Origin of the sequence: Microbispora sp. CA-135349 (genome assembly GCF_050947365.1) — a bacterium.
GTDB lineage: Bacteria > Actinomycetota > Actinomycetes > Streptosporangiales > Streptosporangiaceae > Microbispora.
This window is the reverse complement of sequence record NZ_CP192001.1, coordinates 7,169,633-7,225,384: the sequence shown is the minus strand read 5'-3', so window position 1 is coordinate 7,225,384 and position 55,752 is coordinate 7,169,633. Positions and strand designations below refer to the sequence as shown.

General features: G+C 71.3%; 53 protein-coding genes and 3 tRNA genes (2 of these 56 only partly in view). 35 read left to right on the top strand and 21 right to left on the bottom strand.

The window, feature by feature from the left end; translation table 11 throughout:
• From dacB to ACQPZZ_RS33325, 4 genes are all read right to left on the bottom strand, one after another.
• Positions 1-617, bottom strand: the 5' end (the start) of a protein-coding gene (gene dacB / locus ACQPZZ_RS33340; protein WP_432925644.1) for a D-alanyl-D-alanine carboxypeptidase/D-alanyl-D-alanine endopeptidase. 982 nt of this gene lie to the left of the window's left edge; only the first 617 of its 1,599 coding nucleotides appear in the window; the start codon lies at positions 615-617; its stop codon lies off the left edge, out of view.
• Positions 618-698: 81 nt separating this feature from the next.
• Positions 699-1,232: a DUF1707 and FHA domain-containing protein gene (locus ACQPZZ_RS33335; RefSeq protein WP_363643991.1), complete on the bottom strand. Its 534-nt coding sequence runs from the start codon at positions 1,230-1,232 to the stop codon at positions 699-701.
• Between the two features lie 126 nt (positions 1,233-1,358).
• The gene (locus ACQPZZ_RS33330; protein ID WP_432925642.1) at positions 1,359-2,252 is read right to left on the bottom strand and encodes a CAP domain-containing protein; all 894 of its coding nucleotides are present in this window, start codon (positions 2,250-2,252) and stop codon (positions 1,359-1,361) included.
• A 288-nt stretch (positions 2,253-2,540) separates the two neighbouring features.
• Positions 2,541-3,203 carry a DinB family protein gene (locus ACQPZZ_RS33325; RefSeq protein WP_432925640.1) on the bottom strand — a complete coding sequence of 221 codons (663 nt, stop codon included), beginning with the start codon at positions 3,201-3,203 and terminating at the stop codon, positions 2,541-2,543.
• Positions 3,204-3,291: 88 nt separating this feature from the next.
• Here ACQPZZ_RS33325 and ACQPZZ_RS33320 point away from each other — a divergent pair, with 88 nt between their 5' ends.
• Together ACQPZZ_RS33320 and ACQPZZ_RS33315 are read left to right on the top strand one after the other, a co-directional pair.
• Positions 3,292-3,594: a sigma factor gene (locus tag ACQPZZ_RS33320; protein ID WP_432925638.1), complete on the top strand. Its 303-nt coding sequence runs from the start codon at positions 3,292-3,294 to the stop codon at positions 3,592-3,594.
• Entirely contained in the window at positions 3,516-4,103 is a 588-nt protein-coding gene (locus ACQPZZ_RS33315) for a nuclear transport factor 2 family protein (protein ID WP_432925636.1), read from the top strand. The genes ACQPZZ_RS33320 and ACQPZZ_RS33315 overlap by 79 nt, the downstream gene beginning before the upstream one ends.
• Here the strand turns inward: ACQPZZ_RS33315 and ACQPZZ_RS33310 are convergent.
• Both ACQPZZ_RS33310 and ACQPZZ_RS33305 read right to left on the bottom strand, forming a co-directional pair.
• On the bottom strand, positions 4,023-5,462 hold the full coding sequence (locus ACQPZZ_RS33310) for an MFS transporter (RefSeq protein WP_432925634.1): 1,440 nt from the start codon (positions 5,460-5,462) through the stop codon (positions 4,023-4,025). The two genes, ACQPZZ_RS33315 and ACQPZZ_RS33310, sit on opposite strands and share 81 nt — an antisense overlap.
• Before the next feature lie 312 nt (positions 5,463-5,774).
• Positions 5,775-6,662 carry a hypothetical protein gene (locus ACQPZZ_RS33305; protein ID WP_363644001.1) on the bottom strand — a complete coding sequence of 296 codons (888 nt, stop codon included), beginning with the start codon at positions 6,660-6,662 and terminating at the stop codon, positions 5,775-5,777.
• A gap of 427 nt (positions 6,663-7,089) precedes the next feature.
• Between ACQPZZ_RS33305 and serA the strand changes: the two genes are divergently transcribed.
• The 3 genes from serA (at position 7,090) to ACQPZZ_RS33290 (ending at position 11,827) form a co-directional block, all read left to right on the top strand.
• Positions 7,090-8,679, top strand: a complete 1,590-nt coding sequence (gene serA, locus ACQPZZ_RS33300; protein WP_432925632.1) for a phosphoglycerate dehydrogenase — start codon at positions 7,090-7,092, stop codon at positions 8,677-8,679.
• Between the two features lie 865 nt (positions 8,680-9,544).
• Positions 9,545-10,591 carry a 3-isopropylmalate dehydrogenase gene (locus tag ACQPZZ_RS33295; protein ID WP_363644007.1) on the top strand — a complete coding sequence of 349 codons (1,047 nt, stop codon included), beginning with the start codon at positions 9,545-9,547 and terminating at the stop codon, positions 10,589-10,591.
• 144 nt (positions 10,592-10,735) lie between these two features.
• Positions 10,736-11,827, top strand: a complete 1,092-nt coding sequence (locus ACQPZZ_RS33290; protein WP_432925629.1) for a branched-chain amino acid aminotransferase — start codon at positions 10,736-10,738, stop codon at positions 11,825-11,827.
• 192 nt (positions 11,828-12,019) lie between these two features.
• On the opposite strand, the gene ACQPZZ_RS33285 is transcribed toward ACQPZZ_RS33290, so the two are convergent.
• A complete protein-coding gene (locus ACQPZZ_RS33285; protein WP_432925627.1) occupies positions 12,020-12,661 on the bottom strand; it encodes a hypothetical protein in 642 nt (213 codons plus the stop codon).
• A 626-nt stretch (positions 12,662-13,287) separates the two neighbouring features.
• Between ACQPZZ_RS33285 and cimA the strand changes: the two genes are divergently transcribed.
• The 4 genes from cimA (at position 13,288) to ACQPZZ_RS33265 (ending at position 17,404) form a co-directional block, all read left to right on the top strand.
• Entirely contained in the window at positions 13,288-14,859 is a 1,572-nt protein-coding gene (cimA, locus tag ACQPZZ_RS33280) for a citramalate synthase (RefSeq protein ID WP_432925625.1), read from the top strand.
• A 392-nt stretch (positions 14,860-15,251) separates the two neighbouring features.
• Entirely contained in the window at positions 15,252-15,632 is a 381-nt protein-coding gene (locus tag ACQPZZ_RS33275) for a group I truncated hemoglobin (RefSeq protein WP_432925623.1), read from the top strand.
• Positions 15,633-16,754, top strand: coding sequence for a globin domain-containing protein (locus ACQPZZ_RS33270; protein ID WP_363644017.1), 1,122 nt, complete (start codon positions 15,633-15,635; stop codon positions 16,752-16,754).
• Positions 16,751-17,404 (top strand): DivIVA domain-containing protein, encoded by a 654-nt coding sequence (locus tag ACQPZZ_RS33265; RefSeq protein WP_432925620.1) that lies wholly within the window; start codon positions 16,751-16,753, stop codon positions 17,402-17,404. Before ACQPZZ_RS33270 ends, ACQPZZ_RS33265 begins: the two co-directional genes overlap by 4 nt.
• A gap of 39 nt (positions 17,405-17,443) precedes the next feature.
• Here the strand turns inward: ACQPZZ_RS33265 and ACQPZZ_RS33260 are convergent, their stop codons facing one another.
• Positions 17,444-19,150, bottom strand: coding sequence for a heparinase II/III family protein (locus ACQPZZ_RS33260; RefSeq protein ID WP_432925618.1), 1,707 nt, complete (start codon positions 19,148-19,150; stop codon positions 17,444-17,446).
• A 226-nt stretch (positions 19,151-19,376) separates the two neighbouring features.
• Here ACQPZZ_RS33260 and ACQPZZ_RS33255 point away from each other — a divergent pair, with 226 nt between their 5' ends.
• Positions 19,377-19,976 (top strand): HD domain-containing protein, encoded by a 600-nt coding sequence (locus tag ACQPZZ_RS33255; protein WP_432925616.1) that lies wholly within the window; start codon positions 19,377-19,379, stop codon positions 19,974-19,976.
• Between the two features lie 113 nt (positions 19,977-20,089).
• Here ACQPZZ_RS33255 and ACQPZZ_RS33250 read toward each other — a convergent pair whose 3' ends face one another.
• A complete protein-coding gene (locus ACQPZZ_RS33250; RefSeq protein WP_432925614.1) occupies positions 20,090-20,500 on the bottom strand; it encodes an antibiotic biosynthesis monooxygenase family protein in 411 nt (136 codons plus the stop codon).
• Between the two features lie 84 nt (positions 20,501-20,584).
• Between ACQPZZ_RS33250 and ACQPZZ_RS33245 the strand changes: the two genes are divergently transcribed.
• Both ACQPZZ_RS33245 and gltX read left to right on the top strand, forming a co-directional pair.
• Positions 20,585-21,355 (top strand): fumarylacetoacetate hydrolase family protein, encoded by a 771-nt coding sequence (locus tag ACQPZZ_RS33245; RefSeq protein ID WP_432925611.1) that lies wholly within the window; start codon positions 20,585-20,587, stop codon positions 21,353-21,355.
• Positions 21,348-22,724 (top strand): glutamate--tRNA ligase, encoded by a 1,377-nt coding sequence (gltX, locus tag ACQPZZ_RS33240; RefSeq protein ID WP_432925609.1) that lies wholly within the window; start codon positions 21,348-21,350, stop codon positions 22,722-22,724. The genes ACQPZZ_RS33245 and gltX overlap by 8 nt, the downstream gene beginning before the upstream one ends.
• Positions 22,725-22,959: 235 nt before the next feature.
• Here the strand turns inward: gltX and ACQPZZ_RS33235 are convergent, their stop codons facing one another.
• Positions 22,960-24,942: a M3 family metallopeptidase gene (locus ACQPZZ_RS33235; protein ID WP_432925607.1), complete on the bottom strand. Its 1,983-nt coding sequence runs from the start codon at positions 24,940-24,942 to the stop codon at positions 22,960-22,962.
• 229 nt (positions 24,943-25,171) lie between these two features.
• Between ACQPZZ_RS33235 and ACQPZZ_RS33230 the strand changes: the two genes are divergently transcribed.
• From ACQPZZ_RS33230 to ACQPZZ_RS33210, 5 genes are all read left to right on the top strand, one after another.
• Positions 25,172-25,243: transfer RNA gene (locus tag ACQPZZ_RS33230), tRNA-Gln, on the top strand.
• A gap of 45 nt (positions 25,244-25,288) precedes the next feature.
• A tRNA-Glu gene (locus ACQPZZ_RS33225) sits at positions 25,289-25,361 on the top strand.
• Between the two features lie 13 nt (positions 25,362-25,374).
• Positions 25,375-25,447, top strand: a tRNA-Glu gene (locus ACQPZZ_RS33220).
• A 522-nt stretch (positions 25,448-25,969) separates the two neighbouring features.
• Entirely contained in the window at positions 25,970-26,821 is an 852-nt protein-coding gene (locus tag ACQPZZ_RS33215; protein ID WP_432925605.1) for a TetR/AcrR family transcriptional regulator C-terminal domain-containing protein, read from the top strand.
• A 163-nt stretch (positions 26,822-26,984) separates the two neighbouring features.
• The gene (locus tag ACQPZZ_RS33210; RefSeq protein WP_432925603.1) at positions 26,985-27,344 is read left to right on the top strand and encodes an ester cyclase; all 360 of its coding nucleotides are present in this window, start codon (positions 26,985-26,987) and stop codon (positions 27,342-27,344) included.
• Here the strand turns inward: ACQPZZ_RS33210 and ACQPZZ_RS33205 are convergent.
• From ACQPZZ_RS33205 to ACQPZZ_RS33195, 3 genes are all read right to left on the bottom strand, one after another.
• Positions 27,341-28,063 (bottom strand): MgtC/SapB family protein, encoded by a 723-nt coding sequence (locus ACQPZZ_RS33205; RefSeq protein ID WP_432925601.1) that lies wholly within the window; start codon positions 28,061-28,063, stop codon positions 27,341-27,343. The two genes, ACQPZZ_RS33210 and ACQPZZ_RS33205, sit on opposite strands and share 4 nt — an antisense overlap.
• 143 nt (positions 28,064-28,206) lie before the next feature.
• Complete coding sequence (locus ACQPZZ_RS33200; RefSeq protein WP_432925599.1) at positions 28,207-29,910, bottom strand: hypothetical protein; 1,704 nt, start codon at positions 29,908-29,910, stop codon at positions 28,207-28,209.
• A gap of 239 nt (positions 29,911-30,149) precedes the next feature.
• Entirely contained in the window at positions 30,150-30,866 is a 717-nt protein-coding gene (locus tag ACQPZZ_RS33195) for an IclR family transcriptional regulator (protein ID WP_079312748.1), read from the bottom strand.
• Positions 30,867-31,004: 138 nt separating this feature from the next.
• On the opposite strand from ACQPZZ_RS33195, the gene leuC reads away from it, so the two are divergent.
• The 7 genes from leuC (at position 31,005) to ACQPZZ_RS33160 (ending at position 37,603) form a co-directional block, all read left to right on the top strand.
• Positions 31,005-32,390, top strand: a complete 1,386-nt coding sequence (gene leuC / locus ACQPZZ_RS33190; RefSeq protein ID WP_363644040.1) for a 3-isopropylmalate dehydratase large subunit — start codon at positions 31,005-31,007, stop codon at positions 32,388-32,390.
• A gap of 29 nt (positions 32,391-32,419) precedes the next feature.
• The gene (leuD, locus tag ACQPZZ_RS33185) at positions 32,420-33,007 is read left to right on the top strand and encodes a 3-isopropylmalate dehydratase small subunit (RefSeq protein WP_363644042.1); all 588 of its coding nucleotides are present in this window, start codon (positions 32,420-32,422) and stop codon (positions 33,005-33,007) included.
• On the top strand, positions 32,986-33,246 hold the full coding sequence (locus ACQPZZ_RS33180; protein WP_363644044.1) for a hypothetical protein: 261 nt from the start codon (positions 32,986-32,988) through the stop codon (positions 33,244-33,246). Before leuD ends, ACQPZZ_RS33180 begins: the two co-directional genes overlap by 22 nt.
• A gap of 53 nt (positions 33,247-33,299) precedes the next feature.
• Positions 33,300-33,596 (top strand): HU family DNA-binding protein, encoded by a 297-nt coding sequence (locus ACQPZZ_RS33175; RefSeq protein WP_111698130.1) that lies wholly within the window; start codon positions 33,300-33,302, stop codon positions 33,594-33,596.
• Positions 33,597-33,802: 206 nt separating this feature from the next.
• Positions 33,803-35,881 (top strand): SpoIIE family protein phosphatase, encoded by a 2,079-nt coding sequence (locus ACQPZZ_RS33170; protein ID WP_432925595.1) that lies wholly within the window; start codon positions 33,803-33,805, stop codon positions 35,879-35,881.
• A 139-nt stretch (positions 35,882-36,020) separates the two neighbouring features.
• Positions 36,021-36,392, top strand: a complete 372-nt coding sequence (locus tag ACQPZZ_RS33165) for a YciI family protein (RefSeq protein WP_432925593.1) — start codon at positions 36,021-36,023, stop codon at positions 36,390-36,392.
• A complete protein-coding gene (locus ACQPZZ_RS33160) occupies positions 36,389-37,603 on the top strand; it encodes an RNA polymerase sigma factor (protein WP_432925591.1) in 1,215 nt (404 codons plus the stop codon). Before ACQPZZ_RS33165 ends, ACQPZZ_RS33160 begins: the two co-directional genes overlap by 4 nt.
• Before the next feature lie 76 nt (positions 37,604-37,679).
• Here ACQPZZ_RS33160 and ACQPZZ_RS33155 read toward each other — a convergent pair whose 3' ends face one another.
• Positions 37,680-37,862, bottom strand: coding sequence for a hypothetical protein (locus ACQPZZ_RS33155; RefSeq protein ID WP_432925589.1), 183 nt, complete (start codon positions 37,860-37,862; stop codon positions 37,680-37,682).
• A 421-nt stretch (positions 37,863-38,283) separates the two neighbouring features.
• A complete protein-coding gene (locus ACQPZZ_RS33150; protein ID WP_363644048.1) occupies positions 38,284-38,484 on the bottom strand; it encodes a hypothetical protein in 201 nt (66 codons plus the stop codon).
• A gap of 73 nt (positions 38,485-38,557) precedes the next feature.
• Here ACQPZZ_RS33150 and ACQPZZ_RS33145 point away from each other — a divergent pair, with 73 nt between their 5' ends.
• Complete coding sequence (locus ACQPZZ_RS33145) at positions 38,558-39,790, top strand: MFS transporter (RefSeq protein ID WP_432925587.1); 1,233 nt, start codon at positions 38,558-38,560, stop codon at positions 39,788-39,790.
• On the opposite strand, the gene ACQPZZ_RS33140 is transcribed toward ACQPZZ_RS33145, so the two are convergent.
• Positions 39,787-40,539: a TetR/AcrR family transcriptional regulator gene (locus ACQPZZ_RS33140; RefSeq protein ID WP_432925585.1), complete on the bottom strand. Its 753-nt coding sequence runs from the start codon at positions 40,537-40,539 to the stop codon at positions 39,787-39,789. The two genes, ACQPZZ_RS33145 and ACQPZZ_RS33140, sit on opposite strands and share 4 nt — an antisense overlap.
• A gap of 200 nt (positions 40,540-40,739) precedes the next feature.
• Between ACQPZZ_RS33140 and ACQPZZ_RS33135 the strand changes: the two genes are divergently transcribed.
• Entirely contained in the window at positions 40,740-42,203 is a 1,464-nt protein-coding gene (locus ACQPZZ_RS33135; protein ID WP_432925583.1) for an MFS transporter, read from the top strand.
• 195 nt (positions 42,204-42,398) lie between these two features.
• Here ACQPZZ_RS33135 and cofC read toward each other — a convergent pair whose 3' ends face one another.
• A complete protein-coding gene (gene cofC / locus ACQPZZ_RS33130) occupies positions 42,399-43,049 on the bottom strand; it encodes a 2-phospho-L-lactate guanylyltransferase (RefSeq protein WP_432925581.1) in 651 nt (216 codons plus the stop codon).
• 78 nt (positions 43,050-43,127) lie between these two features.
• Here cofC and ACQPZZ_RS33125 point away from each other — a divergent pair, with 78 nt between their 5' ends.
• From ACQPZZ_RS33125 to ACQPZZ_RS33115, 3 genes are all read left to right on the top strand, one after another.
• Positions 43,128-43,928 (top strand): lysophospholipid acyltransferase family protein, encoded by an 801-nt coding sequence (locus ACQPZZ_RS33125; RefSeq protein WP_432925579.1) that lies wholly within the window; start codon positions 43,128-43,130, stop codon positions 43,926-43,928.
• Positions 43,929-43,981: 53 nt separating this feature from the next.
• Complete coding sequence (locus ACQPZZ_RS33120) at positions 43,982-44,989, top strand: NAD(P)H-dependent glycerol-3-phosphate dehydrogenase (protein WP_363644060.1); 1,008 nt, start codon at positions 43,982-43,984, stop codon at positions 44,987-44,989.
• A gap of 86 nt (positions 44,990-45,075) precedes the next feature.
• Complete coding sequence (locus ACQPZZ_RS33115; RefSeq protein WP_432925576.1) at positions 45,076-46,191, top strand: D-alanine--D-alanine ligase family protein; 1,116 nt, start codon at positions 45,076-45,078, stop codon at positions 46,189-46,191.
• On the opposite strand, the gene ACQPZZ_RS33110 is transcribed toward ACQPZZ_RS33115, so the two are convergent.
• On the bottom strand, positions 46,192-46,647 hold the full coding sequence (locus ACQPZZ_RS33110) for a DUF3515 domain-containing protein (RefSeq protein ID WP_432925574.1): 456 nt from the start codon (positions 46,645-46,647) through the stop codon (positions 46,192-46,194).
• Positions 46,648-46,670: 23 nt separating this feature from the next.
• Entirely contained in the window at positions 46,671-46,904 is a 234-nt protein-coding gene (locus tag ACQPZZ_RS33105; RefSeq protein ID WP_363644066.1) for an Lrp/AsnC family transcriptional regulator, read from the bottom strand.
• 65 nt (positions 46,905-46,969) lie between these two features.
• On the opposite strand from ACQPZZ_RS33105, the gene ACQPZZ_RS33100 reads away from it, so the two are divergent.
• The 3 genes from ACQPZZ_RS33100 (at position 46,970) to thiD (ending at position 50,370) form a co-directional block, all read left to right on the top strand.
• Positions 46,970-47,920 carry a thiamine-phosphate kinase gene (locus ACQPZZ_RS33100; protein WP_363644193.1) on the top strand — a complete coding sequence of 317 codons (951 nt, stop codon included), beginning with the start codon at positions 46,970-46,972 and terminating at the stop codon, positions 47,918-47,920.
• A gap of 70 nt (positions 47,921-47,990) precedes the next feature.
• Entirely contained in the window at positions 47,991-49,418 is a 1,428-nt protein-coding gene (locus ACQPZZ_RS33095) for a hypothetical protein (RefSeq protein WP_432925572.1), read from the top strand.
• A gap of 154 nt (positions 49,419-49,572) precedes the next feature.
• Entirely contained in the window at positions 49,573-50,370 is a 798-nt protein-coding gene (gene thiD / locus ACQPZZ_RS33090; RefSeq protein ID WP_432925570.1) for a bifunctional hydroxymethylpyrimidine kinase/phosphomethylpyrimidine kinase, read from the top strand.
• A gap of 108 nt (positions 50,371-50,478) precedes the next feature.
• On the opposite strand, the gene ACQPZZ_RS33085 is transcribed toward thiD, so the two are convergent.
• Both ACQPZZ_RS33085 and rpmB read right to left on the bottom strand, forming a co-directional pair.
• Positions 50,479-50,676: a hypothetical protein gene (locus ACQPZZ_RS33085; protein ID WP_432925568.1), complete on the bottom strand. Its 198-nt coding sequence runs from the start codon at positions 50,674-50,676 to the stop codon at positions 50,479-50,481.
• A 105-nt stretch (positions 50,677-50,781) separates the two neighbouring features.
• On the bottom strand, positions 50,782-50,967 hold the full coding sequence (gene rpmB / locus ACQPZZ_RS33080) for a 50S ribosomal protein L28 (RefSeq protein WP_030506042.1): 186 nt from the start codon (positions 50,965-50,967) through the stop codon (positions 50,782-50,784).
• Positions 50,968-51,197: 230 nt separating this feature from the next.
• Here rpmB and ACQPZZ_RS33075 point away from each other — a divergent pair, with 230 nt between their 5' ends.
• The 3 genes from ACQPZZ_RS33075 to rsmD form a co-directional block, all read left to right on the top strand.
• Positions 51,198-52,772 carry a DAK2 domain-containing protein gene (locus tag ACQPZZ_RS33075; RefSeq protein WP_432925566.1) on the top strand — a complete coding sequence of 525 codons (1,575 nt, stop codon included), beginning with the start codon at positions 51,198-51,200 and terminating at the stop codon, positions 52,770-52,772.
• A gap of 36 nt (positions 52,773-52,808) precedes the next feature.
• Entirely contained in the window at positions 52,809-54,971 is a 2,163-nt protein-coding gene (recG, locus tag ACQPZZ_RS33070) for an ATP-dependent DNA helicase RecG (RefSeq protein WP_432925563.1), read from the top strand.
• Positions 54,972-55,380: 409 nt separating this feature from the next.
• Positions 55,381-55,752, top strand: partial view of a 16S rRNA (guanine(966)-N(2))-methyltransferase RsmD gene (gene rsmD, locus ACQPZZ_RS33065; protein WP_432925561.1) — the 5' portion only. 198 nt of this gene lie beyond the right edge of the window; 372 of the gene's 570 nt are visible here — the first part of the coding sequence; it begins with the start codon at positions 55,381-55,383; its stop codon lies beyond the right edge, outside the window.

Sequence of the window (55,752 nt, the reverse complement as noted above, 5' to 3'; positions counted from 1 at the left end):
GGCGCGACAGAGACGATCACCGAACCCGCGTCATAGTCGGTGTCGGGCGCCGCGGTCAGCGCGGAGATCTGCCCGGCGTAGTAGTACGGCTCGTCGTCCCAGGTCCAGTCGGTGCCGAGCCGTACGTCGTCGAACCAGGTGTCGTCGGCGACCAGCCGTCCCGTGACGACCTTCACCCCGGCGGCCGCGACCTTGGCGGCGAGCGCGTCGTAGTCGGCGGCGAGCATGGTGGGGTCGCCCGTGCCCCGCAGCGTGAGGTCCCCGGCGACCGTGCGGCCCACGTTGGCCGCGGCGAGCACGTCGGTCGTGAACCTGAAGTCCGTGCCGAGCGTGTCGAGGGCGGCGGCCGAGGTGAGCAGCTTGGTGTTGGAGGCGGGGGCGAACAGCTTGTCCGCGTCGAGGGAGTAGAGGTCCTCACCGGTCGCCGCGGCGCGCACGGCGACGCCCGCCCGCGCGGGGGCCAGCCGGGAGTCGGCGAGGATCTGGTCGAGGTCGCGGGTCAGATCCGCGACGCCGGGGGCAGGGTCCCGCGCCACGGCGGGGGCGCCGGAGCCGGCGATCCCGGTGGCCAGGACGGCACCGGCCAGCATGATCGTGATACGTCGTGACAACCGCACAGTCCGCTCCCGGGTGAGTGGCTTTCCGCGATCATCGGTGAGCGGTGCCGGGGCGGCAATACGGAAATGTACGTATAGCGGTCAGGCCTGGAGCGAGACCAGGAACACACAGTCGCCGAAGGCCACCTCGTCACCGGCACGCACCGGCGCCGGGCCGACCAGGCGCCAGCCGTTCAGCCGGGTGCCGTTCATCGAGCCGAGGTCGACGAGCAGCCAGGAGTCGAGCTCCCGCCGCAGCTCGGCGTGGACCCGCGAGACGGTCAGGTCGGCGAGGACGAGGTCGCAGGAGGAGCCGCGGCCGACCAGGTAGCGTGCCCGGCCGTCGGTGGGCAGGGCGAGCCGGGGCAGCCGGGGACGCCGCCAGGCGGACTCGATCCGGCTGCTCAGCTCCGACACCGAGGCGACGGCGTCGGTGATCCGTCTGCGCCAGCGCCCGCGGTGCGGAAGGTCGGCGACCAGCTCGTCCAGCTCGGTGCGGTTGCGAGCGCGAAGCGCCAGGTCCACCCGGCCGACGAAGGTCTCCATCGACAGGCGTCCTTCGGCGACCCGGTCGCGGAGCTCGCTGAGTGCGCGCTCGCGGTCCCCGTCCGAGGCGCGAACCGGGGGAGAGCTCATGATTGGAAGTATCCGCCGCAGTGGTCCGAGGTGTCCAGAAGACCGCCGTAATCCCCTTCGATCCCGGCACGGGAGCGGGGCCGCCGGGCGTGGCGTCCCCGCTCCCGCGCCGAACCGGTGGAGGCTCTACTGCCGGCCGAAGTCCTGGGTCCAGTACGCGCCCGCGGCGGCGTAGCCGACCCCGATGTCGGTGTAGGTGCAGTTGAGGATGTTCTGCCGGTGCCCGGGGCTGTTCATCCAGCCCTGCACCACGGACGCGGCCGTGGGATAGCCCTGCGCGATGTTCTCCCCGTACGCCCGCCAGGTGTAGCCGGCGGCCGTGATGCGCTGCCCAGGGTCACGGCCGTCCAATACGTGATCCATCTTGTTCTGCGCGGACATGTTGGCCGAGTGGTTGTACGCGGCGGTGCGCAGCCGCGCGTCGTGCTTCAGCGGGCCGCAGCCCGCCTTGGCCCGCTCGATGTTGGTGAGGCGCACGACCTCGTTCTCGACGGCGGTGCCCACGGCCGAGCCACTCGTGGGAGAGGCGCTGGGAGCCGTGGAGGCGGGGGCGCTCGCGGCGGGACTGGTGGCGGGAACGGCGGAGGGGCTCGCCGTGGGGGCGGTGGTGGGGCTCGGGGAGGAGGTGGAGGAGGGAATCGGGGTGGGGACGTCGCAGTCGAGGCGCACCTGCCTCGACCGCGACATGTGGCCGCGGTAGTCGGTGACGACGCTGTAGTAGGCGCCGTCCGCGCAGACCAGGGAGACGAGGACGCGCGCGTTCCTGACCACCTTGGAGCCGCTCTTGACCACGCGGTCGGGGCCCGGCCTGTCCTTCAGGATCCGGACCCGGAAACGGGCGTTGTCGACGCAACCGGCCCGCGAGCCCGCCGCGCGGATCTTGCCGTCCGCGGTGACGTAGGGCTTCGCGGCGGCGACCCGGCAGCCCGCGTGCTGGGCCTCGGCCTGAGCGGGTCCGGCCGCCAGGCCGACGGCCGCGACGCTTCCGAGGCACAGGACCGCTCCGAGCGCTCTGTTCACGATCAGTCCTCCAGTGGGGGTTAGACGCTGGGGAAGTCGTCATTATGGTGCGCTACAGACCGACATGTGGTGATAAATCGGTCAAAAGCCTAAAATATCTACCTTCTCTTAAACCTTTCTTATCCCGGGCACGCCTCATCAGGTCGGATAATTCGCAGGTCAGGGGCATGATTCGCGAAGCGGCGCCCTTGAGGGGTGCTTAAGGTGGCCCACGATCATCTGCGCCGCGGCCGTACGCGGTGCCGGAGCGCTCGCGCGCGGCGGCTCCGCACACGGCGGCGACGTCGGTCAGCGGGAGTGAGCGCCGCGATCGGCAGGGGCGCCGGCCGCTCCCGGAACGCCGGGACCACGGTGGGCGGCCTCCCGGGCCACGCGTTCCAATTCCTCGCGGTATTCCTGCCACCACGACAGATCGCCGGCCGTCACCAGGTCGTCGCCGTCCCGGTACCCGGCGCCGCCGTCGATCGACTCGCGGACGATGTCGGCGTGGCCGGCGTGCCGGTGTGTTTCGGCGATCACGTGGACCAGCACGCGGTGCAGGGTCGCCCGCCGGTGCTCCTCGGGCCACCACACGATGTGGGCGGCCGACTCGAGCGGCAGCGCCGCGATCGTGGCGTCCGCGTGTCCCCAAACGCGCCGGTACACACCGGTGACGTAATCGCGGGACTCCTCGGCGGTGGCCCACATGTCCGTGTTCCGCGGGACGGCCGGCCCCAGGTCGGGACGGAACCAGGGCACGGGCTCGTCGAAGTGACGGCCGAACACGAACCCCAGATACAGCAGTTCGACGCCGGCCAGATGCTTGACCAGCCCCAGCAGGTTGGTGCCCGTCGGCGTAAACGGGCGGCGGACGTCGTATTCCGGGAGCCCGTCCAGCTTCCACAGCAGGGCATCGCGAGCCTCCTGCAGATAGCGGCGCAGGTCGGCCTTCAGATCCGCCTCGGTGATCATGGCGTGTCTCCTGTTCGGGAGGAACGGTCGGGAGCCGGTCGTGCTCCCCGGGAGGGAAGACTCCCGATGTGAGGCAGAATCGTCGCTCGTGGGCGAGGTTTTTTCCCCGGCGGCGGACGGCGACCTGGCGCGGGCGCGGGACGGGGACGAGGCCGCGTTCACCAGGCTGGTCCGGCCGCTGCGCCCGGAGCTGCACGCCCACTGCTACCGCATGCTCGGCTCGGTCCATGACGCCGACGACGCGCTCCAGGACGCCCTGCTGCGGGCCTGGCGGGGCCTCGCCCGCTTCGAGGGCCGCTCCTCGCTGCGCTCGTGGATGTACGCAACCAGCGTGCGGCGCTGCTGCTCTTCGAGGTGCTCGGCTTCTCCGCCGCCGAGATCGCCGCGATGATGAAGACCTCGGCCGCCTCCGTGAACTCGGCTCTGGCGCGGGCCCGCAGAATCCTCGCGGAGAAGGCGCCCTCCCTCACCCGGGAGCGGGCGCCGCGCACGATCGGCGACCCCGGGGCGCGGGAGATCGCCATCGGATTCGCGTCCGCCCTCGAACGCGGGGACGCCGACGCCCTGATCGCGCTGCTCACCGACGACGTCACCTGGTCGATGCCGCCGCTGCCGCACTGGTATCGCGGCATCGCGGCGGTCGCCGACTTCGCCGTGCAGGTGCCGCTCACCCGCTGCCCGAGCTGGCGGTATGTCCTGACCGGCGCGAACTGCCAGCCGGCCGTGGCCTTCTACGTCGGCGAAGGCGCCGCCCGCCCGCACACCGCCTGGTCGATCACCGTGCTGACCCTGCGCGACGAGCGGATCTCCGAGATCACGTCATTCCTCGGCGCGGAGCACTTCGCCGGTTTCGGGTTGCCCGCCGTCCTGCCCGGCGTCGTCAGCGGCGGCGGCCGCTGAGGCCGTGGCCCCGGCCCCGGCGGTGGCGGCGTCGATGCGCTCGGCGGTCAGTTCGTACTTGAGGGTCATCAGCACGCCCGCGAACGTGATGAGGGCGGGGACCAGGGTCACGCCGACCATCACCGCGACGTGGGCGCTGTCCGGCTGGGTCACCGGGTGCTCCGGGTCGGAGGACAGGAAGCCTCCCGCGCTCAGCACCCAGCCGTAGAGCGTCGCCCCGAGCGCCTGCACCGCGTTCTCGACCGCCGTCCACAGGCCGGTGAAGACGCCGCCCCTGCGCTTGCCGCTCACCACGCCGTCGTAGGCGATGACGTCGGCGAGCATGGAGTACTGGAGCAGTTGCAGGCCGGCGTAGCCGATGCCGACGAGCATCACGCACAGGTGCGCGTACAGCGAGCCGAGCGCGGGCGTCGCCAGGATCAGCAGCCCGCCGACGCCGAACATCGCACCGGACAGGATCATCGCCCCGCGCTTGTCGAGCCTGCGGGCGAGCCACACCCACAGCGGCATCGTGACCAGCATCGGGCCGACGAGCGCGGCGAAGAGCGTGGTGGTGGCGGAGGGGTCGTCCAGGATGTAGGCGGCGAAGTAGGGCGAGCCCGCGAGCATGACGCCGACGGCCAGGGTCTGCGCCGAGCTGAGCCCGAGCAGCCACATGAACGGCCTGCTCGTGCGGGCGGCAGACAACTGCTCACGCAGTGTCCCCTCGGACCTCTGCTGGCCGGTGAAGGGCGCGCGGGCGGTGCCGAAGAACGAGGCCAGCATCGCGACGAGCAGGATCACGCCGAAGACGACGCCCATGGTGCGGTACCCGCCGGCCGTCTTACCGGCGATCAGGGGGGCGAGGATGCCGCTCATCGCGATCCCGACCGAGATGAGGACCATGCGCCACTGCAGCAGCGAGGTTCGCTCGTGGTAGTCGGTCGTCATCTCCGCGGGCATCGCCTTGTACGGCACCTCGTACAGGGCGTATCCGGTGGCGGCGAGCAGGAACGTGAGGCCGACGTAGACGCCGGCGGGCGCGCCGGTGAGCGGCGGCCCGGCGAACATGAGGGCGAACGACACCGGCAGCACGAGGGCGCCGGCCAGCAGCCAGGGCCGGCGTGGTCCCCAGCGTGAGACCGTGCGGTCCGACCACCGGCCGACCAGGGTGTTGGCGATCAGGTCCCAGGCTTTGGGCAGGAAGAGCACGACCCCCGCGAACGCGGCCGGCACCGCGAGCACGTTCGTCATGTAGAAGAGCAGCAGCAGCCCGGGGATGGTGGCGAAGTTGGCGGTGCAGAACGAGCCGACGGCATACCCGAGGCGAACACCGAGGGAGACCTTCGAGGGGGAGGGCGTCGCGGCCGTGGAGACCATGGCGTCATTCAAGCCGAGCAAGCGCCCGTCCGGAAGGACTGTCCCGCAACGGTTCGGCTGCTGCGCGATCTCCTCTCGATCTCCACCGCGCCCCCGATCCCCGCCGGGCCCCCCGATCCCCGCCGGGCCCTCCGATCCCCGCCGGGCCCTCCGATCCCCGCCGGGCCCTCCGATCCCCGCCGGGCCCTCCGATCCCCGCCGGGCCCTCCGATCCCCGCCGGGCCCTCCGATCCCCGCCGGGCCCTCCGGTCTCCACCGCACCCCCGGATCTCCGCCGGCGGCGCCGGCGGAGATCGGCCAGGGGGCCGGCGTTCAGTCGCGCGCGTCGGGACAGACGACGTGCGCGCCGATCTCGATCAGACGGCGCTCGGTGTGGGCGTCGGCGACGCGGGCCATGAGCACCGGGGCCTCGCTGGCCGCGAGCTGCGGCAGCCGGGAGCGCACCCGCCGGTGCAACTCCTTGACGACGTCCTCGGCGGCGAGGGTGTGCACCTTGACGTGCAGCATGAGCCCCCACAGCCCCGCGGCCGTCCGCGACTCGGAGATCCAGACGTGGTGGACGTAGGGATACTCCGGCAGCAGTTCGGCGATCGCCACCCGCAGCGCGGGCAGGATCGGATGACGCGTCCTGCGGTAGCCGGGGTCCACGACCTGCATGGCCCCCGACAGGTGCTGGCGGGGCGCGGGGATCCACTGCGAGGGCAGCGCCGCGGGTGTCTCCGGGACCGGGGCGGGCACGGGCGCAGGGGGAGCCTGCCGCGCGACCTGCGCGCGGGTCACGGTCGCCATCGCGCCCGTGGCGTACGCCGTCGGGGCGGCCTGGTTCATCGCCGACAGCGCGGGAGCGGGACCCGTGCGGGTCGCCTCCAGATGGCGCCGCAGATCGTCGATCGGCACGGCGGCGGCCGCGGGACCGGCCGCGTCGATCACGATTTCGCGCACGCCCGTGACGCGCTGGATGTCGAGGATGGTGTCGGCGTCGCACGCCGACAGCGAGTGGCTGCCACGGTGCCGGGCGTAGGTCGCCGGTCCCGTGTAGCCCAGCAGAACACGTTCGCCGTTCTGCGTCGTGCCGAGCACCACGGAGCGGTCGGGGCGGACCGCCACCAGGATGCCCCACTCCGCGAGGGCCGCCAGGAGTTGCCGGGGGCTGCCATGCCGCGCGAGAACGTCGCCCAGGGAGGGGTTCCCGATGCTCATAGCCTGAACGATAGGGACTGGACCATGGCGAATCAGGCTAATCCCGAAGATTAGGTGCGATCAATACCAAGTTGGCGACAGTCCGTATGGATCATGGTCGCCGGGGTACACAGATCGGCTTGGCCCGCACGTGAGTGGGGCGCATGAATCTCGAGAGTCCCGGCAGTTCCCGCGCCGCGTCATGCGTGCCGGGGACGCCGTTCCACGTCCGGTCCTCCCGAGCCCGCGCCGTCCGTTCGCGGACCTCGTGTGCCGCGTCCGCGGGGTGGACGCACGTGCGGACGTGATCTGAGACCGGGTCGAGGTGCCGCCGCGATGCCTCCGTGACGTTGGTTGTCTCGTATGCCGGGCGCTCGTGAGGGCTTTCACAAGGCCCCGATAGACTCACGTCGTCCGCGCTGTCGCACTTCACGAAGGACTCAACCCAGTGAACAAGCCCGTCGTACTTGTCGCAGAAGAGCTCTCAGAAGCGGGTCTCGCCGTGCTCGGCGCGGATTTCGAGGTCCGGCACACCGACGGCGCCGACCGGTCGCAGCTGCTGCCCGCCCTCGCCGACGTGGACGCCCTGATCGTACGCAGCGCCACCAAGGTGGACGCGGAGGCCATCGCGGCCGCCCCCAAGCTGCGTGTCGTCGCCCGCGCCGGTGTGGGCCTGGACAACGTCGACGTCGAGGCCGCGACCAAGGCCGGCGTCATGGTCGTCAACGCCCCGACCTCCAACATCACCAGCGCCGCCGAGCACACGGTCGCACTGATCCTCGCCAGCGCCCGCAACGTCGCCCAGGCGCACTCCGCGCTCAAGGGCGGCGAGTGGAAGCGCTCGAAGTACACCGGCGTCGAGCTCGACGAGAAGGTCATCGGCATCCTCGGCCTCGGCAAGATCGGCCAGCTCGTCGCGCAGCGCCTGCAGCCGTTCGGCGTCGAGATCATCGCGTACGACCCCTATCTCCAGCCGGCCCGCGCGGCGGCGATGGGCGTGCGGCTCGCGTCGCTGGAGGAGGTGCTCCAGCAGGCCGACTTCATCACGGTCCACCTGCCGAAGTCGAAGGAGACCATCGGTCTCATCGGTGACCGTGAGCTCCACATGGTCAAGCCGACCGTCCGGATCGTCAACGTCGCCCGCGGCGGGATCATCGACGAGAACGCCCTCTACTCCGCCCTCAAGGAGGGACGCGTCGCCGGCGCCGGCGTCGACGTCTTCGCCAAGGAGCCCTGCACCGACAGCCCGCTGTTCGAGTTCGACCAGGTCGTGGTGACGCCGCACCTCGGCGCCTCCACCCACGAGGCCCAGGAGAAGGCCGGCACGCAGGTCGCCCGCAGCGTCAAGCTGGCGCTCGCCGGCGAGTTCGTGCCCGACGCCGTGAACGTCCAGGGCGGTGCGGTCGCCGAGGACGTCAAGCCGGGCCTGCCGCTCACCGAGAAGCTCGGCCGCATCTTCACCGCGCTCGCGGGCGAGGTGGCCACCCGCCTCGACGTCGAGGTGCGCGGTGAGATCTCCTCGCAGGACGTCCGGGTTCTGGAGCTGGCCGCGCTCAAGGGCGTCTTCACCGACGTCGTCGAGGACGCGGTGACCTACGTCAACGCGCCGCTGCACGCCAAGGACCGCGGTGTCGTGGTCGAGCTGGTCACCAGCGCGGAGAGCCCCGACTGGCGCAACGTCGTCACCGTCCGCGGCGTGCTCGCCGACGGCCGCACGGTCTCCGTCTCCGGCACCCTGTCCGGCCCCCGGCAGATCACCAAGATCGTCGAGGTCAACGGCTACGCGATGGAGATCGAGCCCACCGACCACCTGGCGTTCTTCACCTACGCCGACCGCCCCGGCATCGTCGGCATCGTCGGCCGCCTGCTCGGTGAGCACGGCGTGAACATCGCCTCCATGCAGGTCTCCCGGGACGTGAAGGGCGGCAAGGCGCTCATCGCGCTGACCGTCGACACGGCGATCCCGTCCGAGGTCGTCGAGCAGATCGCGGGAGAGATCGGCGCCGACAGCGGCCGCACGGTCGACCTGGAGGACTGACACCCCGGCACCCGCTCAGCGAACGGCCCGGCGCACACGCGCCGGGCCGTTCGCCGTTTCCGCGTTCGCCGTTTCCGCGTTCGCCGTTTCCGCGTTCGCCGTTTCCGCGTTCGCCGTTTCCGCGTTCGCCTCTTCCGCAGCCGCCATATCGCGGACCGCGTCTCACGAAGTGAGATAGTAGGTCGTCCTACGAGATTGTGGGGTAGTCTTTCGATGACGAGGCGCCCCGCACATCACCTGCCGCGACGGGGCCTGATCAGGGCAGGCCGGCCCGTCGCGGAGCGCGGTGCCGCCGGCCTTCGGTTCGCCCGTGACGCGTGACCCGCGTTCCATCGGTGGCCGACGTTCCGGGATCCGCGACCGGCGGGTCCGCTCTCAGCATCCCTCCGTCGAAGTGAGAATCGTCATGTACGACATGTATCCCTGGGGCCGTTCCGAGGACGCTGAGGACGAGGCGGCCGCGGCCCTGCAGATCGCGCTCGACCGCCGCGACAACGGGGGCGTACCGCAGCGCTGACCTGGCCTATGCCGATTTCGGATGTGTTGCGGGCATCGGCGGTGGGGCCGCGAACCCGACCGGCCTGCTCCGGCTGATCGACCGGCGGGCGGTGTTCACCGAGATCTTCCTCCTCGGCGGGGCCTCGCGTCCCGAGCCCGCCCAGGTGACCGGACCGTCGAAGCCGGCGATCTCGACGGCGCCGGCCGACCTGGAGCGTGCCAGGGTCGTCCCGTCCGGTCGGACTGCGCACCGGCGGCGCCGGGCGCGCCGTGGCCGCGGGATCCGTCTGACGGGCGCATTCGCCCGGGTATGGCCGAATGGTGAGATCGGTGTTTCGATCTCCGAGACAACCGGTAAGGTACACGCATGGAGTCGAGCAACATCCGCCTGGCAGTCATCCCCGGTGACGGTATCGGCACCGAGGTGGTCGCCGAAGGCCTCAAGGTCCTCAACGCCGTCGGTGTCAAGTCCGAGACCACGGAGTACGATCTCGGCGCCAGGCGCTACCACGCGACCGGGCAGACGCTTCCCGACGAGGTGCTCGACGAGCTGCGCGGCTACGACGCGATCCTGCTGGGCGCCGTCGGCGACCCGAGCGTGCCGCCCGGCGTGCTGGAGCGCGAGCTGCTGCTGCGTCTGCGCTTCGAGCTCGACCACTACGTGAACCTCCGCCCGGTCAAGCTGTTCCCCGGCGTGACGACCCCGCTCGGACAGGCCCGCCCCGAGGACATCGACATGATCGTCGTGCGGGAGGGCACCGAGGGCCCGTACGCCGGCGCCGGTGGCGCGATGCGCCGCGGGACGCCGCACGAGATCGCCACCCAGGAGTCCCTGAACACCGCCTACGGCGTCGAGCGCGTCGTGCGCTACGCCTTCGAGAAGGCCCTGAGCCGGCCGCGCCGCAAGCTGACCCTGGTTCACAAGACCAACGTGCTGACGTACGCGGGCGACCTGTGGGCGCGCACCGTCGACCGGCTCAGCCTGGAGTTCCCCGAGGTCGAGACCGACTACTGCCACGTCGACGCCGCCTCCATGTTCTTCATCACCCAGCCGCAGCGGTTCGACGTGATCGTCACCGACAACCTGTTCGGCGACATCCTGACCGACATCGGCGCGGCGGTCGCCGGTGGCATCGGCCTCGCGGCCAGCGGCAACGTCAACCCGGCCCGCACGGCGCCGTCCATGTTCGAGCCCGTCCACGGCAGCGCGCCGGACATCGCGGGTCAGGGCAAGGCCGACCCGACCGCCACGATCCTGTCGGTCGCCATGCTCCTCGACCACCTCGGCCACGCCGGGGCGGCGGCCCGTGTCGAGCAGGCCGTGGCCGACGACCTGATCGAGCGCCAGAGCGCGTGGACGGCGCGCTCCACCCGCGAGATCGGCGACGACATCGCCGCCCGAGTAGCCGGCTGATCCCGGCCGCTCATCCTGACCTCACGCGCATGGCGGCCCGGTATGGGCCGCCATGCGCTTTTTCATACCTGCCGAATGCCCTAGTTTTCCCTTAGCCGACTCGTCGCACAATTACTACGACGACGAAGAGAGAAGGACCTCGCCATGACCACCCACCTAAGGTTCGACGTGCAGCTCAACCCGCAGGCCCGCAGTGCGGCCGAGCGTGAGCAGGTGCTGGCGAGCCCTGGCTTCGGTCAGGTCTTCACCGACCACATGATCTCGATCGACTGGACCGAGGGGGAGGGCTGGCACGACGCCAAGCTCCAGCCGTACGGCCCGCTTGTGCTCGACCCCGCCACGGCGGTGTTCCACTACGGCCAGGAGCTGTTCGAGGGGCTCAAGGCCTACCGGCAGTCGAACGGCTCGATCGTCACCTTCCGACCGTACGCGAACGCGGCGCGGTTCAACCAGTCCGCGCTGCGGATGGCGATGCCGGAGATCCCCGAGGAGACGTTCGTCGAGTCGCTCGAACTCCTCGTGCAGACCGATCGCGACTGGGTGCCGACCACCGAGGGCCACAGCCTCTACCTCCGCCCCTTCATGATCGCCACGCAGCCCGCCCTCGGGGTGAACCACCCCTCCCAGAGCTACAAGTACATGGTGATCGCCTCGCCCGCCGCGTCGTACTTCACCGGCGGCCTCAAGCCGGTCTCGGTGTGGCTGTCCACCGAATACACCCGCGCGGCCCCCGGCGGCACCGGGTTCGCCAAGTGCGGCGGCAACTACGCGGCGGCGTTCGTGGCACAGCGGCAGGCCGTCGCGGAGGGGTGCGACCAGGTCGTCTGGCTCGACGCGTTCGAGCACCGGTGGGTCGAGGAGATGGGCGGGATGAACCTGTTCTTCGTCTTCGGCGACCGTCTCGTCACCCCGGCGCTCACCGGGACGCTGCTGCCCGGCATCACCCGCGACTCGATCCTCAGCTTCGCCGGCGAGCTGGGATACACGGTCGAAGAGGGCAAGATCTCCGTCGAGGACTGGCAGGCGGGCTGCGAGTCCGGTGAGCTCACCGAGGTCTTCGCCTGCGGCACCGCCGCCGTCGTCACCCCCGTCGGCTCGGTCAAGGGTGTCGACCGGAGCTGGACCGTCGGTGACGGCACCCCCGGCCCGGTCACGATGAAGATCCGCGAGGAGCTCGTGGGCGTCCAGTACGGCAGCCGCCCCGACTCCCACCACTGGATCCACAAGATCTGCTGACAGCCGCGGCGTCGTAGGGCGCTCGCCGCACCGCCTCCCCTTCCGAGCGGCGCGCCCCGGCGTCACCTCACGCGGGGGGCGTACCCTGTGGCGAACCTCTGCGACCAGCCCGTACGGGGGATCGGCGCGATCGCCGGAAGCCGCGCCCTGGCCCGCCTCGGCACCAGGGCCGGACCTACCCCCGGGCCCGGATCAGCCGGACGCGCCGGGGCAGGCCGCGCCCCTTCCGAGGACGGGCAGCGGCAGCAGCCCTTCGAGCAGGCCGCTGCCCCCTCCGGTGCCCGCGCCGGCTCCGGCGTCGACCCCGGCCTCGACCCTGGCGTCGATCCCTGCGTCGATCCCCGCGCCGACCCTGAGCAGGGGGCGCGGAGCCGGGCACGGCGCCGGTTCGTCCGCCACGACAGGGGGAGCCACGACGGGCGACGGCGTCGCCGTCACCGTGACGGTGACCGTGGGCATCGGCGTGGGGCTCGCGGTCACGCGTGGTCCGGCGATCGTCACGTGCTGGGTGATGTTGCAGACCCGGGCGCGCCGGCACAGCGCGTTCTGCACGTTCGACGAGCCGCCGGCGGTGTTGGCGGAGGTGTGCTGGTAGCCGTGGTTGTGCGTCGCTCCGGCCACCGACAGTTTGTCCCCGGGCCGGTCCCGCGGCTCCTGCCCAGGCAGGGTCGCGACGTTGCGCGAGGCGCGATCGGCGCGGCCGTGCCCGTTGTCCGCGGCGGCCCCGAGCGGAACGACACCGGTGATGAACGCGGTCGAAGCCGAAGTGCCGGCGAGAAGGAAACCGGCGATCCTGCCGGTGAGAAACGCCCCGCCGCCGCGCCGACAAGTCATCCGTCGCCCCCTGGTTGAACTGAACGTTGATCTGAACGCTGAACCGAGCCCTGTTCGAACCGGGCGCCTGGTCACATCTGACGCTCACGTGCATCAGGCGCGTGATCGGTTGGACGCCGCTGGGCGAACACGAGCCCGGGCGGAGCGGCCCGTCGATGCGAACCGCTTCGCGAGCGTACTCACTGAGGGTGGGCCGATCGTGTGTCCCGCGCCTCTATGGCGGGTTATTACCGGATCATTGCCCCAGGGATTGTCAGACCCGGCCTACGTCCGCCGGGGCTGAGACACCGACATGGGAGTGGTGGGCGGCTTTCCGCCCGCCCGGCGTGACCACCCGTACCCGCCGGCCGTTCATCTCGGCGCCGCCGATGCCGGCCCCCTTTGACCTGCGCGAACACTCCCCAATATCTCGTACTATGAGATCGATGTGCCAGAGGGTGACCGGCTGTGGCAAACTGCTCAGCACCATGTACTACGGTCTGCTCATTATCGGCAGGCGCGCCGGCTGAAGGACACTCGCCGGCGCGCAGACCTCTCACGTCCGTGAGGGGTCTTTTTGTTTGGGGCCGATGGTGGCAGGGGCCCGTGCGCGCGGCGAGACACAACCCCGCGAAGGAGACACAGAGATGGCCGACGATCGTTTCCACGTGTACGACACGACGCTCCGTGACGGCGCCCAGCAGGAGGGGCTGAACCTCACGGTCGCCGACAAGCTGGCCATCGCACGGCACCTGGACGGCCTCGGCGTCGGCTTCATCGAAGGCGGCTGGCCGGGCGCCAACCCCAAGGACACCGAGTTCTTCCGGCGGGCTCAGACCGAGCTCGACCTCAAGCACGCGCAGCTCGCCGCGTTCGGCGCGACCCGCCGGGCGGGCGTGAAGGCCGCCGACGACCCCTTGGTGGCCGCGCTGCGCGAATCCGGCGCGCCGATCGTGACGCTCGTGGCCAAGAGCCACGACCGCCACGTGGAACTGGCCCTCCGCACCACGCTGGAGGAGAACCTCGCGATGATCCGCGACACGGTCTCCCACCTGACGGCGGAGGGCCGGCGCGTCTTCCTCGACGCCGAGCACTTCTTCGACGGCTACCGGTCCAACCCGGCGTACGCGCTGGAGGTGCTGCGCACGGCCGCGGAGGCCGGGGCGTCGGTGATCGCGTTGTGCGACACCAACGGCGGCATGCTTCCCGACGAGCTGGCCGACGTGGTGCACGAGGCGGCGGGCACCGGGGCCCGCATCGGCATCCACTGCCACGACGACACCGGTTGCGCGGTCGCCAACACGCTGGCCGCGGTCAAGGCCGGCGCCACGCACGTGCAGGGCTGCGCCAACGGGTACGGCGAGCGCTCCGGCAACGCCAACCTGTTCACCGTGGTCGCGAACCTCCAGCTCAAGCGGGGATTCGACCTCGTGCCGCCGCAGTCGCTGCGCGAGATGGCCCGCATCGCCCACGCGATCACCGAGGTCACCAACGTCACGCCGAACTCGCATCAGCCGTACGTCGGGACCTCGGCCTTCGCGCACAAGGCGGGCCTGCACGCGTCGGCGATCAAGGTGGACCCGAACCTCTACCAGCACATCGACCCCGCCGAGGTCGGCAACGACATGCGCATGCTGGTCTCCGACATGGCCGGCCGCGCGTCGGTCGAGCTGAAGGGCCGCGAGCTGGGCTACGAGCTCACCGGCGAGCAGTCCAGGCAGCTGGTCGACCGGGTCAAGGAGCTGGAGGCCAAGGGGCACACCTTCGAGGCGGCCGACGCGTCGTTCGAGCTGTTGCTGCGCGACACGGTCGGCGAGCGCCGGCGCTACTTCACTGTCGAGTCGTGGCGGGTGATCGTCGAGCGCCGCCCCGGCGGCGACGTGGTCAGCGAGGCGACCGTGAAGCTCCACGCGAAGGACGAGCGGATCGTCGCGACCGGCGAGGGGAACGGCCCGGTCAACGCGCTCGACAGGGCGGTGCGGCTGGCGCTGGAGAAGCTCTACCCCGAGCTGGCCGAGGTCGAGCTGATCGACTTCAAGGTCCGCATCCTGGAGGGCACGCACGGCACGGACGCGGTGACCCGGGTGCTGATCACCTCAAGCGACGCGACCGGCGAGTGGGCCACGGTCGGGGTCGCCGAGAACGTCATCGAGGCGTCCTGGCAGGCGTTGGAGCAGGCGGTGACGTACGGCCTGCTGCGGGCGGGCCACAGCGCCTGACCTGCGAGCGGGCCCTTCCACCCGGGTGGAGTGAGTGGTGCTCACGTTCCGCAGGTGATTGCTGTGGTTTTAGTGACATTTAGTCTAGTTGGTGCTTAGATAGGCAAAGCCCTGAGGCGGTCATCGCCACGATCGGCGACGCCGGCCGCGGTTCCAGCCTCAGCGCCAATGCTCTGGCTCAACGGAGGGTGACGGCAAGAAGCATCTGTGCACGCAACCCCTGTAGGCCCGCGGCGTCCGCGCCCGTCTTCTGATCTGTCCATCGGAGGCGGCCGGGGTTGCGGGAGCCGAGCCACGTCTGTCACCATGACCAGCCGCGTGACTGTCCCGAGTATGGAAATCTTCGGACAGCAGTCATCCCCCTCGCTGGTGCACCCGATATGGGAGGGTCTGTGAACACCTCGTCCTATTACGACCAAATCGGCGGCGCACCGGTCGTGCGCGACGTCGTCGACCGCTTCTACGAGCGCGTGCTCGGCGACGACGATCTGAAGCCGTACTTCGCCGGCATCGACATGCCCAGGCTGAAGCGGCACATGGTCATGCTGCTGTGCTCGGTCCTGGGAGGCCCGGAGCCGTACGAGGGACGAGACCTGGGCGAGGCGCACGCCGGCATGGGCGTCACCTCCGCGCACTACGACAAGGTAGGCGAGCACCTCTTCGCGGTCCTGCAGGAGAGCGGCGTCGGCGAGGACATCCTGCGCGACGTCGGCCTCGTCCTCGGCAAGGTGAAGTCGTCCATCGTGGCCGAACCCGTGGAAACGGCCGACTGAGTGGATACGCAGGCTCTCAAGGACAGCTGGCACCTTGTCTCCCGGTCGGGCGACCAGGTGCCGCTGTACTTCTATTCGGTTCTTTTCCTGATGAACCCGGACGTACGGGACATGTTCCCGGTGTCGATGGCACGCCAGCGCGACAAGCTCGTGACCGCGCTCGGGCAGGTCGTCAGCAACGTCGACCGGGTGGAGGAAGTCGTCCCGTTCCTCCAGCAGCTCGGCCGCGACCATCGCAAGTTCGGGGTCACCGCCACGCACTACCCGGCCGTCGGCCAGGCACTGCTCGCCACGCTCGAGCACTTCCTCTCCGATCGGTGGACTCCCGCGCTCGCGCACGACTGGACCCAGGCGTACAACCTGGTCGCCCAGGTGATGGTCGAGGCCGCCAACGAGTCGTCGAAGGTCTCCCCGCCCTGGTGGGAGGCCGAGATCATCGGCCACGAGATGCGCACCCTCGGCATCGCCGTCATCCGCGCGCGGCTGAACTACCAGTACCCCTTCCGGCCGGGCCAGTCGGCGTCGATCTCCTACGCCATGCGCCCGCGCGTCTGGCGGTACTACTCGTTCGCCAACGCGCCCCGCCAGGACAACACCATCGACCTGCACGTACGCATGGTCGACGGTGGCGTGCTCAGCTCCGCGCTCGTCATGGGCGCGCGGCGGGGCGACATGCTGCGCGTGGGCGCGGCCGTGGGGGAACGGCTGACGCTCCCCCCGGACGCCCAGGGCGACCTGCTCATGATCGCGGGCGGCACCGGCCTCGCGCCGCTCAAGGCGCTCGTGGAGCAGATCGCCTACGAGGGTCCGACGCGCAGGGTGGACCTCGTCGTCGGCGCCCGGAACTCCAGGGAGCTGTACGACTACGAGTCGCTGGCCAAGATGGCCGCCGAACACCCCTGGCTGAACGTCGTGCCGGTCGTCTCCCACGATCCCTTCTACCGGGGCACCCGCGGTTACGCGGTGGACGTGGCGCTGCAGGGATGGCGTGGCCAGCACGTCTACGTCTGCGGCTCGGAGGAGATGGCGCAGGCGACCGTCGGACGGCTGCTGGACGCCGGCGTGCCCTCCGAGCAGATCCACTTCGACGAGTTCACGAGCGACAAAGGTCGGGAGTCATGACGGCAGAGATGCCTTGGGGAAGCCCGGCGGGCGAGCGCCAGCCCCTCACCCCGGATCGGGTCCGCAAGCAGGAGTTCACGCGCACATCGCTCGGGCGCCGCGGCTACAGCGAGGACGAGGTGCGGGCGTTCCTCTACCGCGTGGCGGAGGACATGGCCGCCAGCGACAAGGAGAAGGCGGACCTGCGGGCGTACATCGACCGCATGAAGCAGTGGTACAAGGAACACGGCCTCAACCCGGAACAGGGTGCCGCTCCGCAGTCGCTCAACGTCGACGCCATCAACATCCTGTCCCGCGCGCAGCAGACCGCCGACGCCCAGATCGCGGAGGCCGAGGACTACGCGCGGCGCATCGTGGGCCAGGCCCGCCAGCAGTACGAGGAACTCCTGATGGAGGCGCAGCGGCAGGCGGAGGAGGCCGCCAACCAGGCGGTCGGCGCCTACCGCGAGGCGGGCCACGGGCTGCAGAGCGCGGAGGCCGAGGAACTCGAGCGCAGGATCGCCTACCTGCGCACGTTCGCGGACGTCACGCAGGTGCAGCTGCGTGCGGTCCTGGAGGGACTGGCGCACGAGGTCGACAAGCTCGGCCACGTTCCCGACCATGCCCAGCAGCTGGCGGGCGGCTCACCGACGCCGTCCGTGTACGGATAGCCGCCCGCAGGCCTCCTGGGGGAGGAGGCCTGGTCGTGACTACGACAGAGTGCCGGACGAGCTCGCGCGCAGCGTGACCGAACCGGCCGGGGTGTGAACGATCAGAGTGCGCGCTGAGCAGGTGACCTCCGGCCGGTCGGTCCCGGGCACCACCACGGTCAGCAACGACTTCGCCACGGGCGAGACGATCACCGGAGCCGGTTCCTTGCGCATGTAACCCGGCGAGACCCAGCCCTGGTAGGGCGAGGTCTGCCCGCGCACCACCCGCTGCCCGCCGACGGGCTTGCACGACGGCATCGCGAGCTGGACGATGGACGCCTTCCACCCGCCGTCGCCCACCACGATCTGCCCGCCCTCGTTGGACACGACCTTCAGCCCGGGGTCGAGGTGCCACAGGTTCCGGAGCTTCCCGCCGCCGCTGTCGAGCACCGCCATCACGTCCTCGCGGTGGTTGACCAGCACCGACCGCTTACGCGGCACGCCGTACGCCTTGTCGGTGACCGTGAACGTCTGCCGGTCCTTGCGCACGGACTTGGCCACGAGCGGGGTGGGCGTGTGCCCGCGGAACTTCCTGCCCACGAGGATCGGCACGTTGTGCGCCTCCGGGCTCAGCGTCCACCGCCGGTACGGAGTGTTCTCGTACGAGACGAAGCCCGCCTCCGTGAGGATCGAGCGGCCCTGGGCGTAGTAGGTCACGCCCATGTGGTCCTCGTGGCCGTGGAACTTCAGCGCCGGCCCGAAGCGGATCGAGTAGTAGGCCGACTTGGGGTCGTTCCAGGCGGTGCGGCCGAAGACGTACCCGGCGTCGAAGACCTGCACGGTCGACTTGGCGTGGTCGAAGGCGGCCGGCTGGACGTCGGCGGGCCCGTCGCCGATCGGCACCATGTAGCCGTTGGGCTGGGTGGCGGCGCTGATGTGCCGCGGCAGGCTCTCCCACCGGGTGGCCAGCGCCGCCGGGACCTTCATCTCGCAGTCCTTGATGGTGTCGACCGCCACCCTGAGCCGGTCGTGCACGTAGATGGCATAGCGCGGCGCCTGCTCGCGCAACGCGCCCTGCCCGTCGATGTCGAGCTTCATCGACTTCACCATGCGGCTCACCGCGAGGTTCTTCCACTTCGGGTTCCCGTAGCGGCAGCCGATGCGCAGCAGGCCGATGTCCTGGTCGAGCCCGTGGTTGTGGCCGAGCTCGTAGTTCTTGGGGTTCGACAGCAGCTTGGCGTGCAGGGCGAGGCTGTTCTTCAGCCAGCCGGCCTTCACGTACCTGCTCAGGCATACCAGGGCCGGGGCGCGCAGCGCGATCGGGTGCTCGGCCCAGGCGTACGGGCTGGTCGTGCGCCCGCCGTACGGGTTGTCCGTGACCCAGTCCTTGGCGATCTCCGTGGCCCGGCCGAGGTAGGTCTCCTCGCCGGTCGACTCGTAGTCGGCCACGAGCCGGCCCATCCACCGCAGCGACTGGAACACCATCTGCCAGGACCGGTTCTTGTACGGGTCCACGCGCCAGTCGACGTCCTTGCCCACCGTGACCGCGGGCAGGCCGAGGAAGGACAGCTTGCCGTTCATGACGTCGCCGGAGGTGGGGGTGGCGGGCAGCCAGTCCCCCTGGCACTCGGGCGTGCGGTGCGGGGCCTCCGCCCGGGCGGGCGCGGCCCCCGTGAGCACGGTGAGCCCGGTGAGCCCGGTGAGCCCGGTGAGCGCGGTCAGCGGGAGGACGGCCGACAGGGAGAGGACTGAGAGGCGGCGGAGCACGCCGGTTTCCCTTCCGAGATCGAATTGGGGAGCCGCTCATGCTGTCCGGATTCTGGCGATCTGGTCAAGTCGCTTGGGTTACAAGTGCACAACTGCTCACGACCGCCACCCGGTGGAACGTCTGGCCGGAATGCTATGGCGCGCGCCCATGGGTTCTGGCCCGGATCGTGTGGGAAGTGGCATGGCCGCTCGCGCCCGGCCGGCCCGCTCTGCCAGCCTGGGGGCCATGCCGGTTCCGTTCTCAGAGACGTTCCCCGAAACACCCGCCGCGGCGGCCGCGCTCGCCGTCGCCACCCGCTTCTGCTCGCCCGCGCTGCTCAACCACTCGATCAGGTCATACCTGTGGGGCGCCGGGTACGCCCGGGCGCACGGGATCGGCTTCGACGACGAGCTGTACTACGTGTCCTCCCTGCTCCACGACATCGGGCTGACCGAGACCTTCGACAGTCACGAGGTGCCGTTCGAGGAGGCGGGGGGACGGCTCGCCTGGGTCTTCGGCACGTCCGCCGGATGGCCGCCGGAGAGGGCGGCGCACGCCGAGAAGATCATCGTCGTGCACATGCGCGACGCGGTCGCCGCGTCCGAGGACCCCGAGTCGCACCTGCTGCAGGTGGCGACGTCGTGGGACGTGTCGGGACGGCGGCCCGAGGAGTTCCCGGCGGACGTCCGGGCCGCCGTGCTCGCGCGCCATCCCCGGCTCGGGTTCGGCGCGGAGTTCCTCGCCGCCTTCGAGGGGCAGGCCCGGCGCAAGCCGGGTTGCGCGGCGGCCGGCTCCGTCGCGGGCGGGGTCAGCGCCCGGATCGCCGCCAACCCGCTCGACGCGTGAACCTCCCCCGCACGCCGTGTAAGCCCCCCGGACGTCGTGAACGCGGCCCGCTCGACGCCTGAACGCCCCTGGTCACACATGACCAGGGGCGTTCGAACGTCGACGGACGTGGCTCAGCCCTCCTGCTTGGGGCCGGTGCTCTCCACGACCTCGAACGTCCACAGCTCGGAGTCGGTCGCGGCCGGGCCGCCCTGCCCGTGACCGTGACCGTGACCGTGACCGTGGCCCTGCTCCTGCCCGTGTCCGTGTCCGTGGCTCTGGCCCTGGGCGGAGGCCTCGGCGGCGGCCTGCGCGTGCCCCGCCTGGAACGCCCGGCTCTCCTGCCAGCGCCGGAAGTCCTCCTCGCTGCGCCAGCGCGTGTAGACGAGGTAGCGGTCGCTGCCCTCCACCGGCCGCAGCAGCTCGAACCACTCGAACCCGTCGGCGGACTCCACCATCCCGGCCCGGCCGGCGAACCGCTTCTCCAGCTCGCGCCGCATATCCTCGGGCACGGTCAGCACGTTGATCTTCACGACCGAAGGCACATCGACTCCCGTACGCTCGACAACCCACCTGGTACGTGACCACCTTACGTACGCCCGGCAGCCGGGCGGCACTAGGCTCGTGACGTGCGTATCGCGAGGTTCTCCATGGGCGACCAGGTCGCCTTCGGCGTGGTGGAAGAGGGCGAACAGGTGATCGCCCGCATCGGCGGGCACCCCTTCGGCGGGGTGGAGTTCACCGGCGAGAGGTTCCCGGTGGCCGAGGTCCGCCTGGTCGCGCCCATGCTGCCCAGCAAGATCATCGCTATCGGCAAGAACTACGCCGACCACGCCAGGGAGATGGGCGGCGAGCCCCCGGCGGAGCCGGTCGTGTTCCTCAAGCCCAACACGACCGTGATCGGCCCGTCGGAGGCGATCGCCTATCCGGGCAAGCTGTCGGAGCGGGTCGACTACGAGGGCGAGCTGGCCGTGGTGATCGGCCGGTTGTGCCGTGACGTGCCCGCCGAGCGCGCGAGCGAAGTGATCTTCGGCTACACCTGCGCCAACGACGTGACCGCGCGTGACCTGCAGTCCAGGGACGGTCAGTGGGCCAGGGCCAAGGGCTTCGACACGTTCTGCCCGCTCGGGCCCTGGATCGAGACCGAACTCGACCCGGCCGACCTGGCGATCACCACGACGCTCAACGGCGAGGTCAGGCAGAGCGCCCGCACCTCCCTTCTGCTGCACGACATCCCCGCGCTCGTCGCGTACGTGAGCGCGGTCATGACCCTGCTGCCCGGCGACGTCATCCTGACCGGCACGCCCGCCGGGGTGGGCCCGATGTCCGTGGGCGACGAGGTCGGCGTCTCCATCGAAGGAATCGGAACTCTCACTAACCGGGTGATCTCACGTGACTAGGGTCCGCTTCGCCCCTTCGCCCACCGGCATGTTCCACGTTGGCGGCGCGCGCTCCGCGCTGTTCAACTGGGCGGTCGCCGAGCAGTCCGGCGGCACGTTCGTGCTGCGCATCGAGGACACGGACGCGGCGCGCAACAGGCCCGAGTGGACCGAGGGCATCATCTCGGCCCTCGCCTGGATCGGCATCAACGGCGACTCGCCGCACTTCGAGGGGCCGTACTTCCAGTCCGCCTACGAGCAGCAGCACCGTGAGGCCGCGGCCAAGCTGCTCAAGGACGGCAAGGCCTATCACTGCACCTGCACGCGCGACGATGTGAAGGCCAGGACCGGCTCCGAGCACCAGGGCTACGACGGCCACTGCCGCGACCGCGGCCTGACCGAGGGCGCCGTGCGGTTCCGCACGCCCGACGAGGGCGTGACGGTCGTGGACGACAAGGTCCGCGGGCGGGTGGAGTTCCCCAACTCGGCGATGGAGGACTTCGTCATCGTCCGCGGGGACGGCTCGCCGCTGTTCATCCTCGCCAACGTCGTGGACGACATGGAGATGCGGATCGATCACGTGATCCGCGCCGAGGAGCACCTGTCCAACACGCCCAAGCAGCAGCTGCTGTGGAAGGCGCTCGGCGCGGAGCCGCCGGTGTGGTCGCACGTGCCGGTGATCGTGAACGAGAAGCGGCAGAAGCTGTCCAAGCGCCGCGACAAGGTCGCCCTGGAGTCCTACCGCGACGAGGGCTACCTCGCCGAGGCGATGGTCAACTACCTCATGCTGCTCGGCTGGGGGCCCGGCGACGACCGCGAGATCATGCCGTGGGCGGAGATGATGCCGCTGTTCCGGCTGGAGGACGTGAACCAGGCGCCGGCGTTCTTCGACGAGAAGAAGCTGCGGGCCTTCAACGGCGAGTACATCAGGGCGCTGCCCCGCGAGGTGTTCATCGCCCGGTGCGAGCCATGGCTCGACCCGTCCTGGGACCGCTCGGTGTTCGCCCGCGTGGCCGAGCTGGTGCAGACCCGGGTCGCCGTGCTCTCGGAGGTCACCGCCAACGTCGACTTCCTGTTCCTCGACGAGCCCGTCTTCGACCAGGCGTCGTGGGACAAGGCGATGAAGGCGGGGGCGGCCGGCATCCTGGCCGGGTATGCCGAGCGGCTGGAGACGGTCAGCTGGGATCCCGAGTCGCTCAAGACCGCCCTGGAGGAGGTCGGCCTCGCTCACGGGCTCAAGCTCGGCAAGGCGCAGGCCCCCGTCCGCGTGGCGATCACCGGCAGGACCGTGGGCCTGCCGCTGTTCGAGTCGATCGAGGTGCTGGGCCGCGAGCGCTCACTCGACCGGGTCCGCGCCGCCCTCACCCGCCTCCCCGAAGCCACACCGTGATCTCGTAGTTTGCCGCAACGGTGGCCGCTGACCAGGGCGAACCCGCCGCGTGATCGTGCGGTGGCGGCCGCGCTCGTGGTCCTGCCCGCGGCCATGCCGTTCGTGACCTCGCGACTGCGAGGTCACGAACGGCGTCTGCGCTGCTCGGCGGTGTGAGCGGCACGAACGGACGTGACGCGGGCCGGGTGGCCTGCCTGCGACAACCGCACGATCACGGACGGTGGGCGGGTGGTGGTCAGCGGAGGCCGCGGCGGTCCAGCAGGGGAGTGATCTCCGGGTCTCGGCCGCGGAAGTCGCGGAACGCCGTCATGGAGTCGAGGCTGCCACCCCGGGACAGCAGGGACCGGCGGAAGGTGTCGCCGTTCTCCCGGCGCAGCCCCCCGTTCTCGTCGAACCACTCCACGGTGTCGGCGTCGAGCACCTCGCTCCAGATGTAGGAGTAGTAGCCGGCGCTGTAGCCGCCCGCCCAGATGTGGGCGAAATACGTGCTCCGATACCGCGGCGGCACGGTCGGCAGGTCCACTCCGGCCTCCCTGAGCGCCTGCCGCTCGAACTCCTCGACGTCCTGCTCGCCGTCGTACGCCGTGTGCCAGGCCCAGTCGAGCAGGGTCGCGGCCAGATACTCCAGCGTCGCGAAGCCCTGGTTGAACTTCTGCGTCTCCAGCATCCGGTCGACGAGGTCCTGCGGCATCGGCTCGCCCGTCTCATGGTGCCTGGCGTACTCGGCGAGGATCTCCGGACGGGTCGCCCACATCTCGTTCACCTGGGAGGGGTACTCGACGAAGTCGCGCGGCACGGCCGTGCCCGAGAACCGGGGGTAGCGCACGTCGGAGAACAACCCGTGCAGCGCGTGCCCGAACTCGTGGAACATCGTGTTGACCTCGTCGAACGTCAGCAGCGTCGGCTCGCCCTTGACGATGTTGAGGTTGTTGACCACGACCGGCCTGGTGCCCTCCAGGCCCGACTGCTTCACCAGGCTGTTCATCCACGCCCCGCCCCGCTTGGAGGCCCTGGCGTGGAAGTCGCCGAGGAACAGGCCCAGCGGGGAGTCGTCCTCGTCGCGCACCTCGAAGACCCGCACCTCCGGGTGGTAGCCGTACAGGTCGGGGCGCTCGTGGAAAGTGACGCCGTACAGGCGGTTCGCCGCGTTGAAGACGCCTCTCTCCAGCACCGTGTTCAGCTCGAAGTAGGGCCGCATGCGCCGGCTGTCGATGTCGTAGCGGGCCTTGCGCACCTTCTCGGAGTAGAACGCCCAGTCCCACGGCTGAATCGGGTGCCCTGCGATCTCCTCCAGGTCCGCCTGCTCCTTGCGCGCGTTGGCCACGGCCGGCGGCACGAGCCGCTCGAGCATCTCGGTGACGGCCTGAGTCGTGCCCGCCGTCTGGTCGGCCAGCACGTACTCCGCGTGGTTCTCGTAACCCAGCAGCCGCGCGCGCTCCCGGCGCAGGACCGCCATCTCCTTGATCAGCTCGGCGTTCGCCGCGCCCCGTCCGACCGAGGCCCGGTGGATCCGCTCACGCAACGACCGGTTGGTCAGCTCGGCCAGGGCGGGCTGACCGGTGGGCAGGACAAGAGAGATCAGATACTTGCCGTCCAGCCCGCGCTCGCCGGCCTGGTCGGCGAGCGCCTGGATCGCATCCTGCGACAACCCGTCGAGCTCGGCCGCGTCCTCGACCACCACCGCCCGCTCGTTGGTGTCAGCGAGCAGGTTCTGCTGGAACGCCGTCCCCAGGGCCGACAGCCGCTCGTTGATCTCCCTGAGCCTGGACTGGTCCTGCGGGCCCAGCGTCGCCCCCGCACGCGTGAAATCGGTGACGTAGCGCTTCAGCAGCCACCGCTGCTCCTCGTCGGCCGCCTCCACCGCCTGGATACGCGCGAACAGCTTCGCGTTGAGGTGGATTGCGTCGGCGTGCTTGGCGAGCTTCGGCGTGACGTCCTTCTGGATCTCCTGGACGCCGGGCGTCGAATCGGAGGACGCCTGATTGAAGAACACCGCGGAGACCCGGTCGAGCAGAGCGCCGGACTTCTCCAGCGCCTCGATGGTGTTCTCGAACGTCGGGGACTCCGGGTTCTCCGCGATCGCCTCGACCTCCGCGAGGTGCTCGGCCATGCCCTGCTCGAACGCCGGCGCGTAGTGCTCCTCCCTGATCTCCTGGAAGGGGGGCAGCCCGTACGGCAGGGCGCTCGGGCTGAGGAAGGGGTTCGCGGCCGAGGTCATGGCTGGCGGCTCCTCACGTGGTGCTGACGTTTGTCCCAGCCTCGCACAGGAGGACCCGACCCCTCACCGAGAGGACCGGACCCCTCACCCGGAAGGACCGGACGCCCCTCGTGGAGGAGGATCGGATCACGAGATCGCGAGGCGCGCCGCAATCGTTTTGGTAGTGCGCCGCAAGCTGGGCTATTCTTTCGGAGTCGCAAGCGGGAGCCGCGAGGCCCCCGCAAGCAGATGGGGTATGGGGTAATTGGCAGCCCGACGGATTCTGGCTCCGTTAGTCTAGGTTCGAGTCCTGGTACCCCAGCTGGATCCCCCCAAGGGATTCTGCTGGAAACAGCGCAGTGTGCAAGGTCCCGTCGTCTAGTGGCCTAGGACGCCGCCCTCTCAAGGCGGTAACGGCGGTTCGAATCCGCTCGGGACTACTTCACTGCACTCGGCTCCGTCGTCTAGTGGCCTAGGACGCCGCCCTCTCAAGGCGGTAGCGCCGGTTCGAATCCGGTCGGGGCTACATCTCGAGAACCCTCGGCGCTTCCCCGTGCCGGGGGTTTTCGCCGTTCGGGGTGCTGCCGGGACGCCGCGCCCCGCTCATGGCCCGCTGCGCGGGCGTGAATCCGGTCGGGGCGCTACATCCACCGAAGAGCCCTCGGTACGTCTCTGTGCCGGGGGTTTTCGCCGTTACGGGACGCCGCGCCCCGCTCATGGCCCGCTGCGCGGGCGTGAATCCGGTCGGGGCGCTACATCCACCGAAGAGCCCTCGGTACGTCTCTGTGCCGGGGGTTTTCGCCGTTACGGGACGCCGCGCCCCGCTCATGGCCCGCTGCGCGGGCGTGAATCCGGTCGGGGCGCTACATCCACCGAAGAGCCCTCGGTACGTCTCTGTGCCGGGGGTTCTCGCCGTTACGGGACGCCGCGCCCCGCTCATGGCCCGCTGCGCGGGCGTGAATCCGGTCGGGGCGCTACATCCACCGAAGAGCCCTCGGTACGTCTCTGTGCCGGGGGTTCTCGCCGTTACGGGACGCCGCGCGGCTGGGTGGCCTTCGCGACTCTGACCATGCCCCGGCCGCCCGCGGTCTTCCGGTCCCCGGTGGGGCGGCTGCTGCGGGTGGAACTGCCCGCGTTCGTCGAGGAGTACGAACCCGACCTGTCCGCCCTGCGCGGGGCCACCGTGCCCTGGTGCCTGGCCACCGGACGGGACAGCGTGGGACGCCCCTACCATCGTCCCGCGCACGTCCTCGGCGAACTGGTGGGCGTATGCACGGCGGAGGGCAGGCCGGTGCGGCCGACCCTGAGCCACGCCTACATCGTCGCCGTCGCGCTCGCCCTCGTCGATCGGGCGGGCCTGGACAAGTTCTCGATGCGCAAACTCGGTGCCGAGCTGGGCGTCGACCCGATGGCCGTCTACCGCTACTTCTCCGACCAGGAAGCGCTGTTCGACGGCGTCGCCGAGGCGCTGTTCGGCGAGCTCGACGTGGACTCCCTGCCGTGGGAGGCGTCGTGGCGCGAACTGGCCGAGGAGACGGCCCGCCGGATGCGGCGCACCCTGCTGCGGCACCCGCACGCCGTCACGATCTTCGCGACCCGTCCCGTACGGTCGGCGGCGGCCATATCCTGCGGCGACCGGGCCGTCGCCGTCCTGTGCGACGCCGGCTTCACGCCGCCGCTCGCGCTCCAGGCGATCCGCTGCGTCCAGGAGTTCACCGTGGGGCACGTGCTGGCTCTCACCGCCGCACAGCTGGGCGGGCTGCGCCGCAGCAGAAAGCCCGCTCCCGGCGCTCCCGGCTACAACCTGCTCGCGCGGGGCGCCGACGGGTCCGGGCGCGGCGACCACTTCGACGTGGGACTGACGGCCCTGCTGGACGGCTTCGAACGCCTCGTACGCTGACGGGCTGTGCGTCGTTTCGCCCCTCCTGCCGTGGAGGGGCCTGTCGCACCGCGGCCTACGCTGGGAGGTGAAAGTAGCGGAGGTGATGGACGCGGTGACACGGGCACGGGAGGTCATGGACCAGATGGGCCGTCTGTTTCGACGCCCATGACACGGACGCGCGATGCTGCTGTTCGATCCGGGGTGCGCGCTCGTCAGCCCCGAGGGCACGGCCGACGGACGTGAGGAGATCGCGTCGGTTGTGATGCGGTTCTTCACCGCCTTCCCGGACTACCGCCGGTCGGTCTGGCGCACGATCGACGTCGGCGACTGCGCGGTGAACGAGGTCACACTCACCGGCACCCACAAGGGCCCGCTTCTGCTGCCGGACGGCGAGGAGGCGCAGGCGACCGGGCGTCGCATCTATGTACGCTGCTGCGAGGTCATCACGCTCGAGAACGGGCTGGTGGTCGGCTATCAGGTCTATTTCGACCAGCTGGAGCTGCTCGCGCAGCTCGGGCTCTACCCGCCGCCCGCCGACTAGAAGTGCTGGGCGTTGGCGTCGTCGCAGGACACGACGAGCACGCCCTCGATCTCGGCGAGCCTGCTCGTGAGGTCCCCGACCGAGCCAGGGCCGTGGATCAGCAGGGTGACGGTGACCGCGCCGCCGTCCCGGCCCTGGCCGGGCTGCTCCAGCGACAGTTCGTCGATCACGAATCGGCGGCTCGTGCACTCGGCCAGAGCCTGCCGCAGCACGCCCCGGCCGTCCACGTACGACAGCCGCAGCCGCGACTGGGCATGCCTGGAGCGGGGGAGCCGGGCGGCCAGCGGGGTGAGTCCCAGCATCACGACGAAGTTCCCCACCGTGGCCATGACGGCCAGCGGCCACAGGCCCGCCCCCGCGGCCATGCCGACTCCGGCGGTGAGCCAGACGGCGGCGGCGGTGGTCAGCCCCTTGACCGCGTCGCGGCGTACGAAGATCAGGCCGCCGCCGATGAAGCCGATGCCGGAGACGATCTGCGCCGCCACCCGGGACGGGTCGAGCACCACGGAGTCGCCGAGGACGTCGGAGAAGCCGTGCTTGGACACGAGCATGAACAGCGCGGCGCCGAACCCCACGAGCGTGTGGGTGCGCAGCCCGGCGCTCTTCTGCCGGATCTCCCGCTCGACCCCGATGGCCGCTGACAACACGAGCGCGATGGCGAGGTCCACGGCCTGCTGCCACCCCGCCATCGGGCTCACCATCAGTGTGATCGGCGTCACGCACCCAGACTAAGTCCGGGCGCTGCGTCGAAGCGGGTCATTCCGGCAGGCGGAAACGACGGCCGGCCTGAATGCCCTTCACTGCGAAGGAAGGCCGCCCTGCGTGAGGCAGGGCGGCCTTGAGAGTCGTGCGGACGGGGCGGCTACCGCCCCGAGCGCGCCTTGAACAGCGCCCGCTTGGCGGCCTTCACCACCTGCTTGTCCGGATGGGTCTCGCCGATGAGCTCCAGCAGCTCCTCGAGGTGAGGGTGGCGGACCTTCCAGATCACGTCGAGCAGCCCGATGAGCGTCTGGGCGGGGCCGATGTCGTGCAGGCTGGACACGAACTCCGGCCGGCCGAGCCCGGCGGAGATCGTCCACATGTCGAGGATCAGCCAGTGGGTGTCCGCCTGGGTCGGCTCCGGGGCGTCCTCGACGTCCATCTGGGTCAGGTGCGTCGCGGCGTACGGCCGCAACGAGGGCTCCTCCAGCGCCTCCTGCCAGGCCGGGATGGCGGCCTCGCCCAGCGAGCCCACCAGGCTGGCCGCCTGGACCCGCACGAGGGCGTCCGACTCCTCCTCGGCGGCGGCCTCGAGCAACTCGGAGGCGGCCCGCGCGGGGTCGCGCAGCGCGAGCCAGGCGGCGAACTCCTCGTCGGCCTCCTCCTCGGACATGTCGGCGCTGAACGACAGCAGGTCGAGGGCGGTCATGGCGTCGATCGCGGGCCGCGCGTCGATCTCGATGTCCTCGTCGTCCAGCAGGTGGACGAGCCCCTCGGTGCCGAGCGGCGTCAAGGTCACCGCGTCCCCCTCGACGGTGACCATGCCGTACCCGGTGAGCCAGGCGAGCACGGAGGCGAGCGGGTCGCCGGCCGCGGCCCAGGCGTCGGCGCCCAGGTCGTCGTACTCCGCCGCGGCCTCGGCCAGCTCCTCGCGCAGGGAGGACACCGGCCGCGTGCCGCCGGCCAGCAGCACGCGGATCAGCAGCGCCCGGGTCAGGCCGGACAGGGCCAGAGTGAGGTCGTCGTCGTCCAGTTCCGGGTCGCCGTAGTCGAGCGAGTGCAGGCCAAGCATCCAGGCGTCCAGGACGTCGTCGTCGTCCTCGAAGGGCCAGGCGGCGGTGTCGGAGTCCACGCTGACCGTGTCGTCGCCGTCAGGGGCGAGGAACTCCAGGTCGATCGCGAGGTTCCACAGATTCCAGATGTTGCGCGCGTCCGGCAGGCCGAGCGTGCGCACGGCCTCGTCCACCTCGGATTCGGTGAGCAGGGTCTCCTCGCCCACCTTGCGCCCGGTGCCGACCCACAGCGCCAGGTCGCGGGCCTGCGCGATGAGCGTCACCCCGCGGGCCGCCTCGGCGAGTTCGGTGTCGGGACGCAGCCGGATCGTGGGCAGGGCCCCGATCTCGTCGGTGAACGGCTCGAAGTCGCCGAGGCCCTCGTCGGCCTCGTCCTCGTCGAGCTCGTCCTCCTCCTCGTCCCAGTCACGCTCGGCTATGGCGTCCTCCATCGCGTCCACGAAGTCGTCCTCGACCTCGTCCAGCTCCGCGAGCAGGCTCTCCAGAGACGCCGAGCCCGGCGAGAGCCGTCCGGTGCCCGACAGGAACGTCAGGTACGCCCGGACGGCCGGGATCATGCCGTCGGCGGCGGCGTCGGGGTCCTCGACCACCTGGGGCATGCGCTCGAGCAGGACCGCGCGCAGGTCACCGCGTTTCCACAGCCCCACGTCGGTGCGGGCGATCAGGCGGTGCCACAGGGCGACGGCGCCCACGAGATCGGGGTCGCTGCCGGGTGCGTTCTCCGGCGCCCAGAGGATGAATTCTTGGAGCAGGGGACGCAGTTCAGCGGCGGCTGCCTCGATGCGGTCTGTCACTCCGCCAGCCTAGTGCCGCGACCGCCAGGATTTGCCCGGAAGGAGCGGTGTCCAGAGTGGTGCATCGCAAGGCGGAGGAGGGAGCTCGTAGCGGAGCCTACGAGCGATCTTCCCCGGGCCCCGCGGAGATTCTGAGCCTGCGAGGAATCTTCGTGGTGGGGCGAGAACGCGGCGAGGTGCCGTGACGGGGCGAAGGTCGGCGGGAGGGGCGCCAGGGCTTTCGGGACACCGCTCTCCGATCAGTTCGCGCGCCGCATGGCTTCGGTTATCCGCTCGGCGGCGGCGACGACGGGGGCGGCGTGCATCCGGCCGGGCGTACGGGTCAGCCGCTCTATCGGGCCGGACACGGAGACCGCCGCGATCACCTTGCCGCCGGCGCCGCGGATGGGCGCGGAGACGCTCGCCACGCCCTGCTCGCGCTCGCCGACGCTGTGCGCCCAGCCCCTCCTGCGTACGCTCGCGAGGGTGGCGGCGGTGAACTTGGCGCCGCGCAGGCCGCGGTGCAGCCGGTCGGGTTCCTCCCAGGCGAGCAGGATCTGCGCGGCGGACCCCGCGGTCATGGGCAACGCGGAGCCGACCGGCACGGTGTCGCGCAGTCCGCTGGCGCGCTCGGCGGCGGCCACGCAGACCCGCTCGTCGCCCTGGCGGCGGTAAAGTTGAGCGCTCTCCCCGGTGAGGTCGCGAAGCTGGGTGAGCACCGGCCCGGCGACGGCCAGCAGCCGGTCCTCGCCCGCGGCGGTGGACAGCTCAGAAAGACGGGGCCCGAGGATGAACCGGCCCTGCGTGTCGCGGGAGACGATGCGGTGGTGCTCCAGCGCGACGGCCAGCCGGTGGGCCGTCGGCCTGGCCAGGCCGGTCGCCTGGACGAGCTGTGCCAGGGAAGCGGGGCCCGCCTCCAGGGCGTTGAGTACGAGAACCGCCTTGTCGAGTACTCCGACCCCGCTAGAGTTGTCCATACCCCGATACTGCCGTCTCGCCATACGAGATGCAAACGCAATGTTGGGAATCAGCAGATACAGTGTCCATATCCCGATATTCCCGTCTCACGATGAGAGACACGACCGGGGGTCTGAACGCGAGGAGGCGTCACAACCATGGGTCGCACACTGGCTGAGAAAGTCTGGGAGCAGCACGTCGTACGCCGTGCCGAAGGCGAGCCCGACCTGCTCTACATCGACCTGCACCTCATTCACGAGGTGACCAGCCCGCAGGCCTTCGACGGCCTGCGCATGGCCGGCCGCGCCGTACGCCGCCCGGACCTCACGATCGCCACCGAGGACCACAACGTCCCGACCGTGCTCGGGCCCATCTCCGACCCGGTGTCCCGCACGCAGGTCGAGACGCTGCGCAAGAACGCCGCGGAGTTCGGCATCCGCCTGCACCCGATGGGCGACGCCGGCCAGGGCGTGGTGCACATCATCGGCCCGCAGTTCGGACTCACCCAGCCCGGCATGACGATCGTCTGCGGCGACTCGCACACCTCGACCCACGGGGCGTTCGGCGCCATCGCGTTCGGCATCGGGACCTCCGAGGTCGAGCACGTGCTGGCCACCCAGACGCTGCCGGCCTACCGGCCCAAGACGATGGCCATCGAGGTCAAGGGCGAGCTGCCGGTCGGCGTGACCGCCAAGGACCTGATCCTGGCGATCATCGCGAAGATCGGCACCGGCGGCGGCCAGGGCTACATCGTCGAGTACCGGGGCGAGGCCGTGCGCAAGCTCTCCATGGAGGGCCGCATGACCGTCTGCAACATGTCGATCGAGGCCGGCGCCCGGGCGGGCATGATCGCCCCCGACGAGACCACGTTCGAGTACCTGCGCGGCCGTGCTCACGCCCCCACGGGCGAGGCCTGGGACCGGGCGGTGGAGTACTGGAAGACGCTGCGCACCGACGACGACGCCGAGTTCGACAGGGTCGTGGAGATCGACGCCTCCACCCTCACGCCGTTCGTCACGTGGGGCACCAACCCGGGCCAGGGCGCGCCGCTCGGCTCCGCGGTGCCGTCGCCCGAGCAGTTCGCCGACCCGGTCGAGCGGTCCGCCGCCGAGCGGGCGCTGGAGTACATGGGCCTGACCGCGGGCACGCCGCTGCGTGACATCCAGGTGGACACCGTCTTCGTCGGCTCCTGCACCAACGGCCGCATCGAGGACCTGCGCGCGGCCGCCGAGATCCTGCGCGGCCGCACGGTCGTCACCCGCACGCTGATCGTCCCGGGCTCCATGGGCGTCAAGAAGGCGGCCGAGGAGGAGGGCCTGCACGAGGTCTTCAAGGCGGCCGGGGCCGAGTGGCGCGAGGCCGGCTGCTCGATGTGCCTGGGAATGAACCCCGACACCCTGAAGCCGGGTGAGCGCAGCGCCTCGACCTCCAACCGCAACTTCGAGGGCCGCCAGGGCAAGGGCGGGCGCACCCACCTCGTGTCGCCGCAGGTGGCGGCCGCGACCGCCGTCACCGGCCGGCTGACCGCCCCCGCCGACCTCTAGTCCGCCCCACGTCGCAGGAAGAGATCATCATGGATGCCTTCACCACACACACCGGCCGGGCCGTGCCGCTGCGCCGCAGCAACGTGGACACCGACCAGATCATCCCGGCGGTCTGGCTGAAGCAGGTCAGCCGTACGGGCTTCGAGAAGGGCCTGTTCGCCGCCTGGCGCGAGGACCCGTCGTTCGTGCTGAACGACCCCGCTTACGAGGGCGCGTCGATCCTGGTCTCCGGGCCCGACTTCGGCACCGGCTCCTCCCGGGAGCACGCCGTCTGGGCCCTGCAGCAGTACGGCTTCCGCGTCGTGATCGCCTCGCGGTTCGGCGACATCTTCCGGAACAACTCCACGAAGATGGGCCTGCTGCCGGTCATCCTGCCCGAGGACGTGGTCGAGCGCCTGCAGGACGCGGCCGAGGCCGACCCGAAGACGGAGATCACCGTCGACCTGGTCGAACGCCAGGTGCGCTCGGGCGACCTGGTGGCCTCGTTCGAGATCGACGACTACACCCGCTGGCGGCTGATGGAGGGCCTCGACGACATCGGCCTGACCCTGCGTCACGCGGACACCATCGAGGAGTACGAGAATGGACGGCAGCCATGGCTGCCGACGACCGTCTGAACGAACCTCAGACCGCTGATGAGCTGCTGGCGCGGCGACTGCGTGATGCGCATCGCCGCGTCAGAGCGTTAGCCTTACCACAGGAGGAGCAGGCCCGCCTGGCGCGACGGCTGCTTGCTATCTGTGACGTGGCAAAGCGGGACATAGCCCGTGCGGCCGCCCGGCTGGACGCCTTCATCGCCTGTCTGGACGGCACATTCGACACGCCGAGCAGGCGAAACATGCCCCCCGGTGATTGAAGTCCCGCGACCTCGTCCCCTAATTTCAAGCGCGTAAGGGGGAGGAAACCGAAATGAACAAGAAAGAACTCGTCGACGCGATCACGGATCGTGTCGGCGACAAGAAGACGGCGACCGAGGCCGTCAACGCCGTTCTCGACGCCATCCAGGGCGCTGTCGCGAGCGGTGACAAGGTCTCGATCACCGGGTTCGGCGCATTCGAGATGGTGCACAAGCCGGCGCGTACGGCCCGCAACCCTTCCACCGGCGATCCGATCAAGGTGGAGGAGAGCTGGGCGCCGAGGTTCCGTCCCGGCGCGGACTTCAAGGAGCAGGTCAACGCGGGTGGCAAGGCTGCCAAGAAGAAGTAGCCGGCCCCACCGGTACCAGTGGACGGCGCTCGGAGCCCCCGGGCGCCGTTCGTCGTTGTATGCCCCGGCGCCCTCGGCCGCGGGAGGGCGCCGACCCTACCCTTGACCTGTGCAAACGTGTGTAGTCTGCAGGTAAGCGAGTCGAGGGGCGCATATGCGGGGGACCCACCGATCGCGTGCATACGGTTCGACCGGGGGAAAAAGTAGTGCAAGTCGGCCAAAAGCCTGAGTCCAGCCGGGTGGCGCTGGACGTGTTCGACCGTGCACCGGTCGGAGTCCTGGTTACCCGGGGGAAGGATCATCGGCTCCTTTACATCAACGACGCCTTCCGCGCGATGGCCGGGAACCGGCCGATCGGCGCGCCGGCCTGGAAGGCCCTGCGCGACATCCTCGGACCGGACTTCCCCGGGGTGCTCGGCGACGTCCTGACAACCGGGGAGACCGTGTGCGTCGACGAGGTCTCCGCGACCGTGGCCGACCCTGGCGGCGGACCACGCGAGCGCCTCTTCCGGGTGAGCCTTTCCGGGATCCCCCTGCCCGGCGGCGAGAGCGGGCTGCTGGCGGTGGCGCAGGAGGCCACGGCGCAGGAGGTCACGGCGCAGGAGGTCACGGGGCGGGCCGACGCCATGCCGCGGACCCGCGACCTGGAGAAGGAGCTGCGCCGCCTTCAGCGCCGTTACCGGAGCATGGCGTGGGCGGGCGCGCACATGGTGTGGGTGACCGGTCCCGACGGCGAGGTCAGGGAGGTGAGCCGGGGCTGGCAGCGCATCTCGGGGCAGACACTGGAGGAGAGCCGCGGTTACGGCTGGCTGCGGGCCCTGCATCCCGAGGACCGCGAGCGGGCTCTGGACGCCTGGACGCGGGCCGTCGAGCTGGCGAACCCGGTCTGGGAGCAGGTCTTCCGCGTCGCGGCCTCGGACGGCGCATACCGGCACATCCGGTTCCGGGCCGTGCCGGTGTACGAGGACGGCGCCGTGGTGGAGTGGGTGGGCGCCTCCGCCGACGTCGAGCAGGAGTGGCAGGAGGAGCGGCGCCGCCGTCTGCTGGACCTCGCCGCGGCCGCGGCCACCGACATCACCAACCTGGAGGAGATGTGCCAGGCGATCGCCGGCGTGATCGTGCCGGAGCTCGCCGACGCGTGCCACATCTACCTGCTCCCCGAGTCGAGCGGTAGCCTCCCCCACACGCCGATCGTCACCGAGTGTGCCGCCGCCGCCGTGCGCCCGGGCCTGCCGACGCTGCCCCCGCGGCGCAAGGAGTATCACCCCGTCGACAGCGGGTTCGTACGCGCGGTGCGGCGGCGCGGCCCCGTCCACGTGTCCTTTCCTCCCGGACGTCCCCCGTTCCCCTGCGCCGACAAGGTCACGAAGTGGCTGGCCGAGGCCCGATCGCACAGCATGGCCCTCCTGCCGATCGTCGTCGAGGGCGAGGTGGCGGCCGTGGTCGCGACCGCCGTCTGCGGGGAGCGCCCGCCCATCGCGCCGGACGACGTTCACCTGATGCGGGAGATGCTCGACCACGCGCACGACGCGATCAGCAAGGCTCTGCGCTTCCGCCGCACCCAGCGGGTGGCGCTGGCCCTGCAGCACAGCCTGCTGGCCGAGCCGCCCCACATCTCCGGCCTGGAGCTCGCCGCCCGCTACCAGGCGAGCCCGACCGCCGCGGAGATCGGCGGAGACTGGTACGACGCGTTCCAGCTGTCCTGCGGCGCCCTCAACGTGGTCATCGGGGACGTGGCCGGGCACGATCTCGCCGCCGCCGTGTCGATGAGCCAGGTGCGGAACATGCTGCGAGCGCTCGCCGTCGACCGCGAACTCGAGCCCCCGGCTGACGTCCTGCGGCGGTTGAACAGAGCCCTGGAGACCCTGAACGGCGAGAGCACGGCGACCTGCGTGCTGACCCGCCTGGAAAGGGACCGCGACGGCGTGTGGCAGCTGGCGTACTCGGTGGCCGGGCATCCGCCGCCGTTGCTGGTGACCGGCGACGGACAGGGCCGCTTCCTCGAGGACGCGGGCAACCCCCTCCTCGGCCTGTACCACGGCCGCCCGTGGACCAGTGCCGTGGCGCCGTTGCCGCCGCACAGCACCCTGCTGCTCTACACCGACGGCCTCATCGAGCGGCGGGGAGAGGACCTCGGTGAGGGCCTCGAACGGTTGCGGCGGTGCGCGGAGCCGCTCGCCCGCGAACCTCTGGGCCGGTTCTGTGACGAGCTGCTCACCGAAATGCCGGTGACGGGGGAGGACGACGTCGCCATGATCGCGCTGCGCGTGCCGTCGCCCGCCTGAGCGCGTCGATCGCGACGAGCAATGCCGGCAGCGCCAGGACGGCCAGTCCCAACCATGCCCGGTTGACTCGCATATGCGGAAACTCCCTGTTCTCTCGACGTCGGCCCGGCGGGGGCTCGCGACCCACGAGGAGAACGAGATGAAGTTCCTGATCAGCATGCACATCAACCCGGCCGTGCTGGACGCGCTGACCGACGAGGAGAGGGCGGCGATCGGCGAGGGCCACGGCAGGTTCATGGAGGAGCTGAAGCGGTCCGGCGAGCTGATCACCACGCAGGCCCTGGCCGACCCGTCGCAGGCCGCCGTGGTGTCCGTGCGCGACGGCCGGCCGGTGGTCACCGACGGCCCCTTTCTGGAGTCGAAGGAGTATCTGGGCGGCTTCTATCTGATCGACTGCGAGAACAAGGAGCGGGCGATCGAGCTGGCGGCGCGGATCCCGGACGCCGCGATCGAGGGTCTCGGGATCGAGGTGCGGCAGGTCATGTTCGCCGACGGACAATTGGAGGCATGACGGCACCGGTCATCGAGGACCTGCTGCGTGAGCTCACGCCGCAGGTCCTCGGCGCGTTGGTACGCCGGCACGGCCGGTTCGAAGGGTGTGAGGACGCCGTGCAGGAGGCCGTCCTCGCCGCCGCCGTGCAGTGGCCGGCCGAGGGCGTGCCGGACAACCCGCGCGGCTGGCTGTCGACCGTCGCGTCCCGGCGGCTCATCGACCAGATGCGCAGCGATCACGCGCGGCGCGAGCGGGAGTCGGCGACGGCCGCCGTCGAGGTGCCGCCGGAGGACGTGCCGGACACCGACGACACGCTCGTCCTGCTGTTCCTGTGCTGCCATCCGGCACTGACGGCGGCCTCCCAGATCGCCCTGACGCTGCGGGCGGTCGGCGGCCTGACCACCGCCGAGATCGCCCGCGCGTTCCTGGTGCCCGAGGCCACCATGGCGGCCAGGATCAGCCGGGCCAAGCAACGCATCAAGGCCGCCGGCAGCTCGTTCGGCCTGCCGGACGGCGCGGAGCTCCAGGAGCGGCTCCGGGTCGTCCTCCACGTGCTCTATCTGATCTTCAATGAGGGGTACACCGCCTCCTCGGGCAGCGAGCTGCACCGCGCCGACCTCGCGTACGAGGCGATCCGGCTGACCCGGATGGTGCACGCCCAGCTGCCCGAGGACGGCGAGGTGACCGGGCTGCTCGTGCTGATGCTGCTGACCCACGCCCGCCGGGATGCCCGTACGACCCCGGCCGGCGACCTGGTGCCGCTGGACGAGCAGGACCGCACGAGGTGGGATCGCGAGCTGATCGACGAGGGCGTCGAGCTGGTCAAGGCGTCGCTGGCCGGCCCGGCGCTGGGGCCTTACCAGCTGCAGGCCGCCATCGCCGCCACGCACGCCGGCGCGGCCACGGCCGGGGAGACCGACTGGACGCAGGTGCACGCCCTCTACCTGATCCTGGAGCGGATCGCGCCCAACCCGATGGTCACCCTCAACCGGGCCATCGCGCTCGCCGAGGTCGAGGGCCCACGGGCCGGGCTGGCCCTGCTGTCCGGCCTGGACGGTGACGAGCGGATGGCCGGGCATCACCGGCTGCTGTCCGTACGGGCGCATCTGCTGGAGAAGACCGGCGACATGGCCGGGGCGTACGAGCACTACCGGCGCGCCGCGAAGGCCACCGCCAGCATCGCCGAGCAGCGCTATCTGGAGTCCCGGGCCGGCCGGGTGAGGGCATAGACCCCGCCCTGCCCTGGACCCCGCCGGACGCTCGCCACGACATCGCCGCAGGCGGGCGCCCGGAGCCCGGTTCTTCTCACATCCCCAGCAGGTGCCGGAGGACCAGCAGCCCGATGTCCAGCCCCACCTGCAGGCCGATTCCCACCTCGGCGGAACCCACCAGCGCGAGGGCGAGAGGCATCAGGACGGGGAACAGGACACGGGCCGTCCGGGCCAGGATCTGCGGCAGCGTGTTCGGAACGGAAATCGTGATCGTCATGACGGACCTCCTGTCTCATGCCGGACGTGCGGCACGGATGAGAACCCGTCACCTTGCCTGACAGCGGGCGGCGACCGCCTCGACGACGCCGGAGCCCCGCGTCGTGCCGGGGAGGGTGACGGGATGGGACGGTTGCGGACTACTGCCGGAAGTCATCCCGACCACCTCCTCACGGTCGTGACGCCCCTGGTGCGGCGGATGGCCGCCGGCGGCGTCTGACGATCTCTCGCCCCTTCACGCAGGAGCCCCTCCAGTAGAACCCCGGCCGGGTCACCGGGTCAAACCCGCCCTGGTCAGGGGAGCCTCACGGGATGACCGGCGGGGCGGGGGAGCCGAATCCGCGCAGCAGGGTGCCCACGCGCGGGTCGCGAGCGAGGAGCTGCAAGCTCGGTCGTTCACGGCCGAGAAGCCGACTGGCGATTCAGGGCGTCGGGAACGTGGAGAGCGTCACGTAGGTGACGCGGCCGTCCGCCATGACGAGGGCGACCCGCTGGCCGGGGCGCAGGTGCCGCAGCGGCCCGGCGTCGAACGCCTCGCCGTCGAAGGGGATCCGGGTGCCGTCGTCGAGGAAGGCCCAGCCCGAACGGGTCGCTGGGTCGAAGCTCTGCACCGTCGCCTGCACGCCGCCAGCCTACTCGCGCGGGGCCCGGCAATTGGTTTGACCATCTAACTATCGTGGTGTCAGCATCGTCCGCATGTCTGCGGTGGCGAGCGGAAGCCTGTGGCGCGTCAGGGACTTCCGGCGATACGCCGGGGCCGACGCGATCAGCAAGCTCGGCAGCGAGGTCTCCCTGGTCGCCCTGCCGCTCACGGCGGCGCTCACCCTCCACGCGAGCCCGTTCCAGGTGGGGCTGCTCACCGCCGCCGAGATGGTGGCGTTCCTGCTGGTCGGCCTGCCCGCGGGAGCCTGGGTGGACCGGATGCGGCGCCGTCCCGTGCTGGTCGCCGCCGACGTGGTCCGCGCGCTGGCGCTGCTGTCGATCCCGGCCGCGGGCGTGCTCGGCGTGCTCGGCCTGCCCCAGATGTACGCCGTGGCCCTGCTGAACGGGCTGTGCACGGTCTTCTTCGACGTCGCCCACCAGAGCTACCTCCCGGCCATCGTCGGCAGGGAGGACCTAGCCCGCGGGCACGGCACGCTCGCCGCGAACCAGTCGCTCGCCCAGCTCGCGGGCCCGGGGATCGGCGGCTGGCTGGTGCAGGCGCTCACCGCCCCGATCGCGGTGGTCGCAGACGCGCTGAGCTACGCCGGGTCCGCGCTGCTGCTCCTCGGCGTACGCGCGGACGAGAAGCCCGACGATAGGGACGCCCGGGGCGGAGGCCGGCTGTGGACGGAGATCGCCGAGGGGCTCTCGTTCGTCGCGGGGCAACCCGTCCTGCGCCGGGTCGCCGCCGTCGGAGCGCTAATGATGCTGTCGTTCGGCCTGTGGTCGGCCACGGTGCCGCTCTACCTCGTCCGCGAGGTCGGCACCAGCCCCGGCACGTACGGCATGCTGCTGTCGGCCGGTGCGGTGGGCGGGGTGGCCGGCGCCTGGCTCGCCCCGCGGATCGCGGGCCGCCTGGGAAGGGGGCGGGCCATGTACGCCTCGGCGTGGGCGGCCACGGTGTGCACCGCTCCGCTCGCACTGACGGCGGCGGGGCCCCGGCTGCTGATCCTTCCGGTGGCCCTGGCCGCGAGCGGGGTGGCGACCACCGTCTTCAGCGTGGCGCAGGGGGCCTACCGTCAGTCGATCTGCCCGCCGCATCTGCTCGGCCGGCTGAGCGCCACCATGCGCTTCCTGATGTGGGGCGCGATGCCGCTCGGCGGCCTGCTGGCGGGCACGCTCGGCCAGCTCGCCGGGGTGCGCGTCGCGTTCTGGGCCGCCTGTGGGTTTTACACGCTCGCCCACCTGCCGGTCCTGATCGCGCCCCGGATCCGCGAGGTCGCTTAGGCCTCCTCGCTCTCCTTGCCCTCCTCGCCGGGGTCCGGCTCGCCGATGTAGGAGGCGAGGCCACGCAGGATGATCTCCAGGCCGAGCTCGAACCGGTAGTCGTTCGACTCGTCGATCATGATGTCGGCGAGCGCGACCAGGTTCGGGAACCGGTCGGGCGGCAGGGAGGCGAAATAGTCGTTGATCTCGTCGCGCAGCTTGTGCCACGAGCTGTGGGTCTCGCGGTAGCGCTGCTGCCAGAGGCTCTCCTCCAGCGCGAACCCGTTGATGTACGTGGACAGCATGTCGCCGGAGATGGCCAGGACCCGCCGCGGCATCCCGGAGGCGCCGAGGACGGCCATCAGCCGCTCCACGTAGGGGAGCAGCTCCGGCGTGAACGGGACGTGCCCCATCGCGAGCTTCGTCAGGTCGCGACGGCTGAGCAGCCGCTCACGCGCCTGGCGGGCGAAATCCTTGACCTGCTCCCGCCAGTGCTCGGGGTCCGGCTCCGGAATCTCGTAGCCCTCGAACATGCGGGTGTACATGAGCTGCAGCAGTTCGTCCTTGTCGCGTACGTGCACGTACAGCGCCGAGACGGCGACACCGAGCTCGGCGGCGACCTGCCGCATGCTCAGCCGGTCGTAGCCCTCGCGGTCGAGGACCGTGTAGGCGGCGTCGACGATCCGCTCACGGGTGAGGGGCACCCTGGCCGGCGTACGTCGCTTGGGCGGACGCTCCCACGGCGGTGTGGGCATGTCCGGCTGCGTCATGAAGGACCTCCCGCTGTTCCGCCCATGCTAATGAACACCGCTCCGCGTTCACGAACACCGATCTGTGAACGAGATATATCTTGTGTCCTCCGCAATCGAGATATATCGTGGCGAACATCGAACTTTGCGCTGAACACTGATCGGTGCTAGAACAGCGCTCACTTTACTATGAACACTGTTCAGTCCCTAAGGGAGGGATGATGTCGGAACCCGTCACGGCGACCGCGCCGCCGGCGTCGGCGGCTGGAGCGCCGTACCGCTGGCGCTGGGCCGCTCTCTTCGTGATCCTCGCCGGCGAGGTCATGGACATGCTCGACGCGATGGTCACCAACATCGCGGCGCCCAACATGCGCGCCGACCTCGGCGGTTCCGAGGCCGTCATCCAGTGGCTGGGCGCCGCCTACACGCTCGCGATGGCCGTGGGGCTCATCACCGGCGGCCGACTCGGGGACATCTTCGGCCGCAGGCGTATGTTCCTGATCGGAGCCGCCGGGTTCACCGTGGGGTCCCTGCTGTGCGCCGTCGCCCAGTCGCCCGAGATGCTGGTCGGCGCCCGGGTGATCCAGGGCCTGTTCGGGTCCGTCATGCTGCCGCAGGGCCTCGGCATGATCAAGGAGATGTTCCCGCCCGAGGACGTGGCCAAGGCGTTCGGCATGTTCGGGCCGGTCATGGGCCTGTCGGCGGTCGGCGGCCCGCTCCTCGCCGGCTGGCTCGTAACGGCCGACTTCTGGGGCACCGGCTGGCGGATGATCTTCTTCATCAACCTGCCGCTCGGCCTGGCCGCGCTCCTCGCCGGGCTGCGTTTCCTGCCCGAGTCGAGGTCGCCGCGGCCGCCGCGACTCGACCTGGCCGGGGTCGCGCTCGCGTCCGTGGGCGCCTTCCTGGTGATCTACCCGCTGGTGCAGGGCCGCGAGCACGACTGGCCCGCGTGGGCGTTCGTGATGCTCGCCGCCTCGGTGCTCGTGTTCGCCGTCTTCGGCTGGTTCCAGTCCCGCCGCAGCCGCACGGGCGGCGACCCGCTGATCGTGCCGAGCCTGTTCCGCAAGCGTGCGTTCACCGGCGGTCTGTTCACCGGCATGGTGTTCTTCTCCGGCATGGCCGGGTTCATGCTGGCCTTCAACCTCTACTGCCAGCTGGGGCTCGGCTACTCGCCGCTCAAGGCGGGGCTCGCGACGGTTCCCTCGTCGATCGGCACGCTTCTCGGATTCGGCGCCGCGATGGGGCTGCAGAAGTTCGGGCGCAAGCTGCTCCAGGGCGGCACCCTGGTCATGACGCTGGGCGTGATCGGCGTCGTGATCACGCTGAACATCGCGGGCATGCACGTCAGCCCGTGGCAGCTCGCTCCCGCGCTGGCCGTCAGCGGTTTCGGCATGGGCATGCTGATGGCGCCGTTCTTCGACATCGTGCTCGCCGGCGTGGAGGAGCACGAGACGGGCTCGGCGTCCGGCACACTGACGGCGGTGCAGCAGCTGGGCAACGCGTTCGGCGTGGCCCTGCTCGGCACGGTCTTCTTCGACCTGCTCGGCGACGTGCCCACCGCCGGGAGCTTCGACCAGGCCATGAAGGTCACCCTCTGGGTGGTCGCCGGAATGCTCCTGCTCACCTTCGCCGTGGCCTTCCTGCTGCCCAAGCAGGCCCGGGAGAACGCGGAGGCGGCCCACTGACACGACGACACGGGCGACCACGCCGGAGCGGGGGCTCGGCGTGGCCGCCTTTCGTGTGTCCGCCCTTCGCGCGTCCGGCTTTCGTGTGTCCGGCTTTCGTGTGTCCGGCTTTCGTGTGTCCGGCGCCGCCTCCGCCCCGGGGCCGGCCGGACGGTCAGCAGGGCGGGCGGCTCACCGGCCGAACGACTCTCCTCTCTACGGCCGGGGAGCCGTGCCGCGGAGGATTCGGGCGGCGACCTCGGCGGTGGCGGGGCCGACGCCCAGGGTCAGGGCGTCGCGCAGGTCCTCCACGGTGTCCACGTCCCTGCGTACGGAGGCGATCCCGGGCAGGGTCAGCTCCTTCGCCCCCCGCGACAGGTGCCTGGCCCTCGACTCGCCGCCGAACCCCGGCCGGAAGGACACGCCCGGTCGTACGCCGTAGAAGGTCGTGCCCACCTCGGCCGTGTCGGGAACGAACGCCTGGTCGAACTCCGCCGCCGCCGCGAGTGCCGTCTCCAGCTCGGCGGGCCGCAGGGCGGGCAGATCGGCCTGCAGAGCGCCGACGGCGTCGCCGGGCGCGAGCCGTACCGCCTCCTCCGCGCCCGCACGCAGAGCGGTGTTCAGCCCCCGGTCCGGATCGGCCACGACGTGGGCCCCGAGCGCGGCCAGCCGCCGCGCGGGCAACGGGTCGGCCGTGACGACCACCACGCGCGCCACCAGCGGGCACCGCAGCGCCGCCACCACGGTGTCGGAGGCCACCGCGACCGCCAGATCGGTCCGGTACGGCCCGGCCGCCGCGGCGAGCCGCGTCTTGGCCCGGATCAGGGTCTTCACCGGGACCACTATTGACCATTGCGCGAGGTGCATGCCTGTAGCATCCCGCCTCGACATCGCGCATGGCCAACCGGGAGACTTGTCCCGGATCCCGGTGATTTTGGAGACCCTGTGAGCCACCCCAGCGAGCCCTCGTCCGACCCGACCAGCCCCCAGGCCACACCCCCGGCCACACCCGTCCCCGCCAGGGTGAGCCGCCGTGCCGGCCGGCCGCCGCGCTTCTGGGAGGCGCTCGCGGTCGTCGTCGTCAAGCCGCTCTCACGGCTGTTCGTGAAGCGGCGGTGGCGCGGCGGGGAGAACATCCCCCGAACCGGCGGACTGATCATCGCGGTCAACCACCTGTCGTGGTCGGACCCCGTGCTGCTCTCGCACTACCTGTACAACAACGGGCGGTGGCCGACGATCCTGGCCAAGGCGGGTCTCTTCCGGATCCGCGGACTCGGTCACGCCATCGCGCAGCTCCAGGCCATCCCGGTCGAGCGCAACAGCACCGAGGCAACCAAGTCGCTCAAGATCGCCGAGGAGCGGCTGCGGAGCGGCGCCTGCATCCTCTTCTATCCCGAGGGCACCATCACCCGCGATCCCGACCAGTGGCCCATGGTGGGCAAGACCGGCGTCGCCCGGCTGGCCCTCGCGACCGGCGTGCCGGTCGTCCCGATCGCCCACTGGGGCGCCCAGGAGTTGCTGCCGTACGGGGCGAAGAAGCCGCGCCTGCTGCCCCGCACGACCTTCCACGTGCTGGCCGGGCCGCCGGTCGACCTGTCCAGGTACGCCGGGCAGCCCATGCGCGGCTCGGTTCTGCGCGACGCGACCGCCGACATCACGGCCGCCATCACCGAACTGCTGGCCGAGATCCGGGACGAGAAGGCGCCAGAGGTCCCCTTTGACCCCAAGAACGCGGCTAACGGCTGAGCGGAGCGTACGGTGAGGGGGGAGCGCGCGGAGCAAGAGGAGTGGTGCGGCCAGTGAGCAGGGCGGCTGTTTTCGGAACGGGCTCGTGGGGCACCACGTTCGCGATGATCCTCGCCGAGGCCGGCACCGCCACGACCCTGTGGGGCAGGCGGGCGGAGATCGTCGACGCGATCAACGAGACCCGGGAGAACCCCGAATACCTGCCGGGGATGCGGCTGCCCGACACCATCCGCGCCACGACGGACCCCGCCGAGGCCATGGAGGGCGCCGATTTCGTGGTCCTCGCGGTGCCGTCCCAGACGCTGCGCGCCAACCTCCAGGTGTGGAAGCCCCACATCCCGCCGGAGGCCGTGCTGGTCAGCCTGATGAAGGGCGTCGAGCTCGGCACGTGCAAGCGGATGAGCGAGGTCGTCTGCGAGGTGGCCGAGGTGCCGGAGCGCCGGGTGGCCGTGGTTTCCGGGCCCAACCTGGTGCCCGAGCTGGCCCAGCGGCAGCCCGCCGCGGCCGTCGTCGCCTGCTCCGACGAGGAGGTGGCCGCCCGGCTCCAGGAGGCGTGTCACCTGCCGTGGTTCCGGACCTACACCAACCCGGACGTGGTGGGCGTCGAGCTCGGCGGCGCGGTCAAGAACGTGATCGCGCTGGCCGTCGGGGTCGCGGCCGGCATGGGCCTGGGCGACAACGTGCGGGCGACGCTCATGACGCGCGGGCTGGCCGAGATCGCCCGGCTGGGCGCGGCGCTCGGGGCGGACCAGCACACCTTCGCGGGCCTCGCGGGCATGGGCGACCTCGTCGCGACCTGCACCTCGCCGCTGTCGCGCAACCGCACGTTCGGCGAGAACCTGGGCCGCGGCATGACGATGGCCGAGGTCGTCGCGGCCACGAAGCAGACGGCCGAGGGCGTCAAGTCGTGCGAGTCGGTGCTCGAACTGGCCAGGAAACACGACGTGGAGATGCCCATCACCGAGGTGGTCGTCGGCGTCGTCCACGACGGCATGACCCCCGGTGAGGCCGCGGTGCTGCTGATGTCGCGCACGCCCAAGCCGGAGCGCTACGGCGTCTGATCAGGTCTGATCGGGGATAACGGACCTCCGCGACGCGCGCGGCTGACAAGCCGTTTTGCGCCTCGAACACGGTAGATTCGGGCATCATGAATGAGGATCGCGAGTCCCCGTCACGCGTGCGCGTGGCAGTCGTCTTCGGCGGCCGCAACTCCGAGCACGCCGTTTCCCTGATGGGCGCCGGCAGCGTGCTGGAGGCCATCGACCGGTCGAAGTACGAGGTCATCCCCATCGGCATCGCCCCGGACGGGCGCTGGGTGCTGGCGTCGGGCACCCAGTCCTACGCGATCGAGTCCGGCCGCCTGCCCGTCGTGGACGACTCCGGCACGGCGCTCGCGCTCCCCGGGGACTCCGGCACTCTCGTGGCCCTCGAATCCGGTGAGATCCCGCGCGCGCTCGGCCGGGTGGACGTCGTGTTCCCCATGCTGCACGGCCCGTTCGGCGAGGACGGGACGATCCAGGGTCTGCTGGAGATGGCCGGCGTCCGCTACGTGGGCTCCGGCGTGCTGGCCAGCGCGGTCGGCATGGACAAGGCGTACATGAAGCTCGTGCTGCGCGCCGCGGGGCTGCCGGTCGGCCCGTTCGTGGTCGTCCGCGACCGCGACTGGCGGCTCGACCGCGGCCGGGTGCTCAAGGAGATCGAGGAACTGGGCTGGCCGGTGTTCGTCAAGCCCTCCCGGGCCGGGTCGTCGCAGGGCATCTCCAAGGCGCACGACCCCGAGTCGCTGGAGGCGGCGATCGAACTCGCCCGCGAGCACGACCCGAAGGTGCTGGTCGAGGCCGCCATCGCCGGTCGGGAGGTCGAGTGCGCGGTGCTGGAGTCGCTCGACGACGCCGCTCCCGCGGCGAGCGTCCCCGGCGAGGTGCTCGTCCGGGGCGACCGCGAGTTCTTCGACTTCGAGGCCAAGTACTACCCCGACCAGATGGCGCTCCAGGCGCCGGCCGACATTCCGGCCGAGGTGGCGGAGACGGTGCGGTCCATGGCCGTGCGCGCGTTCGAGGCGCTCGGCTGCGAGGGTCTGTCGCGGGTCGACTTCTTCTACACGCCGTCCGGAGAGCTGATCGTCAACGAGATCAACACCATGCCGGGCTTCACGTCGCTGTCGGTCGCGCCGCAGCTGTGGGCCGCCACAGGCCTGCCGTACGACGGCCTGGTCGAGCGGCTGATCCAGCTCGCGCTGCGCCGGCCCGCGGGCCTGCGCTAGCTACTCGGGGATGCTGGACTTGATCGGCTCGGCGAGGTCGACCAGCACGGCCCCGGGCTGGTGGCCCTTGCCGATCGTCACCTCGACGTACGCGACCCGGTTGGTGGACGTGAACAGCGTCGGCCGGCGCGGGTCCTGGAACCAGCCGACGCCGTTGATGTCGGAGACCTCCGCCGTCGGCTCCATCGCGGCCGGCCGGGGCACCCCGCAGCGCAGGGCGATCTGGCCGTCGCCCCACACGGCGACGTACGGCGAGGGAGGCTCGGAGGCGGCCCGGCCGAGCCCGTCGAGCGTCTTCGGCAGTGCCGTGCCGAGCGTGCGGCAGGCCGCCGCCGCCTCGCCGGTCGGCGTGGGCGGCTCCACGTGCACCGTGGACGAGCAGCCGGCGAGCAGGGCGAGCGCCGCCACGACCGTGGTCGGCAGCGTCGTTCGTGCGGGCCCCTTCGCCTCTCGCATCGTCTCCCCGGCTCGTCTTCCGCTCAGATGTGAACGATCGGGCACGTCAGTGTACGGGTGATGCCCTGCACCGCCTGGATCTTGGCCACCACGAGCTTGCCGAGCTCGTCCACGTTGTTGGCCTGGGCCCGGACGATCACGTCGTAGGGGCCGGTGACATCCTCGGCCTGGGTGACCCCGGGGATGGTGGAGATCTCCTCGGCCACGTTGGCGGCCCTGCCGACCTCGGTCTGGATAAGGATGTAGGCCTGCACCATGACGCCCTCCGGATAGAGATCAGTGCCGGAGCGTAACCGTACCTCGAATGCACTAGGGGTGTGCTATCACAGTCGGAGATCTCGGCGAATTCGGAGTAATTCAACGTATATCGGGACGCCTTCCGCGGACCGCCGCCGTACTGCTGGGCCCCGGCGACGACGCCGCGGTCCTGAAGGCCCCCGACGGCCGGGTTGTCGTGAGCACGGACCTACTGATCGAGGGTAGGCACTTCCGTCGCGACTGGTCGAGTGGCTATGACATCGGCCGTAAGGCGGCGGCACAGAACCTTTCCGACATCGTTGCCATGGGGGCCGATCCCACCGCCCTCGTGGTCGGCCTGGGGCTGCCCGCCGACGTCGCCGCCGACTGGCTGGACGCCCTGACCGACGGCTTCCGCGACGAGTGCGACCTGGTGGGGGCGACGGTGGCGGGGGGCGACATCGCGCGCTCCGAGACCGTCGTGCTCGGCGTGACCGCGCTCGGCGATCTCGGCGGCCGGTCTCCGGTGACCCGGTCCGGCGCGCGTCCCGGCGACGTGGTCGCCGTGGCGGGCCGTCTCGGACACGCCGCGGCCGGTCTGGCCCTGCTCGGGGCGGGGGTGACCGGCGGCGCCCCGGATCTCGTGGCACTGCTGGAGGCGCACCGCCGTCCCCGGCCGCCGTATCCCTGTGGTCCGCGGGCCGCGCTGCTCGGCGCGACGGCGATGCTCGACGTCAGCGACGGCCTGCTGCAGGACCTCGGTCACGTCGCCGACGCGAGCGGCGTGGCCGTCGAGCTGGACGCCGCCGCCCTGCCCGTGCCCGAGGCGCTGTCCGCGGCGGCGCGCGATCTCGGCGCCGACCCCCTGGAGTGGGTGCTGACCGGCGGTGACGACCACGCTCTGGCCGCGACGTTCCCTTCCGGGGTACGGCTGCCGCCCGAGTGGACGCCCGTAGGGGCGGTCACGCAGGGGAGCGGAGTGCGCGTCGACGGTCAGACCTGGACCACGGGGGGATGGGACCACTTCCGAGGATGATGTGAAATTTGTGACATAGGCGTATTAGATCTGTTATTAAGTATGGCGGTCGGCAACAGGAAGGACCTCGATGGGCCGTCATACGGCAGGACGCAAAGCACGAGAGGGGCAGCCCTCTCCGGCTCCCGGCGACCCGCGGGAGACGGGCTCCGGCCCGGACCACCTGGCCTTCCGTCCGCCGGCGGCACCGGGTGGCGCCCCGGCGACCCTTCCCGCAAGCGGCTACGCCCGGCCGGGGACGGGCGGCGGGGACGCGCCCTGGCCGGCGCCCCCCGCCGGCGGTGGTGTGCCGTGGCCCGTGCCGCCGGAGGAGGCGGCCGGTGGCCGTGCGCCGTGGCCGGCGCCGCCCTCCGAGGCGACGACCCGGATGTTCGCCGCACTGTCGCCCGAGAGCCTGGAGTCCGAGAGCCGGAAGTCCGAGAGCCGGGAGCCTGAGAGCCTCGCGTCGTCCCGGCGTCCGATGTCGCCGGGGAGATCCGAGGGCGGAGGCGTCACCGGCCGGGACGACCGCGTGGAGCGGCCGAGACGCCTGCGGCGGCTGGCGCTCGTGTCGGGGCTGTCGGTGTTGGTCGCCGTGGGCGTCACGACCGGCGGTGCCCGCCTCATCGCCGGGCGGGCTTCCCTGAGCATGGACCAGACGACGACGGCCTGCCCGGCTTCCGCGGACTGCGCCGCCGCGGGGGCGTCTCACGCAGAGCCGGGCTCCGGCGAGTCCCTCGGCGGGACACCCGTCCAGAGCGACTCGACCGGCGATCCGACCGGCGACCCGGTAAGGAACGGCCAGGAGGATTCCGGCGAGACCGGCGCCGATGAGAGGGAGAAGGGCCAGAAGGACGCGGGGAAGAGCACGGCAGGGCAGGACAAGCCGGCGAGGCCCCGGTCCACCCCGGCCCCCACGGCGAAAGGCCGGGATCGCGACCACACGGCCGCCCGTACGCGCACTCCGTCCACCGCCGCCCCACGGGCGTCGGCCCAGGCGTCCGCGCAGGACGGCGACGCTCCCGTCGCCGTCGCGCCCGCCGGAGACGGCACGGAGAACACCGCGCCCGGCGGAGACGCCCGGCCCGGTGAGGACGCCCCCGGCGACAGCGGAAGCACCGAGGACGCCGCGGGCACGGACGCGGCCGGCACAGGCACGGACACGGCGCGGACGGAGTTCGCTTTCGCCGGCGGTCCTGCGGTGCGGGTGGGGTTCACGGTGACACGCCGTGCCGGGAGCGGCTACACGGCACGGCTCGCCGTACGCAACGAGGGGCCGGCCCTGCCCGCCTGGACCATCAGGCTGGCCGTCGGCGGACAGGTGACCGCGGTCGAGGGGGCGGACTGGCGGCAGCAGGGGAACACCCTGATCCTGAGCTCGCAGACCGCGCTGGGCGAAGGCGGCACGCTGACGTTGACCGTCCGCGCCGACGGAGCGTCCGCCGCACCCGCCGACTGCGTGCTCTCCGAAGGACGGTGCGAGGTGAGCGGCCCCGGTCCGTCCAGGCGCCGCGGCTGACCCGCTCCGTTCCGCCCCGTTCCGCCCCGCCCCGGCCGCCCCGCTCCACCCCGGCCCGCCCCGTTCCGGCCCGCCCCGGCCCGCCCGGCCGGGGCGGCCATCCGGGGAACGAGGCGCTTCGGGGGAGCGGCGGGCGTTTTGGTTGGATGGTCGCATGACCACCCCACCACGTGTCCTGACGATCGCGGGCTCCGACTCCGGCGGCGGCGCCGGCATCCAGGCCGACCTGAAGACCATGCTGGCCCTCGGCACGCACGGCATGAGCGTCATCGCGGCCGTGACGGCGCAGAACTCGCTCGGCGTGCAGGGCTATTGGGAACTGCCTCCAGAGGCGGTGCGGGCGCAGCTCGACTCGGTCCTCGGCGACATCGGAGCCCAGGCGATCAAGACGGGCATGCTGGCGTCGTCCGTGCTGGTGGAGACCGTCGCGGAGGTGCTCGCGGGCGTGACCGCGCCCGTCGTGGTGGACCCGGTCGGCGTGTCCAAGCACGGCGACAGCCTGCTCGCGCCGGAGGCCGTGGAGACCGTCAAGAGCGTGCTGCTGCCGGTCGCGACCGTGGTCACCCCCAACCTGTGGGAGGTCGAGCAGCTCACGGGCGTCAAGGTCGAGGATGAGGGCGACATGCCCCGCGCCGCCGAGGCCGTGCTGGCCCTCGGCCCGAAGTGGGCGCTGATCAAGGGTGGCCACCTGCCCGGGGAGCCCGTGGACCTGCTCACCGACGGGTCGAGCGAGCACCGCTTCACCGCCGAGCGGCACGACAACCGGCACACCCACGGCACCGGCTGCACGCTGGCCTCCGCCATCGCGTCGTACCTCGCTCTCGGCGAGGACGTGCCCGGAGCCGTACGGCGGGCCAAGGAGTATGTCACGGGCGCGATCGCGCACGGCTTCCCGCTGGGTGCGGGCATCGGTCCCGTGGACCACGGGTGGCGTCTGCGCCGCGCCCTCTGAGCAGCCGGCGGCCGATGGGGGCAGGCGCCGCGGCGCCCCGACGGCAGCCGCACCGTTCACCTGGTCATGCGCCCCGCGGCGTCCGGGCAGGGGCCGCGCCGCCGAGAGTCACAGCAGGCGGCCGAGGGGATCGTGGGCGAGGCGGCGCAGGACGGTCGCCACCTCGGTGCCCTCCGGCTCGGGCCGCGTCCCGGACTCCACCGCGTCGGCGAGCGCCGTGAGTTCTCGCGGAGGAAGCAACGCGCCGTCCAGGTCGCGCAGGCGGAGCTTGATCCGGCGTCCCGAGGGGTTCTGGGCGACCAGCATGGCCAGCACAAGGGCGCCCGGATCCCCATCGCCGGGGAATCCGGTGTCCGGGCATGCGAAAGCCCGCCACCGGAACCGGTGGCGGGCTTCGCGGATGTCAGACGGTCAGCGCGTGACCTTGCCCGCCTTGATGCAGGAGGTGCAGACGTTCATCCGCTTCGGCGTCCCGTTGACCACCGCGCGCACAGTCTGGATGTTGGGGTTCCAGCGGCGGCGGGTGCGGCGGTGCGAGTGGGAGATGTTGTTGCCGAAAATCGGCTTCTTGGCGCAGACGTCGCAGACGGAAGCCACGGTAATCGCTCCTTTGAATCAGTCGATCGGCCCGGCGCCGGTGCAGCGGCTCGTCCGAGCAATGCCGGGACAACCGGCTGGCCACACGAGGATATCCGATGTTCGCCGGTGCACGCCAAACGGGACTCCGGCGGACGGGGATAGTCTCGTACCCGCCAACGGTAGCGCATCGAGGGGCCGGAGCGGGTAGCGCATCGAGGGCAAGAGCGCGCGGAAGGAAGGTCGGCCGGATGCTCAAGGTGCTCGATCCCCCCGCGGTGCGCCGGTGGTCCCGCCACTGCGCGGCGGCCCTCGGCCGGGCCAGGGCGGACATCGACGCGCTCAACGTGTTCCCCGTCCCGGACGGGGACACCGGCACCAACCTGCACCTCACGATCCTGTCGGCGGCCGAGGCGCTGGACGCGCTGCCCGGCGACGCGGACGGGGGCGCGACGTGGGAGGCACTGACGCGCGGCGCCCTGCTCGGCGCGCGGGGCAACTCCGGTGTGATCGTCAGCCAGGCGCTGCGAGGCATGGGCCAGGTGCTGGGGCGCGCGCCGGGAGGCGGCGCCGACCTGCGTGAGGGCCTGACGAGGGCGGCCGAAATGGCCAGGGCGGCGGTGATGCGGCCCGTGGAGGGCACGGTGCTCAGCGTGCTGTCGGCCGCGGCGCACGCCGTACGCGACGCGCCGGACGACCTGAACGAGGTGGCCCGCCGGGCGGCGGACGAGGCACGTCGGGCCCTGCGCCGGACGACCGGGCAGCTCGGCGTGCTGTCCCGCAACGGCGTGGTGGACGCGGGCGCGGCCGGGCTGGTGATCCTCCTGGAGAGCCTGGCGGAGGTGGTGGCCGAGGCGTACAGCGAGCGGCACGAGGTGCCCGCCCCGGCCGCGCGGATCGCACCGGAGGAGCTCGGGCGGCAGGACGCGGACGGCCCCGGATACGAGGTCATGTACCTCCTGGACGCGGGCGCGGACGAGGCGGACCGGCTGAGGGACGAACTCGACGCGCTCGGGGACAGCCTCGTGATCGTCGGGGGAGAGGGCCTGTGGAACGTCCATGTCCACGTGGACGACGCCGGCGCGGCGATCGAGGCCGGGCTGCGGGCCGGGCGCCCGCACCGGATCAAGGTGACCTACCTCGGGGGACGGCCGCATGAGCCGGGCCCGGCCCGGGGCGTCGTCGCGGTCGCCGCGGGGGACGGCCTGGCGGCGCTGTTCCGTGAGGCGGGAGCGGTCGTCGTGCGGCGCGAGCCGGGCTCGGCGCCGCCGGCGGCGGCCCTGCTGCGGGCCGTCCGCGAGGCCGGGACCGAGGTCGCCGTGCTGCCCAACGACGCGGCCGTGCACGACGTCGCCGTGGCCGCCGCGGAGATCGCCAGGGAGGAGGGCGTGACGGTCAGCGTCCTGCCCACCCGGGCGTCGGTGCAGGGCCTGGCCGCGCTGGCCGTGCATGACCCGCTGCGCCGCTTCGACGACGACATCGTGGCGATGACCGACGCCGCCGGGCACACCCGCCACGGGCACGTGTGGGTGGCCGACCGCGCCGCGATGACCAGCGTCGGGCTGTGCCGGATCGGTGACGTGCTCGGCGTGGTGGACGGCGAGGTCGCGCTGATCGGCGCGGACCTGGCCGAAGCCGCGGTCGAGGTCGCCCGGCGCCTGGTGTCCGGGGGCAGTGAGATGGTCACGCTCGTCACCGGCGCCGGCGCGCCCGAGGGCCTCCTCCGCGCCGTACGCGATCATCTGGAGCGCGTCCGCCCGGATCTGGAGATCGTCGTGTACGAGGGCGGGCAGGGCGGCTATCCCCTCCTGATCGGCGTCGAGTAGCCGGATTGTCGGCCCACAGGGGTAGTAATTGGTGTCGTGACGAGCTTCGACGAGCCGCTCAAGAAGGTGGTCGGCAGGTCGGCCGCCCCCCTGGAGAGCGCGCTGGGCATCAGCACGGTCGGTGAACTGCTGCGCCACTATCCGCGGCGGTACGCGCAGCGGGGGGAGCTGACGCCGATCGCGTCGCTGGAGCACGACGAGCACGTCACCGTGGTCGCCAAGGTGTCGTCCGCCGTGCGCAGGCCGATGAAGAACCGGCAGGGCACCTGGCTCGACATCGAGGTGACCGACGGCAAGGAGAAGCTGCACCTGGCCTTCTTCGGCAAGGGCGCCTACGTGGCCGAGCAGCGGCTCACCCCGGGCACCGAGGCGATGTTCTCCGGCAAGGTGAGCGTCTTCGCCGGCGGGAGGACCAGGCGCGTCTCGCTCACCCATCCCGAGTACGAGTCGTTCGACGAGACGGAGGAGACGGCCGAGGAGTTCGCCTCCGCGCTGGTGCCGATCTACCCCTCCGGGCAGGGGCTGCCGAGCTGGAAGATCCGCCGGGCCGTGCGCACGGTGCTCGACGTGCTGAGTCTGGACGACCCCGTGCCCGGCGAGATACGGGAGCGGCTGGGGCTGCTGCCGATCGAGGAGGCGCTGCGGCGCGTCCACCGGCCCCGCAGCCAGGCGGACGTCGGCCGCTCGCACGATCGGCTGAAATTCGACGAGGCGTTCGTCCTGCAGGCCGTTCTGGTGCGGCGGCGCATCGCCGCCTCCGCCTGGCTCGCCAGGGCCCGCCCCGGGCGCGACGACGGGCTGCTGCGGGAGTTCGACAAGCGGCTGCCGTTCCAGCTCACCGACGGGCAACGGCAGGTCGGCGAGGAGATCGCCGCCGACCTCGCCCGCGAGCACCCCATGCACCGGCTCCTGCAGGGTGAGGTCGGCGCGGGCAAGACCGTGGTCGCGCTGCGCGCGATGCTGCAGGTGGTGGACTCCGGCGGCCAGGCCGTGCTGCTCGCCCCCACCGAGGTCCTCGCCCAGCAGCACCACCGCTCGATCGTGAACATGCTGGGCGATCTCGCGGCCGGCGGGATGTTCGGCGGGACGTCGGTCGCGCTGCTCACCGGCTCGATGGGGGCCGCCGCGCGGCGCAGCGCGCTGCTCGACGCGGCCTCCGGCGCGGCCGGCATCGTGATCGGCACCCACGCCGTGCTGCAGGAGCACGTCCAGTTCGCCGACCTCGGCCTGGTCGTGGTGGACGAGCAGCACAGGTTCGGCGTCGAGCAGCGTGACGCGCTGCGTGAGAAGGGCGGCGGCGGGCGTCCCCACGTGCTGGTCATGACGGCGACGCCGATCCCGCGCACGGTCGCGATGACCGTGTTCGGCGACCTGGAGGTCTCCACGCTGTCCCAGCTCCCCTCGGGCCGGGCCCCGATCACCACCCACGTGGTGCCCGCCGCCGAGAAGCCGCACTTCCTCGACCGCGCCTGGCAGCGGATCCGGGAGGAGGTCGGCCTGGGCCGCCAGGCGTACGTGGTGTGCCCCCGCATCGGCGATCAGGAGGGCGACGAGGGCGACCTGGCGAAGGACGACGACGAGCGCAGGCCGCCCCTGGCGGTGCTCGACGTCGCGCGCATGCTCGTGGAGGGGCCGCTCGCCGGCCTGCGGGTCGAGGCGCTGCACGGCAAGCTCGCGCCCGAGGACAAGGACGCGGTGATGCGCGCCTTCGCCAGGGGCGAGATCGACGTCCTGGTCGCGACCACGGTCATCGAGGTCGGCGTCGACGTACCCAACTCGTCGGTGATGGTCATCATGGACGCCGACCGTTTCGGCGTCTCCCAGCTTCACCAGCTGCGCGGCCGGGTGGGCCGGGGAGGCCTGCCCGGGCTGTGCCTGCTCGTGAGCGAGGCCCCGGAGGGCACCCAGGCGCGCCGCAGGCTCGACGCGGTGGCCACGACCCTCGACGGCTTCGAGCTGTCCCGTGTCGACCTGGAGCAGCGCAGGGAGGGCGACGTGCTCGGCGCGGCCCAGTCGGGGCGCAAGTCGTCACTCAAGCTGCTGCAGCTTCTTCGCGACGAGGACGTGATCGAGACCGCCAGGACCGAGGCGACCGCCCTGTTGTCCGCCGATCCCGAGCTGTCGGCCCATCCGGGCCTGCGCGCCGAGATCGACACCATGGTCGCCGACGAACGCGCCGAGTTCCTCGAGAAGGCCTGAACGCCGTCCCCGCCACGGCGCCCCGCGGGCGGGGGCGCCCGCGGCCCGCGCCCGCGGGTGCCGCGGTATGCGCCCGGAAAGTGAAACGGGCGCCGTGTGAAACACGACGCCCGTTGAATGACCCAGGGCCCAGCCTTGGGACGGCCTCCCCCCGAATGCCGTCCCCGGCTGGGCCCACCCTCGGGTCAGGTGCCGAGGGCGCCGACGTGCGGAAGGGCTCACGACCACGCCGGCCGGCCTTCCCCTGGGTCACCGTGAAGGCCGCAGAACTCATGATGCGCATGTGACGGAGCCCGCGATACGGCTCTTACTCATTCGTCGCCGCCGCTTGCCCACTCTTGACCTGCGCGATCTTTCGGGCCCTCCGCCCGCCGTACGGAAAGGGCGTCGGGGGCGGGACAATGAGGGCGTGACGCGGGTGATCGCAGGGACGGCGGGGGGACGCAGACTGGCCGTGCCGCCGGGGAAGTCGACCAGGCCGACGAGCGACCGCACCCGGGAGGGCCTGTTCGCCACCGTCGGTTCCGTGCTCGGCTCGCTGGAGGGGGCCCGGGTCCTCGATCTGTACGCCGGGTCCGGCGCCGTGGGGCTGGAGGCGCTGAGCAGGGGGGCCGCCCACGCGCTGCTGGTCGAGTCGGAGGCCAAGGCCGTACGCACGATCAGGGAGAACATCGCGTCCCTGGGGCTGCCGGGGGCGTCCCTGCGGGCCGAGAAGGTCGAGCGGGTGGTGGGCCGGCCGTGCGAGAAGCCGTACGACTTCGTCTTCGCCGATCCGCCGTAC

Coding starts and splice junctions, on each gene's coding strand:
- ACQPZZ_RS33335 (WP_363643991.1), bottom strand. CDS start 1,232: ATGAGCTCTCCCCCGGTTCGCGCCTCGGACGGGGACCGCGAGCGCGCA.
- ACQPZZ_RS33325 (WP_432925640.1), bottom strand. CDS start 3,203: ATGATCACCGAGGCGGATCTGAAGGCCGACCTGCGCCGCTATCTGCAG.
- ACQPZZ_RS33310 (WP_432925634.1), bottom strand. CDS start 5,462: ATGGTCTCCACGGCCGCGACGCCCTCCCCCTCGAAGGTCTCCCTCGGT.
- ACQPZZ_RS33305 (WP_363644001.1), bottom strand. CDS start 6,662: ATGAGCATCGGGAACCCCTCCCTGGGCGACGTTCTCGCGCGGCATGGC.
- ACQPZZ_RS33295 (WP_363644007.1), top strand. CDS start 9,545: ATGGAGTCGAGCAACATCCGCCTGGCAGTCATCCCCGGTGACGGTATC.
- ACQPZZ_RS33290 (WP_432925629.1), top strand. CDS start 10,736: ATGACCACCCACCTAAGGTTCGACGTGCAGCTCAACCCGCAGGCCCGC.
- ACQPZZ_RS33285 (WP_432925627.1), bottom strand. CDS start 12,661: ATGACTTGTCGGCGCGGCGGCGGGGCGTTTCTCACCGGCAGGATCGCC.
- cimA (WP_432925625.1), top strand. CDS start 13,288: ATGGCCGACGATCGTTTCCACGTGTACGACACGACGCTCCGTGACGGC.
- ACQPZZ_RS33265 (WP_432925620.1), top strand. CDS start 16,751: ATGACGGCAGAGATGCCTTGGGGAAGCCCGGCGGGCGAGCGCCAGCCC.
- ACQPZZ_RS33255 (WP_432925616.1), top strand. CDS start 19,377: ATGCCGGTTCCGTTCTCAGAGACGTTCCCCGAAACACCCGCCGCGGCG.
- ACQPZZ_RS33235 (WP_432925607.1), bottom strand. CDS start 24,942: ATGACCTCGGCCGCGAACCCCTTCCTCAGCCCGAGCGCCCTGCCGTAC.
- ACQPZZ_RS33210 (WP_432925603.1), top strand. CDS start 26,985: ATGCTGCTGTTCGATCCGGGGTGCGCGCTCGTCAGCCCCGAGGGCACG.
- ACQPZZ_RS33195 (WP_079312748.1), bottom strand. CDS start 30,866: ATGGACAACTCTAGCGGGGTCGGAGTACTCGACAAGGCGGTTCTCGTA.
- leuC (WP_363644040.1), top strand. CDS start 31,005: ATGGGTCGCACACTGGCTGAGAAAGTCTGGGAGCAGCACGTCGTACGC.
- leuD (WP_363644042.1), top strand. CDS start 32,420: ATGGATGCCTTCACCACACACACCGGCCGGGCCGTGCCGCTGCGCCGC.
- ACQPZZ_RS33180 (WP_363644044.1), top strand. CDS start 32,986: ATGGCTGCCGACGACCGTCTGAACGAACCTCAGACCGCTGATGAGCTG.
- ACQPZZ_RS33175 (WP_111698130.1), top strand. CDS start 33,300: ATGAACAAGAAAGAACTCGTCGACGCGATCACGGATCGTGTCGGCGAC.
- ACQPZZ_RS33165 (WP_432925593.1), top strand. CDS start 36,021: ATGAAGTTCCTGATCAGCATGCACATCAACCCGGCCGTGCTGGACGCG.
- ACQPZZ_RS33160 (WP_432925591.1), top strand. CDS start 36,389: ATGACGGCACCGGTCATCGAGGACCTGCTGCGTGAGCTCACGCCGCAG.
- ACQPZZ_RS33155 (WP_432925589.1), bottom strand. CDS start 37,862: ATGACGATCACGATTTCCGTTCCGAACACGCTGCCGCAGATCCTGGCC.
- ACQPZZ_RS33145 (WP_432925587.1), top strand. CDS start 38,558: ATGTCTGCGGTGGCGAGCGGAAGCCTGTGGCGCGTCAGGGACTTCCGG.
- ACQPZZ_RS33140 (WP_432925585.1), bottom strand. CDS start 40,539: ATGACGCAGCCGGACATGCCCACACCGCCGTGGGAGCGTCCGCCCAAG.
- ACQPZZ_RS33135 (WP_432925583.1), top strand. CDS start 40,740: ATGTCGGAACCCGTCACGGCGACCGCGCCGCCGGCGTCGGCGGCTGGA.
- cofC (WP_432925581.1), bottom strand. CDS start 43,049: ATGCACCTCGCGCAATGGTCAATAGTGGTCCCGGTGAAGACCCTGATC.
- ACQPZZ_RS33115 (WP_432925576.1), top strand. CDS start 45,076: ATGAATGAGGATCGCGAGTCCCCGTCACGCGTGCGCGTGGCAGTCGTC.
- ACQPZZ_RS33110 (WP_432925574.1), bottom strand. CDS start 46,647: ATGCGAGAGGCGAAGGGGCCCGCACGAACGACGCTGCCGACCACGGTC.
- ACQPZZ_RS33105 (WP_363644066.1), bottom strand. CDS start 46,904: ATGGTGCAGGCCTACATCCTTATCCAGACCGAGGTCGGCAGGGCCGCC.
- ACQPZZ_RS33095 (WP_432925572.1), top strand. CDS start 47,991: ATGGGCCGTCATACGGCAGGACGCAAAGCACGAGAGGGGCAGCCCTCT.
- thiD (WP_432925570.1), top strand. CDS start 49,573: ATGACCACCCCACCACGTGTCCTGACGATCGCGGGCTCCGACTCCGGC.
- ACQPZZ_RS33085 (WP_432925568.1), bottom strand. CDS start 50,676: ATGCTGGTCGCCCAGAACCCCTCGGGACGCCGGATCAAGCTCCGCCTG.
- ACQPZZ_RS33075 (WP_432925566.1), top strand. CDS start 51,198: ATGCTCAAGGTGCTCGATCCCCCCGCGGTGCGCCGGTGGTCCCGCCAC.